The 57,671-nt window shown below is 46.2% G+C and carries 54 protein-coding genes and 1 riboswitch (2 of these 55 running past the window's edge); of the genes, 52 read left to right on the top strand and 2 right to left on the bottom strand.

The window, feature by feature from the left end; all coding sequences use genetic code 11:
- From AAIH57_RS08485 to AAIH57_RS08390, 20 genes are all read left to right on the top strand, one after another.
- On the top strand, positions 1 to 220 hold the 3' end of the coding sequence (locus AAIH57_RS08485) for an ABC transporter substrate-binding protein (RefSeq protein WP_175399067.1). 785 nt of this gene lie to the left of the window's left edge; the window shows 220 of its 1,005 coding nt (coding positions 786-1,005); the start codon falls outside the window, past its left edge; it ends in the stop codon at positions 218 to 220.
- Between the two features lie 29 nt (positions 221 to 249).
- A complete protein-coding gene (locus AAIH57_RS08480; RefSeq protein ID WP_175399066.1) occupies positions 250 to 1,044 on the top strand; it encodes an ABC transporter ATP-binding protein in 795 nt (264 codons plus the stop codon).
- A gap of 41 nt (positions 1,045 to 1,085) precedes the next feature.
- Positions 1,086 to 1,877, top strand: coding sequence for an ABC transporter permease (locus AAIH57_RS08475; protein WP_430021356.1), 792 nt, complete (start codon positions 1,086 to 1,088; stop codon positions 1,875 to 1,877).
- A gap of 468 nt (positions 1,878 to 2,345) precedes the next feature.
- Entirely contained in the window at positions 2,346 to 3,323 is a 978-nt protein-coding gene (locus tag AAIH57_RS08470; protein ID WP_175399065.1) for an aromatic acid exporter family protein, read from the top strand.
- 75 nt (positions 3,324 to 3,398) lie between these two features.
- Positions 3,399 to 3,959, top strand: a complete 561-nt coding sequence (locus tag AAIH57_RS08465) for an outer spore coat protein CotE (protein WP_175399064.1) — start codon at positions 3,399 to 3,401, stop codon at positions 3,957 to 3,959.
- Between the two features lie 109 nt (positions 3,960 to 4,068).
- Positions 4,069 to 5,319, top strand: coding sequence for a putative amidoligase domain-containing protein (locus AAIH57_RS08460; RefSeq protein WP_246311114.1), 1,251 nt, complete (start codon positions 4,069 to 4,071; stop codon positions 5,317 to 5,319).
- Positions 5,320 to 5,524: 205 nt separating this feature from the next.
- Positions 5,525 to 8,314: a DNA mismatch repair protein MutS gene (gene mutS / locus AAIH57_RS08455; protein ID WP_175399063.1), complete on the top strand. Its 2,790-nt coding sequence runs from the start codon at positions 5,525 to 5,527 to the stop codon at positions 8,312 to 8,314.
- Between the two features lie 18 nt (positions 8,315 to 8,332).
- Complete coding sequence (mutL, locus tag AAIH57_RS08450) at positions 8,333 to 10,414, top strand: DNA mismatch repair endonuclease MutL (protein WP_175399062.1); 2,082 nt, start codon at positions 8,333 to 8,335, stop codon at positions 10,412 to 10,414.
- Between the two features lie 17 nt (positions 10,415 to 10,431).
- Complete coding sequence (locus tag AAIH57_RS08445) at positions 10,432 to 11,217, top strand: class I SAM-dependent methyltransferase (protein WP_175399061.1); 786 nt, start codon at positions 10,432 to 10,434, stop codon at positions 11,215 to 11,217.
- A complete protein-coding gene (gene miaA / locus AAIH57_RS08440; RefSeq protein ID WP_430021355.1) occupies positions 11,201 to 12,154 on the top strand; it encodes a tRNA (adenosine(37)-N6)-dimethylallyltransferase MiaA in 954 nt (317 codons plus the stop codon). The genes AAIH57_RS08445 and miaA overlap by 17 nt, the downstream gene beginning before the upstream one ends.
- A gap of 211 nt (positions 12,155 to 12,365) precedes the next feature.
- Positions 12,366 to 12,593: a hypothetical protein gene (locus tag AAIH57_RS08435; RefSeq protein WP_175399060.1), complete on the top strand. Its 228-nt coding sequence runs from the start codon at positions 12,366 to 12,368 to the stop codon at positions 12,591 to 12,593.
- A 227-nt stretch (positions 12,594 to 12,820) separates the two neighbouring features.
- Positions 12,821 to 13,063: an RNA chaperone Hfq gene (gene hfq, locus AAIH57_RS08430; RefSeq protein WP_017687918.1), complete on the top strand. Its 243-nt coding sequence runs from the start codon at positions 12,821 to 12,823 to the stop codon at positions 13,061 to 13,063.
- Positions 13,064 to 13,231: 168 nt separating this feature from the next.
- Positions 13,232 to 15,922, top strand: coding sequence for a PBP1A family penicillin-binding protein (locus AAIH57_RS08425; RefSeq protein WP_430021246.1), 2,691 nt, complete (start codon positions 13,232 to 13,234; stop codon positions 15,920 to 15,922).
- A 284-nt stretch (positions 15,923 to 16,206) separates the two neighbouring features.
- Positions 16,207 to 16,770: a DUF402 domain-containing protein gene (locus AAIH57_RS08420; protein ID WP_175399058.1), complete on the top strand. Its 564-nt coding sequence runs from the start codon at positions 16,207 to 16,209 to the stop codon at positions 16,768 to 16,770.
- 109 nt (positions 16,771 to 16,879) lie between these two features.
- A complete protein-coding gene (locus AAIH57_RS08415; protein ID WP_175399057.1) occupies positions 16,880 to 17,851 on the top strand; it encodes an AAA family ATPase in 972 nt (323 codons plus the stop codon).
- 117 nt (positions 17,852 to 17,968) lie between these two features.
- A complete protein-coding gene (hflX, locus tag AAIH57_RS08410) occupies positions 17,969 to 19,255 on the top strand; it encodes a GTPase HflX (RefSeq protein ID WP_175399056.1) in 1,287 nt (428 codons plus the stop codon).
- Positions 19,256 to 19,340: 85 nt separating this feature from the next.
- Positions 19,341 to 20,594 carry an aminotransferase class I/II-fold pyridoxal phosphate-dependent enzyme gene (locus AAIH57_RS08405; protein ID WP_175399055.1) on the top strand — a complete coding sequence of 418 codons (1,254 nt, stop codon included), beginning with the start codon at positions 19,341 to 19,343 and terminating at the stop codon, positions 20,592 to 20,594.
- Positions 20,595 to 20,676: 82 nt separating this feature from the next.
- A complete protein-coding gene (locus tag AAIH57_RS08400; RefSeq protein WP_095286436.1) occupies positions 20,677 to 21,090 on the top strand; it encodes a MerR family transcriptional regulator in 414 nt (137 codons plus the stop codon).
- A 128-nt stretch (positions 21,091 to 21,218) separates the two neighbouring features.
- Positions 21,219 to 22,547 carry a type I glutamate--ammonia ligase gene (glnA, locus tag AAIH57_RS08395; protein WP_175399054.1) on the top strand — a complete coding sequence of 443 codons (1,329 nt, stop codon included), beginning with the start codon at positions 21,219 to 21,221 and terminating at the stop codon, positions 22,545 to 22,547.
- A 231-nt stretch (positions 22,548 to 22,778) separates the two neighbouring features.
- A complete protein-coding gene (locus AAIH57_RS08390; protein WP_430021245.1) occupies positions 22,779 to 24,074 on the top strand; it encodes an aldehyde dehydrogenase in 1,296 nt (431 codons plus the stop codon).
- A 102-nt stretch (positions 24,075 to 24,176) separates the two neighbouring features.
- Here AAIH57_RS08390 and lexA read toward each other — a convergent pair whose 3' ends face one another.
- Complete coding sequence (gene lexA / locus AAIH57_RS08385) at positions 24,177 to 24,803, bottom strand: transcriptional repressor LexA (protein ID WP_056689962.1); 627 nt, start codon at positions 24,801 to 24,803, stop codon at positions 24,177 to 24,179.
- Between the two features lie 295 nt (positions 24,804 to 25,098).
- Here lexA and AAIH57_RS08380 point away from each other — a divergent pair, with 295 nt between their 5' ends.
- From AAIH57_RS08380 to AAIH57_RS08345, 8 genes are all read left to right on the top strand, one after another.
- Positions 25,099 to 25,476 (top strand): LysM peptidoglycan-binding domain-containing protein, encoded by a 378-nt coding sequence (locus tag AAIH57_RS08380; RefSeq protein ID WP_430021244.1) that lies wholly within the window; start codon positions 25,099 to 25,101, stop codon positions 25,474 to 25,476.
- Positions 25,477 to 25,572: 96 nt separating this feature from the next.
- A complete protein-coding gene (locus AAIH57_RS08375; protein ID WP_175399051.1) occupies positions 25,573 to 25,782 on the top strand; it encodes a DUF896 domain-containing protein in 210 nt (69 codons plus the stop codon).
- A 129-nt stretch (positions 25,783 to 25,911) separates the two neighbouring features.
- Positions 25,912 to 26,424 (top strand): hypothetical protein, encoded by a 513-nt coding sequence (locus tag AAIH57_RS08370; RefSeq protein ID WP_175399050.1) that lies wholly within the window; start codon positions 25,912 to 25,914, stop codon positions 26,422 to 26,424.
- Positions 26,425 to 26,451: 27 nt separating this feature from the next.
- Positions 26,452 to 27,243: an HAD family hydrolase gene (locus AAIH57_RS08365; RefSeq protein ID WP_430021243.1), complete on the top strand. Its 792-nt coding sequence runs from the start codon at positions 26,452 to 26,454 to the stop codon at positions 27,241 to 27,243.
- 567 nt (positions 27,244 to 27,810) lie between these two features.
- Positions 27,811 to 28,740 carry an ABC transporter permease gene (locus tag AAIH57_RS08360; protein ID WP_246311133.1) on the top strand — a complete coding sequence of 310 codons (930 nt, stop codon included), beginning with the start codon at positions 27,811 to 27,813 and terminating at the stop codon, positions 28,738 to 28,740.
- Between the two features lie 12 nt (positions 28,741 to 28,752).
- Positions 28,753 to 29,622 (top strand): carbohydrate ABC transporter permease, encoded by an 870-nt coding sequence (locus AAIH57_RS08355; RefSeq protein ID WP_175399047.1) that lies wholly within the window; start codon positions 28,753 to 28,755, stop codon positions 29,620 to 29,622.
- 69 nt (positions 29,623 to 29,691) lie between these two features.
- Positions 29,692 to 31,323 carry an extracellular solute-binding protein gene (locus AAIH57_RS08350; RefSeq protein ID WP_430021242.1) on the top strand — a complete coding sequence of 544 codons (1,632 nt, stop codon included), beginning with the start codon at positions 29,692 to 29,694 and terminating at the stop codon, positions 31,321 to 31,323.
- Positions 31,324 to 31,428: 105 nt separating this feature from the next.
- Positions 31,429 to 32,103 carry a GntR family transcriptional regulator gene (locus AAIH57_RS08345; RefSeq protein WP_430021241.1) on the top strand — a complete coding sequence of 225 codons (675 nt, stop codon included), beginning with the start codon at positions 31,429 to 31,431 and terminating at the stop codon, positions 32,101 to 32,103.
- 87 nt (positions 32,104 to 32,190) lie between these two features.
- On the opposite strand, the gene AAIH57_RS08340 is transcribed toward AAIH57_RS08345, so the two are convergent.
- Entirely contained in the window at positions 32,191 to 32,736 is a 546-nt protein-coding gene (locus tag AAIH57_RS08340) for a cupin domain-containing protein (protein WP_175399044.1), read from the bottom strand.
- A gap of 179 nt (positions 32,737 to 32,915) precedes the next feature.
- On the opposite strand from AAIH57_RS08340, the gene metH reads away from it, so the two are divergent.
- The 24 genes from metH to AAIH57_RS08220 all read left to right on the top strand — a co-directional run.
- Positions 32,916 to 36,356: a methionine synthase gene (gene metH, locus AAIH57_RS08335; protein WP_430021240.1), complete on the top strand. Its 3,441-nt coding sequence runs from the start codon at positions 32,916 to 32,918 to the stop codon at positions 36,354 to 36,356.
- 74 nt (positions 36,357 to 36,430) lie between these two features.
- The gene (gene rnz, locus AAIH57_RS08330; RefSeq protein ID WP_430021239.1) at positions 36,431 to 37,375 is read left to right on the top strand and encodes a ribonuclease Z; all 945 of its coding nucleotides are present in this window, start codon (positions 36,431 to 36,433) and stop codon (positions 37,373 to 37,375) included.
- 356 nt (positions 37,376 to 37,731) lie between these two features.
- Entirely contained in the window at positions 37,732 to 38,541 is an 810-nt protein-coding gene (locus tag AAIH57_RS08325; protein ID WP_175399041.1) for a TIGR01457 family HAD-type hydrolase, read from the top strand.
- 6 nt (positions 38,542 to 38,547) lie between these two features.
- Positions 38,548 to 39,369, top strand: coding sequence for an Fpg/Nei family DNA glycosylase (locus AAIH57_RS08320; RefSeq protein ID WP_430021238.1), 822 nt, complete (start codon positions 38,548 to 38,550; stop codon positions 39,367 to 39,369).
- Positions 39,359 to 40,207: a deoxyribonuclease IV gene (locus AAIH57_RS08315; RefSeq protein ID WP_430021237.1), complete on the top strand. Its 849-nt coding sequence runs from the start codon at positions 39,359 to 39,361 to the stop codon at positions 40,205 to 40,207. Before AAIH57_RS08320 ends, AAIH57_RS08315 begins: the two co-directional genes overlap by 11 nt.
- Before the next feature lie 20 nt (positions 40,208 to 40,227).
- Positions 40,228 to 40,569 (top strand): cyclic-phosphate processing receiver domain-containing protein, encoded by a 342-nt coding sequence (locus tag AAIH57_RS08310; protein WP_175399039.1) that lies wholly within the window; start codon positions 40,228 to 40,230, stop codon positions 40,567 to 40,569.
- Positions 40,566 to 40,883, top strand: a complete 318-nt coding sequence (locus tag AAIH57_RS08305; protein ID WP_430021236.1) for a thioredoxin family protein — start codon at positions 40,566 to 40,568, stop codon at positions 40,881 to 40,883. The genes AAIH57_RS08310 and AAIH57_RS08305 overlap by 4 nt, the downstream gene beginning before the upstream one ends.
- Positions 40,884 to 40,885: 2 nt before the next feature.
- Entirely contained in the window at positions 40,886 to 41,659 is a 774-nt protein-coding gene (locus AAIH57_RS08300; protein WP_430021354.1) for an ABC transporter ATP-binding protein, read from the top strand.
- A gap of 6 nt (positions 41,660 to 41,665) precedes the next feature.
- Positions 41,666 to 42,715: an SAM-dependent methyltransferase gene (locus AAIH57_RS08295; protein ID WP_430021235.1), complete on the top strand. Its 1,050-nt coding sequence runs from the start codon at positions 41,666 to 41,668 to the stop codon at positions 42,713 to 42,715.
- 180 nt (positions 42,716 to 42,895) lie between these two features.
- Positions 42,896 to 44,374, top strand: a complete 1,479-nt coding sequence (locus AAIH57_RS08290) for a serine/threonine protein kinase (protein WP_430021234.1) — start codon at positions 42,896 to 42,898, stop codon at positions 44,372 to 44,374.
- Between the two features lie 26 nt (positions 44,375 to 44,400).
- Positions 44,401 to 45,405, top strand: coding sequence for an SAF domain-containing protein (locus AAIH57_RS08285; RefSeq protein ID WP_430021233.1), 1,005 nt, complete (start codon positions 44,401 to 44,403; stop codon positions 45,403 to 45,405).
- A gap of 79 nt (positions 45,406 to 45,484) precedes the next feature.
- On the top strand, positions 45,485 to 46,198 hold the full coding sequence (locus AAIH57_RS08280) for a hypothetical protein (protein WP_430021232.1): 714 nt from the start codon (positions 45,485 to 45,487) through the stop codon (positions 46,196 to 46,198).
- Positions 46,195 to 47,025, top strand: coding sequence for a hypothetical protein (locus AAIH57_RS08275; RefSeq protein ID WP_430021231.1), 831 nt, complete (start codon positions 46,195 to 46,197; stop codon positions 47,023 to 47,025). The genes AAIH57_RS08280 and AAIH57_RS08275 overlap by 4 nt, the downstream gene beginning before the upstream one ends.
- Positions 47,026 to 47,032: 7 nt before the next feature.
- Positions 47,033 to 48,859 (top strand): ATPase, T2SS/T4P/T4SS family, encoded by a 1,827-nt coding sequence (locus tag AAIH57_RS08270; protein WP_430021230.1) that lies wholly within the window; start codon positions 47,033 to 47,035, stop codon positions 48,857 to 48,859.
- Positions 48,849 to 50,915 (top strand): hypothetical protein, encoded by a 2,067-nt coding sequence (locus tag AAIH57_RS08265; protein WP_430021229.1) that lies wholly within the window; start codon positions 48,849 to 48,851, stop codon positions 50,913 to 50,915. The genes AAIH57_RS08270 and AAIH57_RS08265 overlap by 11 nt, the downstream gene beginning before the upstream one ends.
- 65 nt (positions 50,916 to 50,980) lie before the next feature.
- Positions 50,981 to 51,466: an ABC transporter permease gene (locus tag AAIH57_RS08260; RefSeq protein ID WP_175399029.1), complete on the top strand. Its 486-nt coding sequence runs from the start codon at positions 50,981 to 50,983 to the stop codon at positions 51,464 to 51,466.
- Positions 51,467 to 51,629: 163 nt separating this feature from the next.
- Positions 51,630 to 51,881: a hypothetical protein gene (locus tag AAIH57_RS08255; protein WP_430021228.1), complete on the top strand. Its 252-nt coding sequence runs from the start codon at positions 51,630 to 51,632 to the stop codon at positions 51,879 to 51,881.
- Positions 51,878 to 52,429, top strand: a complete 552-nt coding sequence (locus AAIH57_RS08250; RefSeq protein ID WP_430021227.1) for a hypothetical protein — start codon at positions 51,878 to 51,880, stop codon at positions 52,427 to 52,429. Before AAIH57_RS08255 ends, AAIH57_RS08250 begins: the two co-directional genes overlap by 4 nt.
- On the top strand, positions 52,416 to 53,411 hold the full coding sequence (locus AAIH57_RS08245; protein WP_175399026.1) for a hypothetical protein: 996 nt from the start codon (positions 52,416 to 52,418) through the stop codon (positions 53,409 to 53,411). The genes AAIH57_RS08250 and AAIH57_RS08245 overlap by 14 nt, the downstream gene beginning before the upstream one ends.
- A 136-nt stretch (positions 53,412 to 53,547) precedes the next feature.
- Positions 53,548 to 55,098 carry an ABC-F family ATP-binding cassette domain-containing protein gene (locus AAIH57_RS08240; protein WP_175399025.1) on the top strand — a complete coding sequence of 517 codons (1,551 nt, stop codon included), beginning with the start codon at positions 53,548 to 53,550 and terminating at the stop codon, positions 55,096 to 55,098.
- Between the two features lie 113 nt (positions 55,099 to 55,211).
- Positions 55,212 to 55,321: riboswitch (TPP riboswitch) on the top strand.
- Positions 55,322 to 55,524: 203 nt separating this feature from the next.
- On the top strand, positions 55,525 to 56,193 hold the full coding sequence (locus AAIH57_RS08235; protein WP_430021226.1) for a thiamine phosphate synthase: 669 nt from the start codon (positions 55,525 to 55,527) through the stop codon (positions 56,191 to 56,193).
- 21 nt (positions 56,194 to 56,214) lie between these two features.
- Positions 56,215 to 57,444: a glycine oxidase ThiO gene (gene thiO, locus AAIH57_RS08230; RefSeq protein ID WP_430021225.1), complete on the top strand. Its 1,230-nt coding sequence runs from the start codon at positions 56,215 to 56,217 to the stop codon at positions 57,442 to 57,444.
- Positions 57,441 to 57,644: a sulfur carrier protein ThiS gene (gene thiS, locus AAIH57_RS08225; protein WP_175399022.1), complete on the top strand. Its 204-nt coding sequence runs from the start codon at positions 57,441 to 57,443 to the stop codon at positions 57,642 to 57,644. Before thiO ends, thiS begins: the two co-directional genes overlap by 4 nt.
- A 3-nt stretch (positions 57,645 to 57,647) precedes the next feature.
- Positions 57,648 to 57,671, top strand: partial view of a thiazole synthase gene (locus tag AAIH57_RS08220; RefSeq protein ID WP_175399021.1) — the 5' end (the start) only. Its footprint extends 744 nt past the window's final position; only the first 24 of its 768 coding nucleotides appear in the window; the start codon lies at positions 57,648 to 57,650; the stop codon falls past the right edge of the window.

The raw sequence follows: 57,671 nt of genomic DNA, 5'->3' as shown, positions 1-57,671 counted from the left end.
TATCCTCCCTTACTTTAAAGACATTGACCAATCCATCCTAGTTAGTAGTATTAACCGCTATAAAGAACAGGGGACCTATGCAACCGATCCGATTATTGATGAAGAAGAATGGAACAATCTGCTGGACGTGATGAGTGCCGCCGGCGAACTTGAGCAGCGGGTGGATTCACAAACGATTGTGGATAACACTTATGCGGAACAAGCGACGTCATCGAAGTAACCAGGCATTCAGGAAAGGAAGGGATATGTGTGCCTGAATCCGATACGGTGATAAGACTGGAAGGAATTTCGCAAGTGTATGTCAGTGAGCGTGAAGCAACATTGGTCATCGAGGATCTGAGTCTTCAGGTGAAAAAAGGAGAATTCGTCAGTCTCGTTGGTCCGAGCGGATGCGGCAAAACAACAATATTGTCCATCATTGCCGGACTGCTCACTCCGACTGCCGGAGAAGTAAATATTAAAGGGAAACTGGTTGAAGGCCCTTCCGCCCAGATTGGTTATATGCTGCAGCAGGACTATCTGTTCCCATGGCGTACCATTCTGGACAATGCGCTGATTGGACTTGAGCTGACAGGCAGGCTGGATGAACGGAGCCGTAGTCGAACACGCGAATTGCTGGCAGGTATGGGGCTCGCAGGAACCGAGAATTTGTATCCTTCAGAACTGTCCGGAGGCATGAGACAGCGTGTCGCGCTCGTACGGACACTGGCGACCGAACCGTCCTTGCTGCTTCTGGATGAGCCGTTCTCTGCGCTCGATTACCAGACCAAGCTGCAGCTGGAAGATCTGGTGTCGGATACGCTCAAGGAATCCGGGAAAACATCGGTGCTTGTCACACATGACCTCTCAGAAGCCATTGCGGTGAGTGACCGCGTTATTGTTTTGGATCGCAATCCTGGCCGTATTCGCAGGGAGTTTATCATACCGGAAGGAATTCGAAAGGTTCAGCCTTTTTTTGCAAGAGAACAAGAAGGTTTCAATGAGCTCTTTCAGGCGCTGTGGAGTGAGCTGGAACAGTCTGGAGGAGGTGAGAAGAACGGGTGAATCAGATGAGAGAGAAGCAGGAAATGCGCCGCGATGAATGGATGCAGAAGCTGCACCAAAGCCATATTCAGCAGGTCGCCAAATGGCGCCGCAAGGTGCTCTTGGTACAGCTGTCCCTTCTGGTCTGCATGTTTTTGTTGTGGGAGCTGGCAGGGAGGCTGCGCTGGATTGATGTGCTCTTGTTCAGTTATCCGAGCAAAGTTTTCACTCAAATCGGCAAGGACATCGCCAGTGGCGAAATTTGGGCACATGTCGCGGTAACCGTGGGGGAGACGGCCGTAGGCTTTTTGCTGGGGACGCTTGTCGGAACGCTGCTTGCGGTCCTGATCTGGTGGTCTCCTTTTTTGTCCAAAGTGCTTGATCCCTATATGGTCGTATTCAACAGTATGCCTAAGGTTGCGCTGGGTCCGATCTTTATCGTCATGTTTGGTGCGGGCTTTACCGCTATTGTCATGACTACGTTGTCCATTACGGTGATCATCACCACTCTTGTTGTGTATAACAGTTTCAATGAAGTTGACGACAATTACATCAAGGTGATTCGAACATTTGGCGGCGACCGGTCCGTGATTTTCACCAAAGTTGTACTGCCAGCTTCTTTTCCCGCAATTGTTTCTACATTAAAAGTAAATGTGGGCATGGCCTGGGTCGGCGTTATCGTGGGTGAATTTTTGGTTGCGAAACAGGGACTGGGGTACCTGATCATCTACGGTTTCCAGGTTTTCAATTTTACCCTGGTGCTGTCGAGCCTGCTGATTATCGCGGCTGTAGCTACAGCAATGTATCAGATTGTAGTGTATGTAGAGCGCAAACTGCTGGCAGGACGCAGGTAATATCAAGTATAGGTTAATATATAATAGCGGTTCATGCTATGTATATAATTTCACAAGGGGTGTCACGTTGCCCGATACAGTAAAATCAAGTACCATACTATTACGAATATTCCGTGTAGTCCTTCATGAATGCGATGATTGGAGGAATGGTCCTGCGGCTTCTGTCGCGTGGATCAAAATGGCCAGCGTCCCACACCCGGGACGTATTATTGTGACCGGCATGCATGGGCATGTCGGTTGATGCTGTTTATCTTTTTCAGCGTGATTGAACAGGCTTGTCCATCACTTCTGTAGTTTTCTTTTTTTCAAGAAATGGGAAATGGTTTGCAGCAAGGTGTGTAATACTAGGTATGACGAGTGCGGGCTAACAAAGTTTTGTTAGAGGCATGAAGCTGGACAGGCATTCTACCGGATGGGACAAAGAGCTGGCTAGGATGCATAAACAGCTTAGAGGAGAGGGAATGAGAAATGGGTTTTAGGGTTATCAAAACCGCAATTGCCGCGCTGATGGCTGTGCTGATTGCGGACTGGTGCGGCTTGCCAGGACCAACATCGGCAGGATTGCTCGCGATTCTTGGTGTCGATGTAACGAGAAAACGAAGCATACGCACAATTTCAGCGCGATTCTTTGCTTCCGTTGTAGGACTTTTGTTTGCAAGTGTACTTTTTCACTTTCTAGGCTTCCACTATTGGGTTCTGGCCGTGTACATACTGATTGCGTTTCCGGTTATTGTTCGGGCCGGATTCAAGGAAGGCATTGTGACGGGTTCCGTTGTAGTCTTTCGCGTCTTTAGTGGCGGGGAGATGGACGTTCAGGTTATTTTGGTACAGATTGCTTTATTGCTGATCGGTCTGGGATCGGCGATGGTTGTTAACCTGGCCTACATGCCTGCAGCAGATCCGCAGATGCTTCAGATTCGCAAAAGGATCGACGAATTATTTTCGGTGATTTTCAAGGAGTTTGCCGCTACGCTTCGTAATCCCAATGAAGTGTGGGCAGGGAAAGAATTGATCGAAGCCGACAAGGCTGTTCTGGGCGGAATAGAAGCGGCCAAGCGTTCGCTTGAGAATCAGGTGATTCATCCGAACGAAGAATGGAGCGTATACTTTTACATGCGAAAAACGCAGCTGGACTCCATCCAGCACATGATGCATCTGGTATCCCAGATTTATCAAAAGATGCCCCATGCCGAAATGGTGTCAGAGCTGTTTGACCAGCTCAGTCAGGATGTGCTCACGGAATCTTACACCGGACGAACCGAAAAACTTCTCGCAGATGTGCAGGAAGAATTCAAGCGGATGGAGCTGCCGGATACAAGGGAAGAATTCGAGATTCGTTCCGCGATTCTCCAGCTGTGCCGGGAACTCGCGCTGTATCTGAAAATTGCGAAGAAGGACAAAGCGCCTTCCCCGATGACAGACCGGTCCCAATCTACAAACGAATAATAGAAAATAGTTGTCACCCTAGACGGATGCCCTGCATACACTTGTAGTGAATGATTGTATGGAGGAGGTTTAAAGATGTCATTGAGTCATAAACATCAATGTAGAGAGATCATCACGAAGGCGATCTGCGGCAAAGGTCGTAAGTTCTCTACCGTAACACATACCGTGACTCCGCCTAATGGTCCGACCAGTATTTTGGGGGCTTGGATTATCAACCACCAATATGAAGCCGTATCAGCGGGGGACGGAATTGAAGTTATTGGTACTTACGATATCAACATTTGGTATTCCTATGACAAAAATTCGCAGACAGATGTAGCCAAAGAAACGGTGTCGTATGTAGAGCATGTGCCTTTGTCTTACCTGGATCCGAAACACCGGGCTTCCACAGTGGAGGTATCTGCGGATGCAACGCAGGAACCGAGCTGTGTGGAAGCCACGGTATCAGCAGGTGGAGGCAGCGTAATTATCCGGGTAGAACGGGAATTCGCTGTTGAACTGGTTGCCGAGACCAAAGTTTGTGTGAAGGTGTGCACAGATGGTTGTGGGGACTACGAAGACAAGGATTATGACTTCGGAAGCACGGATGAAGATTATGATGATCTTGATCCGGACCTGCTTGACGATGAACTGTAATTCATCGTCTCTTGTTTCCTTAGCTAAGGTATCATATGCGCCGCAAGCGGCAGTGAAGAGGGCGCAAGCCCTCTTTTTTCTTTTTTGGGCGGTGGAAAGGAGGGACCGAATGAATGTGATGGAGGAGGCAGAGCAAGCTGCCAGGCGATACGAACGTATGCTGCCAGGCGAACGAGCAGGTCGATTGGAGAGAGCCGGTATTGAAGTGCTCGCCTCACGTGATAGGCAGAAGAGGGAACCTGGACTCCGAGCGCGTTACGACGTCGAGATCTGCTGCCTGCAGGCTCTCAGAATTAAACGTCGAGATACCAGCGGCATGAGCGGGTCACAGGAAAGTTTACTGAATCGTGAAGCAACCTCAACCCTATTCAAACGAATCGAGCGGCTTGCTGTCAAAACGTTGTACACTTTGGGACTAGATCACGGTGCCGTGCGCCTGGAAGCCTCGGGGAAAAACGGATGTGCAGTTCTGTCTATTGACCCTCGGCCATGGAAGGGCATGACAGATCTATCCGTCATGTACCGGGCAAGCTGGAAGCAGCTGCAGTCTCAACTTGATGAGGAGAACCAGAATAAGGTAACGCCCGTGCTCGGAATGGACCCGGAGTTTTTGCTTGTACAGATGCCCGAATCCAAAATTATACCTGCCTCGAGATTTCTGGGACGTACAGGTATGGCGGGGTGTGATTCCGTGACGATTGGGGGCAGAAGAATCTATCCGGTTGCTGAACTTCGCCCTGCACCCAGCTCGGAACCCCGTGAACTGCTTACCCACTTGCTTAGAGCTTTTGAACTTGCTTCCCGCAGTATAACCGACCATTCGTTAATTTGGCAGGCCGGAGGAATGCCGCAGCGTGGACTGCCGCTTGGCGGACATGTTCATTTCAGCGGAGTAACGCTAAATGGGGAATTGCTGCGTGCGCTGGACAATTATCTGGCCCTGCCGCTTGCGTATTTGCAGGACCCGCGTGGATCAGGCAGACGTCCAAGGTACGGGGCGCTTGGTGATTTTCGCCTGAAAAACTATGGTGGATTCGAGTACCGCACACTGCCCAGCTTTCTGGTCTCACCACTCGTTGCCAAAGGGGTTGTAGCCCTTGCGGGTCTTATCGCGGCTTCCTATTCCACACTACGTCAGCGTCCTTTGATGAACACGCCAGTGCATACTGCATTTTACGATGGCGATCGGGATCAAATGAAGGCATACATTCCAGCGCTCCTGGATGATCTGACCGGCTTGGATGGATATGCAAGATATGAACCATATGCAGCACCCTTGATTCGCCAGATGAGAGAGGGCAGAACGTGGGATGAGAGCAGGGATATTCGCAAAGTCTGGAATATTCGTGCAGGTTCATGAAGAGTGGATGTTTTTTTGTTATAATAGAAATCAAGTCAATTTTGGATCTGATTACAGCTATGGAAGACATGCAGACAGCAGTTTGTGAAGGAAGCGGCCGATGGCCGAAACATGAGGCGGAGGCACGTTGATGTGCCTGACCGCCTTATTGTCCTTCAAGGGCAGGGACTCTTCCTGACAATATAGGAACGGATGGAGGATATTCATGGCTCAGTACACGCCAATGATTCAACAATATTTGCAAGTAAAAGCCGAAGCGCAAGACGCTTTTCTTTTTTTTAGATTGGGTGATTTCTATGAGATGTTCTTCGAGGATGCTGTCAATGCAGCCCGTGAACTTGAAATTACACTGACAGCACGTGCAGGCGGTGGGGATGAGAAGATCCCAATGTGCGGTGTGCCTTATCATTCGGCTGACAATTACATACAGCGTCTGATTGAAAAAGGATATAAAGTTGCCATTTGCGAGCAAATGGAAGACCCGACAGTAACCAAAGGTATGGTACGACGTGAAATCGTACGAGTTATTACGCCAGGAACAGTGATGGAAGGCAAGACACTGGGAGACAAATCCAACAATTATATGGTCTGCCTGACGGGAAACCACAATACACTGGCGCTCGCGGCATGTGATCTGTCGACTGGAGAGTTGTATGTAACATCAGTCCCGTATTCCAAGGAATGGCTCAAAGATGAGATCGGGATCTATGAACCTTCAGAATTAGTCGGTGATGCTCCTCTTCTGGATACAGTTGCTGCGCAGTCTTCCCCAATCGGAAGACCTGTTGTATACACGCCATGGACGAAGAGCAAGGAAGACCTTGTTCGGCAACAATTCGGTGAGGCTGCATGGGCGAGATTGGAGCCTGAACGTCAAGCGTGCGTTGCACGTCTGTTTTCGTACCTGAGTGAAACGCAAAAAAGGTCCTTGGGGCAGCTGACGCAAATTTCAACGTATGAGCCGGATCACTTTATGATTCTGGATCCGTTCACCAGACGTAACCTTGAACTGGTTGAAACGGTGCGGGAGCGTTCCAAGAAGGGCTCGTTGCTCTGGCTGCTGGACAAGACGGAGACATCCATGGGTGCGCGGATGCTGCGGCGGTGGGTGGATAAGCCGCTGCTGCAAAAAGGGAAAATCAATGAGCGTCTTGAAGCAGTGGACACGCTGTACAATCAGTTCATTTTGCGTGAGGATCTGCGTGCTGAACTGAAGGACATCTATGATCTGGAGCGACTGGTGGGACGAATTGCCTTCGGGAATGCCAACGGGCGAGATCTGAATGCACTTAAACTGTCTCTGGATAAAATCCCTGGGCTGCGTCAGTATTGTGCTGAATCCTCTTCTACAACGCTTCAGAACATCGCGGAGATGATGGATGACTGCAGTGACTTGCGGGATGCCATCGGGAGTGCCATAGTGGACGAGCCACCAGTTTCCGTTAGGGATGGAGGATTGATTCGTGAAGGATATCATGAACGACTCGACGAGCTGCGGGAAGCTTCGATAAACGGCAAACAGTGGATTGCCGAGCTGGAAGCGAAGGAACGTGAAGCGACTGGCATCCGTTCTTTGAAAATTGGTTACAACAAAGTGTTCGGCTATTATATTGAAATTACGAAGTCCAATCTGGCCTCCCTGCCAGAGGGTCGTTATGAGCGGAAGCAGACCCTTGCCAATGCGGAACGTTACATTACTCCTGAGCTGAAGGAAAAAGAAACGCTGATTCTTGAAGCGCAGGACAAGATGGTTGATATCGAATATGGATTGTTTGCCGAGCTTAGGGATCGGTTGAACCAGGAAATCGCTAGACTTCAAAAATTGGCTGAACAGGTTGCGGAAATTGATGTATATCAATCCTTCGCGGTGATCAGTGCAGAGCGGAATTTTGTAAGACCAACGCTGACAGACGGCTATGATTTTGTGGTGGAACAAGGACGTCATCCAGTCGTGGAGGCCGTGATGCGTGAGGGTGCTTTTATTGCCAACCACACGGCAATGAAAGAGGAAGAGGCACACATTCTACTTATCACAGGCCCCAATATGGCTGGGAAGAGCACGTACATGCGACAGGTTGCACTGATCTCGATTATGGCGCAGATCGGGTGTTTTGTACCGGCAGGTCAGGCAGAAGTCCCGATCATGGATCGCATCTTTACACGAATTGGAGCCGCGGATGATCTGATTGGGGGCCAAAGTACGTTTATGGTGGAAATGGCGGATATTCAAGTCATGACCGATAAAGCGACACCGCGAAGTCTGATCATTATCGATGAATTGGGCCGAGGAACGTCAACCAGTGAAGGCATGGCGATTGCCCAATCCGTCATCGAGTATGTGCACGACATTATAGGCTGCAAAGCGCTCGTATCGACGCATTTTCATGAACTGGCTCACCTGGAAGAAAGTCTGGATAAACTGGCAAACTACTCGATGGCCGTACAGGAGAGTGGTGACAAAGTGAACTTCCTGCGCAAACTGATTCCGGGTGCAGCGAGCAGCAGCTATGGCATTTACTGCGCACGACTAGCGGGTCTGCCGGATAGCATTATTGAACGAGCGAATGGGCTGCTGCACGGTTTTGAACATGCTGCAGCTCAGGTTGCGGTTGGCAGTGAGTTTGCCGGAAAAGCGAAACCGGGTTCGGATGTCGATACTGGACATGCGCTAACAGATGGTAATGGATCATCCATCATTCGGGAAGAAGTCGTGGCCACTTCCTCATATAAAGATGAGGTATTCTTGGAGAGTGAGCCTGTCAAGGAACAACATAACAAGAATAAGTCAGGTTCCAGACAACAAGACGTTGTCCAACTCTCCATATTCGGTGATGATGAACCGAATGTGGCAAGCAAACCGGAAGTAATCCCAGTGGACAAACCGACGCGGGATTTTATCCGCAATATGAAAGACATTGATGTAATGAATATGACGCCTCTACAAGCGATGCAATTATTGAACGATCTCAAATTAAAGGCACAGCAATTATCCTGATAACGGGAGGGGAAACCTGTGGCGAAAATCCATGTGCTTGACGAACATATTGCCAACCAGATTGCGGCGGGTGAGGTGGTTGAACGACCTGCTTCGGTTGTAAAGGAATTATTGGAGAACTCTGTGGATGCCGGCGCCACCAAAATTGAAGTTTCTGTTGAAGAAGGTGGATTGCTCAGCATTCGTGTGAAAGACAATGGTTCAGGTATTGAACCTGATGATCTGGAAACAGCCTTTTACCGTCACGCAACCAGCAAAATTACCCACGGACGTGATCTCTTCCAGATTACAAGTCTTGGTTTCCGGGGGGAGGCACTGCCGAGTATCGCGGCGGTCTCCAAGGTCGAAGTCCTAACCGCCAGCGGGGACGATGGTCGCGGGCGTAGGATTGTGATTGAGGGGGGCAAACTGTGTGCACACGAGGATGCAACGTCACCACAAGGTACAGAGTTTGTAGTCAAAGAGTTATTTTATAATACCCCTGCTCGGCTGAAGTATATGAAAACCATCCAGACCGAGCTGGGACACATCTCGGATGTACTCTATCGGATGGCCATGTCTCATCCCCATATCTCATTTACACTGCGGCATAATGCCAATGTGCTGCTGCAAACGCTCGGAAACGGCGATCTGCTGCAGGTGGTGGCAGCAATTTATGGTACGAGCGCTGCCAAAGCCATGCTGCCAATCCAGGGAGAGAGTTTGGATTACCGCGTGAGCGGGTTGATCAGTCTCCCGGAATGGACTAGAGCCAATCGGGGCGGCATGTCAACGATTGTGAATGGTCGATATATTCGCAATTACGGCCTTAATCAGGCGATTCTCAAAGCGTATCACACGCTTCTGCCGATTAATCGGTTTCCGCTCGTTGTGGTGCAGCTGGAGATGCACCCTTCACTCGTGGATGTAAACGTGCATCCGGCGAAACTGGAGGTGCGCTTCAGCAAGGAAGCCGAATTGTACGAATTTATTGAAACGACGCTGCGTGGCATACTGCGACATGAAGTGCTTATTCCACAAGTCACCAAACAGCAGATCAGACGAGGAGACAACAGTTCATTCATACAGGAACAATTTCTCTTTCCGCGTGGTCCGTTCAAGGATGAGCCAGAATCGGAAGCAGAGGGTACACAAGAAAAGGCAGATAACACCTCCGTGTCCGGGAAACCGCCTGCAGAAGAAGACGATCTGGATGCACCTGCTGATATTCAACCTGGACAGGCTTCAGAACTCTTTACTGAGGTGCCACCATTGCCGGATGCACCGCCACCTGATCTGGCCACGATGAATCCGTTCCAGGCATTTGCTTTTGATCGGGCTGAGGTTGATGAACGTACATCACCAACCCAAGATACAGCCCCTGCATATCGTTCCAACAACACGAATACGCCGGTTAGAGAAAGCCGATCATCATATAAAGCGGCAGTCAGTTCCAATGGAGATCGCAGTTGGAAGGCATCCAGTATGCCTGACACGGCGAAGCTCGCAGCTGCGGTGAAGTCGGATGCAACCATGCCTTCATTCCCTGAACTTAGCCTGATCGGTCAGCATCACGGTACGTATCTGATCGCCCAGAATGAAGATGGCCTCTATCTCATCGATCAGCACGCCGCGCATGAGCGGGTGAATTACGAGTATTATTATGAAAAGTTTGGCAACCCTGCTCAAGCTTCACAGGAGCTCTTGCTGCCGATCACGCTGGAGTTTACCCCGTCCGAGACGGAAAAACTCAAAACAAGGCTGGCCTGGTTCGAACAGGCTGGTGTATATCTGGAGCATTTCGGCGGGCAGACGTTCCGCGTGCGCTCCCATCCGTTTTGGTTTCCCAAAGGGGATGAGAAAGATATCATCGAGGAAATGTCTGAATGGGTACTGAGTGAGCGCAGCATTGATGTGGGCAAGATGCGGGAAGCGGCTTCCATTATGTGCTCCTGCAAGGCCTCGATCAAAGCAAATCAGAAGCTGACAGCACAGGAGGCAGAGACGCTCATTCAGCGGCTCGGTTCTTGTCGCCAGCCTTACACTTGTCCACATGGGCGACCGATTGTCGTTTCATTTTCAATCTATGATCTGGAGAAATTGTTCAAACGGGTCATGTAGCTGTTTAGGAGGAACTTATGTATATTACAACCGGTGATACAGAGGCTGCTTCTCTAGTTGAACGCGCACGCAAGCTTGCGGAAACGACGGGAGGCACCTATGTGCCGCGCAATAAAAAGTCACTGTCCAGGCTGATCGAACGTTACGGAATAAACGAAATTTTGGTCGTGCTTCAGGGCAAGGCGCGCTTGTATCGTAAAGATGCACCGCAGCTTGAGTTTCATCCGAGTATGGGATTCGTTCGCGCCAAACGTGTACTGCGTGGAGAGCCTGATCCAATGCTGGAAGCGGGAGCTGTTCTTGAGGGAGATACCATTGTTGACTGTACCGCAGGACTGGGCACGGATGCACTGGTATTTTCGGTCGCGGCAGGTAAGCAGGGACGGGTTATTGCTTGCGAAAGCTCGCTGCAGCTCTACGCACTGTTGGTGGAGGGAATGTCACATTACGAAAGTAATCGGCCCGAAGTCGATGAAGCGTTTCGCAGGATTGAATTACGGCATGCCAATCATTTGGACTTCCTTCGCACCTTGCCTGATCGAAGCTGTGATACCGTCTATTTCGATCCCATGTTCCGTGAGCCGATGATGGATTCGAGTGCCATTCAGCCTTTGCGGGATTATGCGAACCCCCATGCACTGGACATACAGAGCGTTGAGGAAGCCAAACGAGTAGCCCGCAAACGGGTAGTGATGAAAGAAAAGCGCGGCAGCGCGGAATTTACAAGGCTCGGATTCGAGGTGCTGGATCGCGCCAATGCAAAAACACTGTACGGAGTGATAAATGTTGAAATCGGAAGATAAACCGAAACTGCTTGTATTGGTCGGACCGACAGCAGTGGGCAAAACAAGAATGAGTATCGAGCTTGCACAGGCGTTCAATTGCGAGATTATCTCGGGAGATTCAATGCAGGTATATCGTGAGATGGATATCGGTACGGCGAAAATTACCCTTGAAGAAATGAAGGGAGTGCCCCATCATCTCATAGATATCCATGAACCCGAGTATCCATATTCGGTGGCAGAATTCCAGGAGAGCTGTACCCGTTTGATCGGTGAGATTCATGCACGTGGCAAGCTGCCTTTTATTGTTGGAGGTACCGGTCTGTACGTGGAGTCGGTTTGTTACGGCTTTCAATTCTCGGAAAGTGGGTCGGATGAGGCTTTTCGGGAAGAACAATTCCGCTATGCTGAGCTGCATGGTGCACAAGCGCTTCATGACAAACTTAGAGAAATAGACCCGATCAGTGCAGATCGTTTGCATGTGAATGACCAGCGGCGAATCGTCCGCGCCCTTGAGATTTACCATCTTACAGGAGAGCGACTGTCCGAACAGCTGGCATCACAGAAAAAAGAATCTCCGTATGACCTCAGTATTATCGGTTTGACCATGGATCGCCAGAAATTATACGCCCGGGTTGAAGAGAGAATCGATCTGATGATCGAGCAAGGCCTGGTTGAAGAGGTGAAGTCATTGCTGGAGCGTGGCGTTGCCAGAGGGCATATCTCTATGCAGGGACTGGGGTACAAGGAAATAGCGGCTTATCTTCAAGGCGAAGTGAGCTGGGATGCTGCGGTGGAATGGCTGAAAAGAGATACCCGCCGTTTTGCCAAACGGCAGCTCTCCTGGTTCCGTCATATGAAGGACATTGAATGGGTGGATATGACGGACACGGAAAATTTTGCAGGGAATTATGAGCAGGTATGTACATTGATTAAACAAAAGTTTGACTACACGTAGAATGTGAAAATAGGCCCTCGTCTGGGACGTTAGAACCTCTATCTTTTTGTTTCAGAAAAGGTAGAGGTTTTATTTTTTTACCTAAAGTGTGGAAATGAAGAGGGGAAGGTGTATTGAATTATTGTAAAAAAATAACATAAACATTAAAATAAAAGCACATAACAACTTGAATGAAAATCAAAGTTTATTGCCCAAGAAAGGAGTGAGCTGGATGGAAGCAGGCATGAGTGGTGGTACGAGTCTATATCTCTTTTTGTCCGAATTATATGGAGCTGCTTTCGCAATTCTGGGTCTTATTGCCCTAATTTGGGTAATTATCGTTCTGTCCAATACCAATACATACCTGAAATTGCTGATCAAGGACCGAAAGCAGCTCCAGAATGTTCCTTTAACGAAGGCATTGACGAAACCTTTGGTGGATCAGGAAGAACAGGATTAAAGCGCTCTAAAACGAAGATTTAGTCCCTCTTTTGCAATTTAGACAAGCGGTGTATAATGGATAAGTCTTCTAGCTGCATGCAGGCTGATTCCGAGATGCAAATGTGGAGACAAGGGGTTTTTGTGGATTATATGAAACTGTTCATGATATAATAGCACGAAAGCTACTCAGCGATATTGAATACTATCTTAAACACGAATTCAAATGAACCAATGGGGGTACGGCTAATGAACAAGTCCATCAACATCCAAGATACGTTCTTGAACCAACTGCGGAAAGAAAACATTCCAGCTACGGTCTATCTGACCAATGGCTTCCAAATCCGTGGGACGATCAAGGCATTTGACAATTTCACGATCGTCATTGACAGCGACGGACGCCAGCAAATGGTCTATAAGCACGCCATCTCCACGTTCACGCCGCAACGCAGCGTATCGCTGATGCAGCAGGATAACAGCGGCGAAGCTTAAAAAATTACGAAACCTTTTCTACAACCATTTCGTCTACAAGTATAGGAATTGAAGCAGAGCAACCTTAACAAGGGTTGTTCTTTTCATTCCGGGCAAAAAAGGTTTATGATAAGCCTTAGCCATCAGGCGAATAGAAATTACGCAACCGAAAGGGAGTCAGGAGGTAACATGCCAAACGATCCGTTGTCGAGGTCTAACAATCGCAACAGCAATAACAAGTCAACCAAAAAAGCGAAGCCAAAGACCTCTAAAAAGAAAAAAATTACGGGTAAACGCGTTGGATGGACACTATTTTTCACCATGGCAATCGCCATCTTCTGTGCACTTGGCGGGTATCTGTTTATCATGGTAAGTGGTGAGCGGCTGCTAACAGCCAACATGGACAAAACAACTATTAATGAGACGTCGAAAGTATATGACCGCAATGGCCAATTAATGGGTGAGCTATCGATTCAGAAGCTGGAACCAGTTGATGAAGATGAGATTCCCGAGTTGGTAAAGGAAGCTTTTGTGGCAACAGAGGATAGACGATTCTATGAGCATCAGGGTGTGGATATTTGGTCCATCGGGCGTGCGGCTGTAAAAGACGTCATGGCCCGTTCCATGGTGGAGGGCGGCAGTACGCTAACCCAGCAGCTTGCGAAGAACATGTTCCTGTCCCGTGACAAAACATTCTTCCGGAAAGCGACAGAAGTATCCATTGCAATGGCATTAGAGCGCAAGTACACAAAAGACGAGATTCTGACGATGTATCTGAACCGAATCTTTTTCGGTCATCAGCGTTATGGTATTAAGGCTGCATCCGAATTTTATTTTGGTAAGGATAAGCTTGAGGACCTTGATTTATGGGAAATTGCCACACTGGCAGCGATGCCTAAAGGTCCTTCCGCCTATAACCCGCTGAGCAATCCAAACGATTCCAAAGCACGCCGCGGTGTGGTGCTGCAGCTGATGTACGATCAAGGTTACATCACGAAAGAAGAGATGGATGAAGCCAAAGCGGTAGATTATGATTATACGCCGCCTGAGAAAGAGCAAAAATACCAAGCCTTTATCGATTATGTTCTTCGTGAAGCGGAACGCGTAACTGGCAAAACGGAAGATGATCTGAACATCGGCGGATACAAAATCTATACGACCATGGATGCTCAGGCTCAGACGGCCATGGAGAGTGCCTTCTCGGATGACAGTTTGTTTGAGGAAAGTAAGGATGACCAGAAGGTACAGGGTTCCATGGTTATCATGAACCATGAAAATGGCAGCTTGGTTGCCCTGTTGGGTGGTCGAGACTACCAAACGAAGGGGTACAGCCGGGTAACGCAGAGCCGTAGACAACCGGGGTCGGCATTCAAGCCCATTGTATCTTATGCTCCTGCACTGGAGTCTGGCGATTACAACGCCAATTCGCCGCTGAGCAATCAGAAGCAGTGCTTTGGCAACTATTGTCCCGGCAACTTGCACGGATACTCTTCGACGATTAGCATGACAGAAGCCATTACGAAGTCGGAGAATATTCCTGCCGTATGGCTGCTTGATAAAATAGGTGTGAATACAGGTGTACAGTTTGCCAAAAGTGTAGGAATCCAGCTTACAGATGAAGATAAAAACCTTGCGATCGCCCTGGGTGGTCTCAGCAAAGGTACAAACACACTTGAAATGGCGCAAGCCTACAGTGCGTTTGCCAATCTGGGTGAATATCAAGAGGCTTATTCGATTAAAGAGATTAAAGACAGCTCAGATAAGGCTGTTTACAAGCATGACAAGTCAGAGACCACGCGTGTCATGAGTGAACAAAATGCATACTCACTGACTCAAATGCTTCAAAACGTAGTCAATGATGGTACAGGACGTTCAGCAAGACTGGATCGACCTGTAGCAGGTAAAACTGGTACGGTGCAGAGCGGCATCGCTGGCAACAGCGCGAACCGTGATGTATGGTTTGTTGGATATACACCTGAATGGACTGCAGCAGTCTGGATGGGGTATGACAATCCGGATGCAACCCATATGCTCAAAAACAGCAGTAAGCTGTCAGCTGCTTTCTTTGCGAAAGTCATGACGGAAGCGCTGAAGGGTGTACCTGTGAAGGACTTTGAAGCACCTGAAGGGGCTCAGACACCACCGCCGGAAAAAACGGAACCCGAGCAGCCGCAGTTGTCGGTAAGTGGATTGAGCGGAGCATACGATCCTGCCTCTCAGACCGTTTCGCTAAACTGGACTGGTACCGGGGATGCCAATACACAGTATCGCATCTATCGGAAAGAAACTTCCGAGGCCCAATACACGCATCTGATCGATGCCGTTGGATCGACTACTGCGCAGGATTTAAGTGCACTTCCAGGTCTGACGTACGAGTACTATGTCACCGCCGTTGATTCGGTATCTGGATTGGAAACCGACCCGTCCAATACGATATCACTTATGATTGAAGCGCAGGAGATTGATCCAGTGGAACCTGATCCAGGCATAGACACAGGAACGGATCCGGGAACGGAACAGCCCGGTACAGATAATCCCGACATCGGTTCGCCGGACAATGGCAATTCTGGTGAAAACAACGGCAACAATGGGAATAACGGAAACAATGGTAATGGTAATGGCAATAACGGCAACAATGGCAATAATGGCAACGGTAATGGTAATGGTAACAATGGCGGACCAGGGCAAGGGAATGGACAGTCTGGTGATGGAAGTACATCACCAGATCAGGGAACTACGGAGCCAGGTGGGAACAGTGATGGTTCGACTGACGGTTCTGTTACGACCCCTGGTGAAATTGTGACGCCTGATACCGGAACCGAAAGTAATACAGGTGAAAATGATACTTCGGTCGAATCACAGACCGGTAATGATGGTTAACGAGATTTGAATAGTAACAAATGCTTTTCTCAAGAGCCTGCTTCCCGATTATTCGGCGAGGCAGGTTTTTTCTTTTATAGCGCATTTCATTTGGATTTAGCAGCTGAATAGGGCGGGGCAAAGCTTAATTTTGAGTGTATAACTTAAATATGGTAAGCTGTAGCTATCGTAATACGTTGTGCAAAACTGATTCGGAAGTCATGGAATCGGAATTGCGGACGTTATTCAGTGTTCACCAATATGAGAACAGGTCAAGGACCTGTGGTCGGCAAAGAGGGGTTCGTATGAAACGGAAATTCGGGGACCGCGCGAACTGGCGCCGGATTACGAACCGACAATTTACATGCCGGTTCGTACAATCCAAAGTTTTCACAGGTTACATTACGCTGTACACCATACAGGATTTGAAAGAACCTTTGTGGAAAACCTATGGGGGAAGTACCTTTTGCATCGCGGACAAAGGATATTCATGGCTGCAGTATTACCCTAAGGGCGAGCACTTTGTGGTCACTGCCATGTTTGACGATCAGGAGCGTATTGTTGAATGGTATATTGATACCTGTCGCAGTCAGGGCATAACGGACCAGGGGGTTCCTTGGTTTGATGATCTCTATCTGGATGTCGTTGTGCTGAAAGATGGAGAGGTATTTTTGCTGGATGAGGATGAACTTGAAGACGCACTTTCGCGCAAGCATATCACATCTGGAGATTATGATCTGGCTAACCGAACGGCCAAGGAGTTGCTGCATGCCATCGATGCGCATGTGTTTCCTTATTTTCAACTATCGCTGAAGCATCGGCAAACCTTGTTTGAGAACGGAGACTTTCGCAAAAACGTTCATATCTGAGTTTTGACCAAGCACAGAATTACTTCATCATCCTTCTAATATTGGAGCATCTGATAGAATACATTAATAATCAGGAGAGATCAGCCCGATAAAATAGAGGTGATGGCGAATGAACGGACGGGTTATGGCTGCAGGAGGGCAACCGGGAGGCAGACCATCGAGACAAATTAATGTTGTATTGCGTAACCAGGAACCTCAGATGTTGGTTAAGGAAGAGGAGACACCAGTTCAGGCAGCCAAGGGGTTAGCAAAGCATGGACATTTCCAGGAGATTCAGGGTGAACTGGAGCAGCTGGTGGGATTGGAAAATATCAAAGAACTTGTATTTGAAATCTATGCTTTCTTGCAAATTGCCCAAATGCGTTCTGAAGCAGGTTTGCTCAGTGGAGCGCACGTGTATCATATGATTTTCAAAGGAAATCCGGGGACAGGTAAAACAACAGTGGCCAGGATTGTGGCAAAGCTGTTTCAAAAGATGGGTGTGCTCAGTAAAGGTCACCTCATTGAGGTTGAACGGGCCGATCTTGTCGGAGAGTACATTGGACATACGGCACAGAAAACACGGGATCTGGTTAAAAAAGCCCTAGGGGGTATTTTGTTTATCGATGAGGCATATAGCCTGGCGCGTGGGGGCGAGAAGGATTTTGGCAAGGAAGCCATTGATACACTTGTGAAGTCCATGGAAGATCATAAGAATCAATTTATTTTGATTTTGGCAGGATACTCTGAAGAAATTGACTTTTTTCTGCAGACGAATCCTGGATTACCGTCCCGCTTCCCCATCCAGGTTGAATTTCCGGATTACAGCATAGATCAGTTAATTCAAATATCGGAAATCATGGCGAAAGAGCGAGACTATATTTTAATGCCACAGACCATCCTTAAGTTAAAGCACCATTTGCTTCAGGAAAAAAATGATTCTCTGCACGCATTCAGTAATGCTCGATATGTTCGAAATGCAATTGAGCGCGCCATTCGCCATCAAGCGGTTCGATTGCTGGAGCAGTACACCCAGGGCAGTCCCGGGAAATTGGAACTGATGACGATTCGAACAGAGGATTTGAAGTTTGAGCGAAAGTGAGCGATAATGTTTTTTTTGGATCAGCCGGCCGGGTTAACCGGTTCGGCTTAAAGTACCCTATGAGGGAACAATAAAAGAATTAGATGTAGTGAGTTTTAGAAGGAGGGCACATAGAATATGACAAATACCACACATGATACAGAGCAAGTCAAGAAAGACCGCGCCGTATTGGTGAGCCTGATTACCGATGAAGTGAAGCGCTCAGGCATTAATCCGGAGTACTCTCTGGAGGAATTGGTGAAACTTGCAGAGACTGCAGGAGTTGAAGTGCTGAGTGTACTGTCTCAGAATAGGGAAACCAGAGATACAAAATGGTTTATCGGTAAAGGGAAAGTGGAGGAGCTCCGCGCAATCGCAGAGGAACTTGGTGCTACCACAGCGATTTTTGATCAGGAATTGTCTGGAGCCCAGGTTCGAAATCTGGAAGAGGCACTGGATCTCAAGATAATTGACCGTACCCAATTGATTCTGGATATTTTCGCTCAGCGTGCGAATACAAGAGAAGGAATCATACAGGTTGAATTGGCCCAGCTCAGCTATTTGCTTCCACGTTTATCGGGGCATGGCAAAAACCTTTCCCGGCTTGGTGGGGGAATCGGAACACGTGGACCGGGGGAAAGCAAGCTGGAGACGGATCGTCGTCATATTCGGGGACGCATTGATGATCTGAAACGGCATCTGGAAGAGGTTACACGCCATCGTAAATTGCACCGTGAGCGTCGCAAAAAGACAGGAATTGTTCAAGTTGCCCTTGTAGGGTATACGAATGCCGGTAAATCCACACTCCTTAAACAATTGACTGCTGCTGACGTTTACATTCAAGATCAGCTGTTCGCAACACTTGATCCTACTTCACGTACGATGGAGCTTCCGAGCGGGAAAGAGATCGTGCTTACGGATACGGTTGGATTTATTCAAAACCTTCCGCATGATCTGATTGCAGCTTTCCGTGCGACTCTGGAAGAAGTGAATGAAGCAGATCTTATTTTACATGTTGTGGACGCATCCTCTGCAATGCGTGAAGATCAGATGAGAACGGTGCACGAAATCCTACAGCAGCTGGGATCAGGGGACAAGCCTCAATTGGTTCTCTATAACAAAAAAGATGCGTGCACACGGGAGCAGCTGGAAATGCTTCCTTTGGACAAAGATCATATGAAGGTAAGTGCGCTGGATGAAGCTGACCTGCTGAAGATTAGGGAGCGTATACAGGAAGAGTTGACCGGAGACACGAAGCGGTTTCGGATTCCAGCAGAACGTGGGGATCTGACTTCTGTACTCTACAAAATCGGAGATGTCGTAGAAACGACTTTTGAAGAAAACGATGTGATCTATCAAGTAGAGCTGCAAAAAGGGGAATATGAAAAATTCGGTTATTTACTTGAAGATTTCATTGAATTGTAATATATATGACACATTAATGTGGTAAGTTGACACGATAATCAATATTATGCGTTAGATATGGGCTATGAAGGGGAATGAAGGTAAGATGGCAAGTTTGGATACAGCAATTGTTGAGCTTCAACAACAAGTTGAGGCTCAGATCGAACAGCAGATGAAAATGATAGATGGTATTACCGATTACAACCAGTGGAAGGTCATTGATGCTTTTCAACGCAAACAAGTCAGCGATTATCACTTTGCTGGTTCGACGGGATATGCATATAACGACCGCGGCCGGGAAGTGCTGGATGAGGTGTATGCGGACGTATTTGGCGCAGAAGCAGCGTTGGTACGTCCTCATTTTGCGTCAGGTACGCATACGATTGCTACAGCTCTCTTTGGAGTGCTGCGCCCAGGTGACGAATTGTTATACATCACAGGTAAGCCTTATGACACGTTACACAAAGTGATTGGCAAACCGGAAGACGGCACCGGATCTCTTCGAGATTTTGGTATCGGTTACCGTGAAACCGCTTTGCTTGCGGATGGCAGTGTAGACTGGGACGCCGTTAAAAATAATATTAATTCATCGACCAAAGTCATTGGAATCCAGCGTTCGAGAGGATATGACTGGCGTTCTTCCTTCTGTATTGAAGAGATTGCGGATATGGTAGCACGCGTCAAGTCGATGAAAGAAGACGTCATCGTGTTTGTCGATAACTGTTATGGCGAGTTCACGGAGAAACGCGAACCGACGGAGGTCGGGGTAGATCTGATGGCAGGCTCACTAATCAAAAACCCTGGCGGAGGGCTCGCTGAAACCGGGGGTTACATATGCGGGAAGGAAAAATATGTACAACTTGCGGCATATCGTCTGACTGCACCTGGCATTGGCGGTGAGGTTGGTGCCATGTTGGGCACTACCCGCGGGATCTATCAGGGACTTTACATGGCCCCGACAATTGTGGGACAGGCCATTAAGGGAAGTACCTTCGCCGCTGCGATGTTTGCTGCCTCAGGATTTGTAACGAAACCTGCTTGGAACGAGACACGTACAGATTTGATTCAAGCAGTACAATTCTCCTCGGCTGAGCATCTGATCGCTTTTGTACAGGGGATTCAGCGAGCTGCAGCAGTGGATAGCCATGTGGTTCCGGAGCCATGGGATATGCCGGGTTACGAGCATCCCGTCATTATGGCGGCAGGTACGTTTATACAGGGTGGAAGCCTGGAATTATCAGCGGATGCCCCTATTCGAGAGCCATATATTGGTTACATGCAGGGAGGATTAACATACTCTCATGTTAAATATGGCGTTTTGATGGCGCTGCAAACGATGAAAGATCGTAAATTATTGTGAGTTTATCTAACACGTCATTGACACTTAGTAACAACTAAATGTACAATAAGGTGAAGAATAGATGACTGGAAGGTTGATGAACATGGGTGACGAAATTCGCAGAAATATGGCCTTATTCCCGATAGGTATTGTTATGAAACTAACGGATCTGTCAGCTCGTCAGATTCGATATTATGAGCAGCACAGCTTGATTGTTCCAGCGAGAACGTCAGGTAACCAACGTTTGTTCTCTTTTAATGACGTAGAACGATTGCTGGAGATTAAAGCTTTGATTGAAAAAGGCGTTAACATTGCCGGTATCAAACAGGTTATGAATCCGGTATCCAAGGAATCCGAAGAGGCGACGGTAATTACTGCTGACACAGAAGTGAAGCGCAGAGAACTGTCGGATACACAGCTGCACCGTTTATTGAAGCAGCAGTTGGTTTCTGGTAAGAGACCTGGACAAGTATCTCTCATTCAGGGAGAGCTTTCCCGCTTTTTTAATAAAAAGTAAGTTCGTGTAACGTGGAGGGTCAGCGTAAATCCGGCTTTTCGTTAAGTCGGCTCCTTGACCCGTGGAACATTCTAATGTACAAATATAACATGCAAGCAAAATAAGCAGAAAAGAAAGGGAGAGGTATCGTGAGTTATACAAAAGAAGACATTCTCCGCATCTCTAAAGAAGAAAACGTACGATTCGTTCGATTGCAGTTTACCGATTTGCTTGGAGCTATCAAAAACGTTGAAATTCCTGTAAGCCAATTGACTAAGGCTTTGGATAACAAAATGATGTTTGATGGTTCTTCCATTGAAGGTTATGTGCGTATCGAAGAATCCGACATGTACCTCTATCCGGATCTCGATTCTTGGCTTATTTTCCCATGGGTAGCTGAGAACCGTGTTGCTCGTCTGATTTGCGACGTATATCTTCCAGATGGTAATCCGTTCCCAGGAGATCCACGTGGCATCTTGAAACGAAACCTGAAGGAAGCCGAAGAAATGGGATTCACTTCCTTCAACGTCGGTCCTGAACCAGAGTTCTTCTTGTTCAAAACAGACGAAAAAGGAAACCCGACTAACGAACTGAATGACCAAGGTGGATATTTCGACCTTGCGCCTACGGATCTTGGTGAAAACTGTCGTCGTGACATCGTTATCACACTTGAAGAAATGGGCTTTGAGATCGAAGCTTCCCACCATGAGGTAGCTCCAGGCCAGCATGAGATCGACTTTAAATATGCTGATGCCCTAAAAGCAGCAGACCAGATCCAAACGTTTAAACTCGTTGTTAAAACGATTGCACGTCAGCATGGTCTTCATGCTACCTTCATGCCGAAACCGCTGTTTGGTATGAACGGTTCCGGTATGCACTGTAACCAATCCTTGTTCCAAGGCAAAGTGAACGCATTCGTTGACGAGTCGGACGAGCTGGGTCTGAGCAAAACTGCACGTCACTTCATGGCTGGAACTCTGAAGCATGCGCGTGCGTTTGCAGCAATTACTAACCCAACTGTGAACTCATACAAACGTCTTGTACCAGGTTATGAAGCCCCTTGTTATGTAGCATGGTCCGCCAGTAACCGTAGCCCAATGATCCGTATTCCAGCTTCCCGTGGTCTGAGTACACGTGTTGAGGTTCGTAACCCGGATCCGGCTGCGAACCCTTACTTGGCTTTGGCCGTTCTATTGAAAGCTGGTCTGGATGGAATCAAACGTGAGCTTTCCTTGCCAGCACCAATTGACCGTAACATTTACATCATGTCAGAAGAAGAGCGTGTGGAAGAAGGAATTCCAAGCTTGCCTGCTGACCTGAAAGAAGCTTTGAACGAATTGATCCGCAGTGAAGTAATCTGTGATGCTCTTGGCGATCACGCCCTGGCTCACTTCTACGAGCTGAAAGAAATTGAGTGGGATATGTATCGTACACAAGTCCACCAATGGGAACGCGATCAATACATTACTTTGTACTAATACCGGAAGCCCTTGGCGCATTAGCGCTGAGGGCTTTTTTATGTGAATAGTAGGAAATTAAAGAGGAGGAGGGTCAGTCCGGAAGCGATGTCTTATCGGAATGAAAGAGACAATACATAGGAACTGGAGAAAATATACATATTTTATATGTTGATATTTTCATATTAGTAAGATATAATTCAATTATATTTTGGGCAATTTAATTTTAAAATATTAATTGGAGATGTTGTTATGGAACAAGCGAAGCAGCTCGTAGCAAGCCAGCGAGCTTTCTTTTATACAGCCCAAACCAAAAATATTGATTATCGTATTCGTGCTCTTCAACAATTAAGACAGGGAATTCAGAAATACGAGCAACGGATATTGGACGCCCTGCGTGCGGATCTGAATAAATCTGAAGCTGAGGCGTATAGCTCTGAGATTCGCATCGTTTTAGGTGAATTGGATTTTGCATTAGATCATCTAAAAGATTGGGCGGCGCCAAAAGCTGTGCCCACAAGTTCTCTCATTCCTGATGGCGTGAGCACTATTTACTCCGAACCTTATGGGGTAGCTCTTATTATTGCACCATGGAACTATCCGTTCCAACTAGCCTTTGGTCCTTTAATCGGTGCGATAGCTGCGGGTAACTGTGCCATTATCAAACCATCTGAATTAACCCCGTCTGTATCACGACTTACTCATGATTTGGTCGAAGAGATCTTCCCTATGGAGTATGTAGCGGTCATGGAAGGTGAAGTTGAGACAAGCACAGCCTTGTTGAATGAGAAGTTTGATTACATCTTTTTTACAGGCAGCACGGGTGTTGGCCGCATTGTAATGAAGGCAGCAGCTGAACATCTCACTCCGGTCACCCTTGAATTGGGGGGTAAGAGCCCGGTAATCGTTCATAAAGATGCTGATTTGCAGCTAGCTGCTCAGCGGATTGTTCGGGGCAAGTTTCTAAATGCGGGTCAGACCTGTGTCGCTCCGGATTACTTGCTTGTACATCAAGATGTACACGACAAACTGCTTGAACTGATTGCGACAGAGATCAAAGACAAATTTGGTGAAGATGTGATACGAAATACTGATTTTCCTCACATCGTCAATGCTCGTAACTTTGATCGTTTATCGGTTTTCCTTAATGGTGAGAATGCTCTAATCGGTGGTCGCTCTGATCGGGATCAGCTGCTGATTGAACCAACAGTGCTTGGAAATGTGGATTGGAATTCGCCTGTTATGCAAGAAGAGATCTTCGGTCCTATTCTACCTGTGATGATATACAATGATCTTAACCCTCTACTGGATGAGATTGTGCGACGTCCAAAGCCGCTGGCGCTATATCTCTTCACAGAGGATGAGGAACTCCAGAATCAGATTCTGGAACAAGTCTCCTTCGGGGGAGGATGCATTAATGATACGTTATCACATATGACTTCACATTTTTTGCCGTTTGGTGGTGTTGGAGACAGTGGTATGGGGGCATACCATGGTCAGAAGAGCTTTGATGTGTTCTCTCATCACAAAAGCATCCTAAAACGTTGAAAAGTGGAATTAAAATTAGGTGAAACAAAAAAAGAGGTTGTCCTGGCGAACAGGACAGCCTCTTTGAAAATTTCATTTCATCTTGATTCGCTGCAGAGAATGCTAGTGAATATCGCGGAAAAGGCCAATGACTTTACCTAAAATGCTTACGTGTTTCAGGCGAAGTGGCTCAAATGTGGCATTCTCAGGCTGAAGGCGAATGTGATCTTTTTCTTTGTAAAATGTTTTGACCGTCGCTTCGTCATCTTCAGTCATCGCAACGACAATATCACCGTTATCTGCTGTTTGCTGCTGGCGCACGATAACATAGTCACCATTGACGATCCCTGCTTCAATCATACTGTCTCCAACGACAGAGAGCATAAATACCTTCTGTTCACCGACATAATGAGTGGGAAGGGGGAAATAATCTTCAATGTTTTCTGTTGCAGTAATAGGGACCCCTGCTGTGACTTTACCTACAACAGGAATACGGGCAACACTATGTGCAAACTGATGGGAGTGCTCGGATTCCTCTTGACTTAATAGTTCGATGGCTCTTGGTTTGGTAGGGTCACGTCTAATTAGACCTTTCTTCTCCAAGCGATCCAGGTGTCCGTGGACCGTTGAGCTGGAAGCCAGTCCAACAGCTTCTCCAATTTCTCGTACGGAAGGAGGATATCCCTTCAACCGGACTTCATTGCGTATAAACTCCAGAATAGCCTGCTGCCTGCTGGATATCTTCGACATACCGTATCAACCCCATTTTAGTAACGTTTGGGAAAATTATAACATAGAACCTCCGTTCGTACAAACATAAGTTCTAAATAAAATGCGATAAAATCAACGATTATGAATGGGAGTATAGCGTTTGTTACCAAACCGTTACGAAAAGTGAGAATTGGACTGTTATTTATAATCAAGTTACAGAAATTAGGTGATGAAAATAAAGCGAACAATTGTTCTAAAAATCTGTTGTACAAAACAAGTGTTCGTGTTATATTGATTTCAACAGATAGGAACAAACGTTTGGAGGACGATTGATATGAGATATTCTACTTATCAAAGTATTTATGAACCGGTGAATTCGGAAGCGGTCAAGTCTAACATAGGTCATGTTAAGAGATTGTTTGCAGATGCCAAGATTCCAACATGGATGTTGAAATTGATTATGGTATCGTTAATCATATTTGTTGGTTGCAGTACCGTTTTGACTGTATTTGCAGGGGATGAGGGTGACGTTCTTCCCGGAGGGAAAATAGCGGTGTCTCAGGGAGAGACGCTATGGAGCATTTCTTTGGAACATAAACCGGAAAATATGGATACACGTGTATATATAGAAGCAATGAAGAAAGTAAATCAACTTGAATCGACTTCAATTCAAGCAGGGCAAGTGTTGATTTTGCCTCAGTTTACACCCTAATTTCATGATTCATACGACCGTGTAAGTAGTAGCCTTGACAAGCTGCCTCGATCATGTCAAAGTTAGTATGACTTTGTATTTTTGGAGGGGACAAGCTTGGATATAGATAGCCTGGTAGCACGTATTAATGAATTGGCTCGTAAACAAAAGTCCACTGGACTGACGGAGGAAGAACTTGCTGAACGGGCCAAACTTAGAGAAATTTACTTGAGCAACATCCGCAGCAACTTCAGACAGCAACTGGATTCTATTGAAATTGTAGATGATGAAAACGATCAAGGCCGCCAAGGCAAACTCAAACACTAAAAGAAACCTAATGATATCTTGATGATATTTAGGTTTCTTCCTGTTATTTTGAGAATGCAAATTTATAGGGGGAATGTTGGTTTACGTTTTTTGTAAGCCGATACAAAGAAGACATAAAGGGGGATTCTCATGGCTCGTTCGTTCGAGAGAACGGTTCGGAAAAATTCAAAGCAGTTGAATCAGCAGCGCAAAAAAAATGGTCAACCGATTTCGGGTTCGCCCGGTGAAGACATTTTTAAAGGACGCAGTCTCCTGTTTCCTATTTTCCTGATCGGACTTGCGTTATTGTATCTGTTTATGAGCACATTTCTTGTTAAAGCTCCGATGACAACATGGGACTGGGTTACCATGCTGTTGTATGTATTTTTGGCTGTGATCTTTATGCTCCGCCGTCCTTACATTAAAATCGGGAGCAACCGAATTATAACAACCAAAGGGAATCGTGAACGCTCCATCGGAGTAGATGACATCGTTAAGTTCCGATTCGAGCAGGGAACGGTAGTTATCGAGCATAACAGCCGTGGCAAAAGATGGGTGTTCACTAAACTATTGAACCGTTATGATACAGATGCAATTTCGGAACGACTTCTGAAATTTGCCAAAGCACATCAGATTACTGTAGAAACAGACGAGAAAAAGTAATTATTCACAAAGGGGAAGATGACCGGAATGGCATTAAAAGCGATTTTGTTCGACCTGGATGATACTTTGTTGTGGGATGAACGCAGTGTGCGTGAAGCATTCCATGAAACTTGCCTGCTCGCTTCTCAAGAAACCGGCATTAAGCCTGAAGATCTGGAGGAAGCAGTTCGTAACGAAGCTCGAAGTCTTTACGAATCATATGAAACTTTCCCGTTCACCAAAATGATTGGCATTAATCCTTTTGAAGGTTTATGGGCTAACTTTACAGGTGGCGACCAACCTGAGTTCCGTCAATTGGAACAACTCGCTCCTGTGTATCGCAAGGAGTCATGGCGTCGTGGCTTGTTGAAGCTGGGTGTGGATCGGGAAGACTTGGCTGAACGACTCGCTTCGCAATTCGGGGCAGAGCGCAGATCCAGACCTCATGTTTATGAGGAAACGATGGATACGTTGCGACAATTGCAAGGCAAGTTCAAGCTATTGCTGTTAACTAACGGTTGTCCAGCACTTCAACAAGAGAAGTTGGACGGTGTACCTGAGCTGGCTCCTTTCTTTGATGAGATTATTATTTCGGGTACCTTCGGTAAGGGGAAACCTGACCCGTCGATCTTTGAGCATGCACTTAGCAAACTTGAAGTGAAACCAGAAGAGAGTCTGATGGTAGGGGATAAACTTACTACCGATATTCGTGGAGCTCTATCTGCAGGTATTCAGTCTGTCTGGATTAACCGTGAAAATAAGGTGAACCCGGAGTCGTATGTACCTGATCATGAAATTAAGCATTTGTCGGAATTAGAACGTATCATTGCTAACTTCTGATATCTCCATATTTTCTAGCCAAACATTGATAACTCAGCGAGTGATGCTAAATCATTCAATTAGTTATCAATGTTTTTTTACATAATGATACTTTATAGCTGTAATGTGTTGAAGTTTGGAAAAATAATAAAAAAAGGTATTGAAATGTTGGGACTGCTGATTTAGAATGTAACTAACATACTAGTATGACTAGTATGGAAACTAAACAAGCGGTGATCTTTTGACAAATCCAGGTTATGGAATCAGGAGTTATTGCTTTATTATTTTTATGTTTATTGTAAGCGCTTTACATAGTTTTGGGAAATATTAATTTTTGGAATACAAGAGGTATGGATGAGATTGGGCAGCAAGATAACAATCTGGACTAAGTATATCCATTTAAATCACATATATTGATATCGCTTACATTTCCAAATATTTATTATGCAGTGGGGGTGAAATTTCTGCAAGGTCTTCGATAGAAAGAAGAGAAGATGGGAGTTGTCATGAAGTACTTTTGATTTTATCAAGATTATGGATCGGAGTGAATCAGACATGAATTCAGAAACTGCAAAAAACACGCTTACGATGACCTCATTACGTAAAGAAAGCAGGTTAAGAACAGCAGGAGCCTTACTCCGCAAAGATTGGCAGCTGTATTCCCTATTAATACTTCCAGTTATCTATCTGCTTATTTTCAAATACGGACCCATGATTGGTAATGTGATTGCCTTTAGAAGATTTGTACCCGGAGGCAGTATTTTTGGTGAAACTTGGGTTGGGTTAAGGTATTTCCAGATGTTCGTACAAGACCCGACGTTTTGGAAAGTATTTGGAAATACATTAATACTAGGTGGGCTTGCATTACTATTCACTTTCCCGGTTCCAATTATCTTTGCTCTGCTTTTGAACGAAGTGAAAAGTAAACGCTTTAAAAAGTTTGTTCAGACTGCATCCTATCTACCGCATTTCTTATCCATCGTGATCGTAGCCGGAATGATTTTGCAGTTAACCGCAGTTAATGGATCAATAAATGGCTTGGTTGCATTCTTTACCGGAGACAACATTCCTTTTATGCAGCGTGCCGAATGGTTCAGAACGATCTATATTTCTTCAGAAATTTGGCAAGGCATGGGTTGGGGAGCCATTCTGTATCTTGCCGCATTGACAACCATTGATGATTCCTTGTATGAAGCTGCACGGATTGATGGTGCGAACCGCTGGAAACAAACGATTCATGTAACCATTCCGGGCATTTTGCCAACGATCGTTACATTGTTGATTCTGAATATGGGTAATTTTCTTGCCGTCGGATTTGAGAAAATTTTACTCCTTTATAACCCGCTGATTTATGACACATCTGACGTGATTTCCACTTACCTGTACCGGGTAGGTTTGCAATCCAGTAACTTCAGTTATGCTACTGCGATTGGATTATTCGAATCACTCATCGGACTCATATTGGTATTCTCGGTAAATGCAATCTCACGCAGATTAACACAACGAAGCTTGTGGTAAAGGAGGGACAACATGCAGGAATCAAAATCATACAAAGTGTTCAAAGTGTTTAACGCCATTTTTTTGCTGCTCGTGGTGTTCATCACGCTCTATCCATTCCTGAATGTCGTAGCGCAATCTTTCAGTAGCGAATCCTATATCAATTCAGGGAAAGTCAGCATCATCCCGAGAGGTTTCAATGTAGACACGTACAAGACAATCTCTCGAGACAGCATGTTCTGGACCAATTATAAAAATACGATTATCTACACTGTGGTGGGTACGTTGATATCCATGTTCATGACCACCATATTCGCGTATGCGATCTCCAAAAAGAGATTAATGGGACGCAAGTTCTGGACGATGTTTGCCGTGTTCACCATGTTTTTCAGTGGCGGATTGATTCCAAACTATGTCCTGATTAATTCCCTGGGTATGAACAATACGATGTGGGCGTTGGTTGTCCCTGGTGCAATCAGCATCTATAACATGTTAATTATGAAATCGTTTTTCGAGAACATGCCGGAGGAACTGGAGGAAGCTGCAGCCATCGACGGTTTGAACACATACGGTATTTTACTTCGCATCATATTACCGCTGAGTAAGGCTGTAATGGCTACAATGGTACTGTTTTATGCGGTGGGCCACTGGAACTCATGGTTTCCAGCCTTCCTCTACCTCGACAAAAAAGAGCTGTTCCCTGTGACCATCTATCTGCGCAACATGATTGCGGGTGCAACAGGAGGAGCTTCGGCGGGCGCATCAGCCGACAATTTGACTCAAATCTCTGCAAATATCAAGTCGGTAACAATGGTACTGACAATCTTGCCAATTCTCACGATATATCCTTTTGTACAAAGATACTTTGTAACCGGTATCATGTTGGGATCTGTTAAACAGTAATTCCAATCAAAATAGTTAATATCTATTCTACGCAAGGCGAACCTAAACCACATGCAGGGGGACAATGGAATGAAAAAGAGACCACGCAAGCTTGTAGGCAAGATGGTTTTGGCAACAATGATGAGTGTCGTTTTGGCAGCATGCAGCAGCGGTGCTGGCACAGAGAAAGCTGAACCAGAATCTAAGGGCGCAATGGAATCCTACAGCGTGGGTGAGACGTTTAAAGCGTCAGAGCCGTTTAACTTATCCATTCTTTATAGTGATCAGCCAGCATATCCATACAAGAAAGATTGGTTGCTTTTCCAAAAAATTACCGAGTTGACGGGTGTGACATTGGATCCTACGATCGTACCGATGTCCGACTATCCTCAGAAAAGATCTCTTTTGATCAGTTCAGGAGATGCACCTCTCGTTATACCTAAAACCTATCCGGGCGAAGAATCTGCCTTTGTATCATCCGGTGCGGTTTTGCCAGTAAGTGATTATGTTGACTTGATGCCTAATTTCAAGGACAAGGTAGAGAAGTGGGGACTTGAGGATGAACTGGAGGGTCTCCGGCAGGAAGATGGTAAGTATTACGTTCTCCCTGGTTTGCATGAAGAAGTGTGGCCTGACTATACACTGATTGTTAGAACGGATGTCTTTGAGAAAAATAATATTCCGATCCCTACGACATGGGATGAATTATATGAGGCTGCCAAGAAATTGAAAGAGATTTATCCGGACTCCATTCCATTCTCGGACCGCTTTGAATTCAACAGCACTTTAAATATTGCCGCTGCTGGTTTTGGAACCAAGGGCGGTTGGGGCTTCGGCAACGGCCTTACGTACAAGGAAGACAAGGATGAATTCGTATATACATCCACTACACCTGAGTACAAAGAGATGCTGACGTACTTTAACAAACTGGTGTCTGAAGGGCTTCTGGACAAGGAAAGTTTAACTCAAGATGATGATCAGGCAATACAAAAATTTGTCTCTGGCAAATCGTTTATCATTAACGGTAACTCCCAAACGGTTGTTCTGCACCGCAATGATATGAATAAAACATTGGGCGAAGGCAACTTCTCCATTGCAAAAATTACAGTTCCGGGTGGACCAAAAGGACAATTGATGTCTGGATCGCGACTTGAAAACGGTGTCATGATTTCCGGCAAAATTAAAGAAAGCGAAAACTTCAAAGCCATAATGCAATTTATTGACTGGTTATACTATAGTGATGAAGGCCAGGAGTTCACCAAATGGGGCGTTGAAGGAGAGACTTTCACCAAACAGGATGGTGTTCGCAAACTTGCGGATGATGTGAACTATAACGGGTTGAATCCTAAAGGCACAAAGGATCTTCGTATTGATTATGGTTTCTCCGGCGGTGTATTTGCGTATGGTGGAACTACAGATCTGCTGCATTCCATGTTTAGTGAAGAAGAGTTGAAATTCCAACAGGACATGAAGGATACCAAGGAAGTTATTCCAGCTGAACCGCCAATTCCATACTCAGACATTGACCGTGAACAGGTGACATTGCTCAGTACTCCTCTTAAGGATTACTCGGACCAAAATACACTCAAATTTATTCTGGGCGAACGCAGTCTCGACGAATATGATGCATTTGTGCAGGAACTGGAAGGACAAGGATTGTCCCAGTATCTACAGATTTCCAATGATACGTACAAAAAGTATAAAGAAAACAAACAGCAGTAGCAGATAAGCGAAGTTTAATCGATTGCCGTTTCGCTGAAAGCATTTTAGTGAAGCGGCAATTTATGCTAAGATGAATGAATACGGCTGAGAGGAAGAGGTTAAGGAATGTCACTTAATCAAAAGATTAGAGGTTCGACCCGGGCTTATTCATACGATCTGATAAAGGAACGAATTTTGCACCTTGAACTTGAGCCTGGTACGAAAATTTCCGAGAAAGAAATTGCGGACGAACTAGAGGTCAGCAGAACGCCAGTACGCGAAGCTTTTATGAAGCTTGCTGAAGAGGAACTGCTGGATATTATCCCGCAGAGCGGAACAATAGTCTCACATATTAATCTGGAGCATGTTGAAGAAGGCAGATTTATGAGAGAAAAAATAGAGAAGGAAATTGTAGCACTGGCTTGCGCCTCGTTTGCGGATGAATTCAAATTCAGGTTGGAAACCAACATCGCCATGCAGGAAGTGTGTCTGGATAAGAATAATTTCTATCGACTGTTTGAACTGGATGAGGAGTTTCATCAAATCCTGTTTCAGGGCACTGGTAAAATGAGATCATGGAAAATGCTTCAGCAGCTTAACATTCCGTTTAATCGTTTGCGCATCCTCCGCTTGTCTGAAGACATTAACTCGGAAATTATAATCTCCCAACACAAGGAAATCTACCAGCTCATCAAGGAACGCCAAACCGAACAAGCAATGAAGGTGATGGAAGCTCATCTCAGACTTGTCGTCGTTGAACAGGAGACGGTCAAAGCAAAATATCCACATTATTTTATATAGTTAACTTAATGTTGTATACTGATCCAAATGGTAACAAACCCCTGTTCGAATGGACAGGGGTTTGTTGAATGAACAATCATGTATTTATTAGGCTTGTTTAATAAAAGTAGGATCAGGATATGGATCAGCGACCCAGCCATCTTTTTCAATAAAGAGCCGAACAGCAATAATCTGTTTATTCTCCATCAAAGTAAAGAAGTGAGGAGTATTCTCTGGTACAGAAATGACGTCTCCAGGAGACAATTCTACATTAAAATAACCTACATCATCAGTACCTTTGATTACAAAAATACCTTTACCCGCAACAATTGCGCGGATTTCATCCTCAGCATGCGTGTGAATTTCTTCGAACTTGGCCAGTTTTGCTTCGATGTCTGGCGTTTGTTCGGACAGGGTGATGACATCCCAGATTTGGTATCCGCGACGTGCGGCCAGGTCTTTGATCTCATAATCATAGGTTTCCAAAACCTGATTTTTTTGATCATCAGTCAATCCAAAGTTATTTTGCAATTCAGCACTTAATTTGGATGCATCCCATTTTTCATAAAGTACTTCATATTTGTCCAAGAAATTTCGAACATTTTCGTCTCCAGTGATACGTTCGTTCGTATTTCGGATTACAATTTCAGCCATGTTCTTTCCCTCTTTTCCACTTGGTTTAATAGATATTATATCGGATGTCAATCTTTTTGTCGATTCACAAATTCGTTCTGGGTCCACCGAAACCCGCAATACAGCTGAATAAAACCGATCTTTCACATTAAGTTAGTTTCTGTTAAACTAAGATTTAACGTTTTGCGGGGGTGAAGATATTGGATAAGCTTAGTCTACAAGATGCATTAAAACAACGAATATTAATCCTCGACGGTGCGATGGGGACCATGATTCAACAAGTTGATCTAACCGGTGCAGATTTTGGCGGAGATGATCTGGATGGATGTAATGAAATGCTGGTACTTACACGTCCAGAACTCATACAGCGCATTCATGAAGAATATCTGGAAGCTGGTGCAGATTTAATCGAAACCAATACATTCGGAGCTACTTCTGTCGTATTGGCCGAATATGATATCCAGGATCGTGCTCGCGAGATTAACCTCGAAGCTGCTCGAATTGCGAGAGCAGCAGCAGATCGCTTTTCGACTCCGGAGTCTCCAAGGTATGTGGTAGGTGCGATGGGACCAACGACCAAGACACTCTCGGTTACAGGTGGCGTAACGTTCCAGGAACTTATCGACAGTTATTTCGAGCAAGCGCTTGCTTTAATCGAGGGAGGCGTTGACGCGCTACTGCTTGAAACTTCGCAGGATACTCTTAATGTTAAGGCAGGCAGCATCGGTATCCAGCAGGCATTTGAGCAGAGCGGTATGAAGCTTCCTTTGATGATCTCGGGGACAATAGAACCGATGGGGACAACCCTAGCCGGTCAGAACATCGAGTCCTTTTATATATCCCTAGAACACCTTAACCCAATTTCAGTGGGACTAAACTGCGCAACAGGTCCAGAGTTTATGCGTGACCATATTCGTTCGCTTTCCGCAATGGCTTCTGTTGCGGTCAGCTGTTATCCAAATGCCGGTCTTCCGGATGAGAATGGCAATTATCACGAGTCACCCGATTCGCTTGCTCAGAAAATCGGTGCATTTGCCGAACAGGGATGGTTGAACATTGCCGGTGGCTGCTGTGGAACAACACCAGCACATATTCGGGCGATGCGTGATACGCTTGCCAAGTACCCCCCAAGAGAAATGAACGGAACACATCCACCTGCGTTATCCGGGATTGATCCGGTATATGTCGAGCAGGACAACCGCCCATATATGGTTGGTGAACGGACCAATGTGCTTGGATCACGGAAGTTCAAGCGCCTGATCGTAGAGGGGAAATATGAAGAGGCTTCCGAAATAGCACGGGCTCAGGTAAAAAATGGTGCACACGTCGTCGACGTTTGTGTACAGGATCCGGACCGTGAAGAAGCTGAAGACATGGAAAAGTTCCTAGAACTTGTCGTCAAAAAAGTAAAGGTCCCGCTTATGATCGATACAACAGACGCCAAAGTTATCGATTTGGCTCTTCAGTACTCACAAGGTAAAGCAATAATTAACTCCATTAACCTTGAGGATGGGGAAGAGAAATTTGAGCTTGTGACTCCGCTTATTCACAAATACGGAGGAGCTGTCGTTGTAGGTACGATTGATGAACGCGGACAGGCAATCAGTCGGGAAGACAAACTGGAAGTCGCCAAACGTTCATACGATCTCCTGGTAAATAAGTATGGGTTGAAGGCAGAAGACCTGATTTTTGATACATTGGTTTTCCCTGTAGGCACGGGGGATGAACAGTATATTGGTTCGGCCAAGGAAACGATCGAAGGTATTCGGGTTATTAAGGAAGCGATGCCTGAGTGTCACACGATTCTCGGTATCAGCAACATCTCATTTGGATTGCCTGAAGCCGGTCGGGAAGTGCTGAACTCTGTGTTCTTGTATGAGTGTACGAAGGCTGGTCTCGACTATGCGATCGTAAACACGGAGAAGCTTGAACGGTATGCCTCCATTCCGGAGGAAGAGCGTAGATTATCGGAAGAGCTTTTATATAATACGAATGACGAAACACTCGCCGCATTCGTAGCGGCATTCCGTAACAAAAAGGTTGAGAAGAAAGAAAAGATCTCCAATCTTTCATTAGAAGAGCGTCTGGCCTCTTATGTTGTTGAAGGAAGCAAAGAGGGGCTGCTGCCCGATCTGGAACAGGCACTGGCCAAATTCTCAGCACTCGAAGTAATCAATGGTCCACTTATGCGCGGGATGGAAGAGGTAGGACGACTGTTTAACAATAATGAGCTGATTGTAGCCGAGGTTTTACAAAGTGCGGAAGTGATGAAGGCTTCAGTTGCTTATCTGGAGCAATTCATGGAGAAAAATGAAACATCAGTGAAAGGCAAGATCATTCTGGCAACTGTTAAGGGTGATGTGCATGACATCGGTAAAAACCTGGTGGAGATCATCCTGTCCAATAACGGTTACCGAATCATTAATTTGGGTATAAAAGTACCACCAGAACGAATTATCGAAGCATATAGAGAAGAAAAAGTCGATGCTATCGGTTTGTCCGGTTTGCTCGTTAAATCGGCACAGCAGATGATTGTCACCGCACAAGATTTACGTACAGCAGGTATTGACGTACCTATTATGGTTGGCGGGGCAGCACTTACGCGCAAATTCACCAAAAACCGGATTCGTCCTGAATATGACGGAATGGTTGTGTATGCGAAAGATGCCATGGACGGTCTGGATCTGGCAAACAAGCTGATGAACCCTGCTACACGTGAAGTTATGCAGCTGGAGATGGAGGCTGAAAAAGAAGCGGATGCTTCCAGCACAGAAACGGTTAATCCGCTGCCGGAGCTAACGCGAGTCGAACGGTCGGATATCGCAATCGACAATCCGGTTCTGGTTCCTCCGGATCTTGAGCGGCACACGCTCCGGAATTATCCGCTGTCGCACATTCTGCCATATGTCAACATGCAGATGCTGCTTGGTCATCACCTTGGTCTACGGGGTTCTGTAGAGCAGCTGCTCGCCTCAGGTGACCCCAAGGCAACGGACCTCAAAGCAGTCGTAGATGGGATCATGCACGAAGCTGTCCGGGATGGAATTATTCAGGCACATGCCATGTATCGCTTTTTCCCGGCACAGTCCAGCGGTAACAGTGTCATCATCTACGATCCGGAGAACACGAGCAATATTTTGCATACATTCACCTTTCCGCGGCAAAAGGTTGAACCATTCCTGTGTCTGTCGGACTTCCTGAAGCCCGTGGAATCCGGACAGATGGATTATGTTGGTTTCATGGTTGTAACGGCTGGACATGGTGTTCGCGAGCTATCAACGGCTTGGAAAGAGCAAGGAGATTATCTGCGTTCGCATGCTTTGCAATCCGTAGCTCTTGAAGTGGCAGAGGGATTAGCTGAACGTGTGCATCATATGATGAGAGATATCTGGGGCTTCCCAGATCCTGCGAACATGACCATGAAACAGCGTCACGGCGCGCGTTACCAAGGAATACGGGTGTCATTTGGATATCCGGCTTGTCCGGATTTGGAAGATCAGGGACCGCTCTTCAAGCTGATGCAGCCTGAGGACATTGGCGTGGAATTGACGGAAGGTTTCATGATGGAACCTGAAGCATCCGTGTCAGCGATGGTATTCAGCCATCCACAAGCCAAGTATTTTAACGTTGAAAAAGCATAATAATGAAGAGGTCAGGCAGAGCCCTCCGCATCGTCGGAGGCTTTTTGCTGGCAACAGAAAGAGGTGCAATCCGGATGGAACTATATTTCCTGGGAACTAATGCTGGTGTACCTACGCTGCAGCGGAATGTAACTTCCATTGGGCTCCGCATGTTGGATGAGCGAAGAGCTTTGTGGTTGTTTGACTGCGGGGAAGGAACCCAGCACCAGATTTTAAGTTCACCGCTAAAATTGAGTAAATTGGAGAAAGTATTCATCACCCATCTTCATGGGGATCATGTATTCGGGCTTCCAGGCCTGCTTTCCAGCCGAGCTTATCAGGGAGGAACTACCCCTCTTACGGTCTATGGACCGCCTGGAACGGAACGCATGATTACGACAGTGATGGAGTTAAGTCAGTCACGGATTAACTACGAGTTGAAGATTATCGAACATAAGGGTGGATTGCTGTTTGAAGATGAAAGCTTCATTGTAGAATCCGCATTGCTCGAACACCGAATCGACAGCTATGGGTACCGGATTACCGAGAAGGATCGTCCAGGCAGCCTCGACCAAGTTAAATTGGCAGAATACGGTCTGAAGCCTGGTCCTCTCTTTGGTCGTCTTAAACGCGGGGAGACGATTACTCTGAAAGATGGCAATGTGGTTCGTCCAGAGGATGTGCTCGGGGCTCCGAAGCGTGGCAAAGTGATAACGATTCTGGGTGACACGCGTCCTTGTGAAAATGTATTGCCTCTTGCTCAGCATGCAGATGTACTTGTACATGAAGCTACCTTTATGGACGATTTAGCGGATACGGCTCATGAGTATTATCACAGCACTGCGAAGCAAGCGGCCGAGGCGGCGAGAGCAGCAAATGTTGGAGAACTGATCATGACGCATTTTAGCTCACGCTACAAGGATGAAGATCAACTGCAGCCACTTTTGGAAGAGGCAAGGACCGTATTTCCAAACTCTAGACTGGCAAACGAGCATCAATTGATTCCTGTCATTTACCATCAGGAAATTTCCCGGCCTTGATTAGTGAGAGATGGTGATTCAAAAACAGTTTGTTTAAAGACAGCAACTGAACGGGACTGAGGGGAGGGATATGCCCTGAGGTCCCTTTTGCAATCTGTTCAGAAAGCGTGTAGGATGGGCAATATGAGCAGGAAATGAATTAAATTATTTTCCGGGAAAGCGCAGGAAATGACAAGCTTGTACAGAAGACGCGCGTGTCAAAACGTCTGAGTTCGATTCGGTTCGACTTGTTGCGTGTTTATACGAGCAACCCCATATTTTCTTCTGGAATACATAGCTATGGTTCAAGAAACAAACAATGGAATTTTAATTAAGGACATGAATGATTAATGGTCTAAAGAAAGGAAGTGCTCTGTATGATTAAGGCCTATCTGATTGATCTGGATGGTACTCTCTATCATGGCAGACATCGGATTGAGGGAGCGGATAAGCTTATTCAGACACTGAATGATCAAGCTGTACCTTATCTGTTTGTAACAAATAACTCTTCCCGTACACCGCAAGGGGTGGCAGATCACTTGAACGGCATGGGAATTCCAGCGGAAGCTTCTCAGGTATGCACCTCAGCTGTAGCTGCTGCGGAATATGTGGCTGAAGAGTCGCCGGGTGCCAAGGTTGCCTGCATTGGAGAAGAAGGACTGCTTCAGGCCATTGAAGAGGCGGGATTACTGCTGACGGAAGATAAACCGGAATACGTTATTCAAGGCATAGACCGTGAATTTTCGTATAAAAAGCTAACCAAGGCACTGCGCTGGATCAATGATGGGGCAAAATCCATTATGACCAACCCTGATCTTCAGCTTCCTTCGGATGATGGACTGACGCCGGGAGCGGGTACGATTGGTGCAGCGATTGAAGCAGCTGCGGGTGTTTCGCCAACGGTGATCGGCAAACCATCGAGCATTATCATGAAATCTGCGATAAGTCGCTTAAATCTAAACCCTGATGAAGTTGCTGTGATCGGGGACAATATGCGTACCGACATTGCTGCAGGAGCAGCGGCCGGATGTGAGACACTCTTAGTACTGACAGGTGTCACGACGAAACAAAATATGGATGGTCATATCAGCGCAGCGAAGGTACGACCTGATCATGTGTTTGATGATTTGCATAAACTGATTGAGTGGCTGTCGCAACAAGCAGGCCATGCATCCAAGAAGGGATAGATAACGATGCCGGAACTGCCGGAAATGGAAAATTACCGGACATTATTGTCCGCGGAGATACTTGACTTACCTATAACGGGTGTAACCGTCAATCGGGATAAATCCATTAACAAGGAGCCTGATGAATTCGCTCGCGAATTTACAGGCAATCGCATTATTTTTGTGGAGCGCCGGGGAAAACATCTTATTTTTCATTTGGCAAATGGAAAACGTCTAGTGCTTCATCTCATGCTGGGAGGCATGATTTTTTGGGGGACTGAAGCAGAGCGTCCTGATCGATCCACACAAGTTGAGATTCAATTTGGAGATCGCATCTTGTTCTTTATCGGACTTCGATTGGGTTATTTGCACCTGCTTACTTCCAAGGAAACGGAAGAAGCGATGTCCGATCTCGGACCTGAACCCTTGGATCGCCGAATGAATCCTGAACGCTTTGCTTCATTGTTAAAAGGGCGTCGCGGCACGCTGAAAACAACCCTGGTTAATCAGCACATCATTGCTGGAATTGGCAATTGCTACTCGGACGAAATTGCGTTTGCTGCAGGATTGAGACCCAGCTCCAAAACCCAGAATATCGCAAGTTCTCCTGAACTGACAGAACGTTTATTCCGTTCCATGCAGTCGGTGCTACGTGAAGCGGCTTCTGAAGGTGGTTATATGGAGATGCCATTGATGCAAGGAGATACAAAGACAGGAAGTTTTGATGAGCAATGCCGGGTGTACGACCGTGAGGGGGAAAGCTGTCCGCGTTGCGGGGGAACCATCGAACGAGTGGAAATTACGGGGAAGAAGGCTTTCTTCTGTCCGAATTGTCAGCATGAGGCTTAATCACGGAATCGGGGCACATGTCAGCACGAGAGGCGGATTTCTTCAAGCAGCCAAGAGAGCGTATGAGATGGGGGCTACGGCTTTTCAATATTTTCCGAAAAATCCCCGGAGCCTTGGCTTGAAAGAACCTGATCTAAAAGATGCTGAACGGTGCCGGGAGTGGTGTGAGGAGTATGGTATCGCATCCATTGCGCATTCACCCTATCCAACGAATCCGGCTTTGGGCATGACCCGTGGAGAGGCGGGTTTTCATGCTATCATAGCTTCCATACGGAATGATCTGGATATTGCAGAGGCTTGTGGTTCTGTAGGAACCGTGGTTCATTTCGGTCATCTCAAGAGTGATCAACCGCTCGAAGGATATCAAAATCTCATTCATTGTTTGGATACGGTTTTAAAAGATTGGAATGGTCAGGCCAAAATACTGCTCGAAAATCAGGCTGGTGACCATGGGCCAATGGGCACGACAATGGAAGAGATGATTCAGATTCGCAAGCTAAGCCAGTTTCCGGAGCATATTGCTTTTTGTTTCGACACATGTCATGCTTTTGCTTCAGGAATGTGGTCAAGCAATAGCGAACAGGATATGCTCCAAAAGGGTAGACAGCTTGGATACTGGGACTTACTTGCTGCTGTTCATTTCAATGACTCCAAATATGCTTCCGGTTCGTGCAAGGATCGACATGCCCAAATCGGGCAGGGATATATAGGCAGCAAAGCGATGCAAGAATTGCTTCGTGCGCCTGAGTTTCAGCAGGCTGTTGTTGTGCTGGAAACCGAAACAGGTGAAGATGGGACGCACAAAGGTGATATTGATGTCATGCGTTCCTGGCTTTAAATGGGGAGAGGAGCGATTGTATGCATGTTTTTTTGGATGACTACCGAGCATGTCCTAAGGGATTTGTTCTGGCTACGAATGCTGAAGAATGTCTAATGCTGCTCAGAGAAGGTGATGTGGATATCTTGTCGCTGGATTATGAATTGGGTCCGGATTCGCCAAATGGCGGTGAAGTAGCTGCTGCCATTGTACGGGAAGGGCTGTTTCCGCGCGAAATTTATTTACACACGTCCAGCATGTACGGCAAACGTCAAATGTACGAATTGTTATATACCAATAAACCTGACACAGTTAAGGTGCATAACGGCCCGATGACAGGTGAGGTTATGCTGCGAGTTGCTGCTGGAGAGCATAGCATATGAATCCAATAAATTCCAAGCTGCTGATGCGCAGTGTGTGGGAAGGTATTCCTCAGGCTGTATTTATCTATACCCCTCTATGCGGAACATGTGCGGCAGCAAGACGGATGTTGGAAATCGCAGAGCATCTGCTTCCTGAGAATACTATTTTTGAAATGAACATTCACGACATTCCCGATCTCGTTCAGCAGTTTCAAATTTCAAGTGTACCTGCTGTAATGTTGTTTGACGGAGAACAGGATACACCGAAAATGATCTACCGGATGAACTCCGTGGAGCATCTGCTGAACGAAATTCGAAAGGCGGTGCTGAAATGAGGATCATCTCGATGGAACATGTATCTCTCCGGCGTGAGGACAATCAGATCCTGGATGATGTTCAACTGCATATTGAGCAAGGTGAGCACTGGGTCATTCTGGGACGTAATGGTTCAGGCAAAACAACGCTGCTGGAAATGATGAACGGATATATGTTTCCCAGTCAAGGACGTATTGAGGTGCTGGGAAATCTATATGGGCAATGTGATGTACGGGAAGTCAGAAAAGAGATCGGTTATATCAGCCAAACGCTGATTGAGAAACTGGCGCTGCGAGATCCGGTATGGGAGGTCGTCGCTACGGGAGCATATGCCTTTTTGCGTTTTTATCAAACGATTCCAGATGAAGTGAAAACCAAAGCCATGAATCTACTTGATGAGGTGGGTTTCGCGAAACTGGCAAATCACCCGCTTGGGACATTGTCCCAAGGCGAGCGCAAAAAAGTCATGCTGGCACGTGCTTTGATGGCGGATCCCAAGTTATTAATTATGGACGAGCCTTGCGCTGGACTCGACCTATTTGAACGGGAAAAAATGTTGGCTGAAATTGACCGACTTCGTCAGCGCAACATAACAGTAGTATACGTAACGCATCATGTAGAGGAGATCATGCCGTTATTTACCCATGTAGCATTGATTCGTGAAGGGCGCATTGCAGCGGCAGGAAACAAACATGAAGTTTTAACAGAGGATACAATTAAGCATACGTACGATATTCCGGTCGAAATCCAGTGGGATCATGATCGTCCGTGGATACGCGTGCGTTCTGGAGGGTAACACAATTTGAGTACACAGTCGTCTTGGGGAGAAGGAGACTTTTCCCGTTTTATCTGCACAGCCAATCATGGTTTTGCGCCATATGCTCAGGAAGAATTGCGCCGAACATTCGGTGCTGTTAAGAGTACAGTACTAGTACCGGGTGAAGTACTGCTTGCCGGTTTGCCGGCAGCAGAAGAAGAGGTAGCGATTAAATTGCTTGGAGAAAATCCAACGTTCTTACGTCATATCCAGCCTGTTCAGTTTCAGGAGAACACGGAAGATTCTGATCAAGCCATGGGGAAACTGGTCGCCTTTATCACGAACCATACCGAATTGACCGGAACTAACGTTGCACTACAGGTTCGGAAGACGGAAGATTCATTCTGGCGTGAGAATGCAGCTTCATTAAAACAGTTGCTGACCGAAAAGCTTGATGAACTTGGGTGTGGATGGGTTGTTCGTGATGCCGATTATATCATTTCTGTGTTTGCTGCAGATGATGTAATGTATGCTGGTATTTCACGACCCGAACAGAACCTTTCCGACTGGAGCGGGGGGGCTGTACGATTTCAAAAAGAAGAAGGTCAGATTTCGCGCGCCAAATTCAAGCTGCTTGAGGCAGAGCAGACATTTGGCATAGACTTCACATCGTTTCATAAGGCGCTGGATATTGGTGCCGCCCCTGGTGGTTGGACGTCATTTCTGCTTGAACGCGGACTTGAAGTAACAGCGGTGGACCCAGCCAAAATGGATGCAACGCTTCTGCAGTCGCCCAAGTTGACGTTCCTGAAAAAAAATGCAGGTGATGTTCGGTTCCGCGAGGGAGAGTTCGACCTGCTTGTCTGTGATATGAGCTGGAGTCCCAAGCTGATGAGCCGTCTCGTCTCTGACCTGTTATACAGCCTTAAATCTGGTGGTACAGCGGTTGTTACTGTAAAATTGCTGCATAAGAAACCACTCGCGCTGATCAAGGAAGTGATCGATACGTTTGAGCGTTCACGGATGCAGATCCAGCGTTCCAAGCAATTGTTCCACAATCGTGAAGAGATTACACTTTATATGATTAAATATTAAGCTAGTAAAGAATTGAATTTTCTACTTTACAAGTTCTTGAAGATTGTACTATAATGATACCAATATTAACCATAACGAATCAAAGGGAAAGCATCCCGAGGTGAGCAAGTCCGGATAAACGGACTGTTCCGCTTCGGTTGAGCTTTCCCTTTTTTGGGTTGCAGAATAGGAGGGATAGAAATGAGATATCCGGCCAGGCTGGAGCACGGAAGCCTGCTGGGAGGACGATATCGGATCGTGTCCATACTGGGTTCTGGTGGGATGAGTCACGTATATAAGGCAGAGGACATGAAATTGCCGGGCAAGATGTGGGCTATCAAAGAAAGTGTAACTGCGCTGCCATGTGAAGCAAATATGGAGACGGAAGCCGCTCTTCTGACTTCACTCAGGCATCCAAGACTGCCACTGATTGTTGATTTTTTTGTACCGGATGAAGAGGGGTATACGTACCTGGTGATGGAATACATCGAGGGTCAAACATTGAGCGATTATCACAAGCAATGTCGCGGGAAGATACCACTCGAACATATGACAGAGTTTACACTTCAACTGCTCGATGTGCTCAGTTATTTGCATGGTCTGAATCCGGCAGTAATCTATCGGGATCTGAAGCCGTCCAACATTATGATCACACCAGACCATGAAGTCAGACTGATTGACTTTGGAATCGCACGAAGCTTCAAGGCTCAGAATGGGGAAGATACGGTCAAACTGGGTACCGCAGGGTTTGCGGCACCTGAACAATATGGTACTGGGCAAACTGATGCACGGTCTGATTTGTATGGGCTCGGAGCATTACTGCTCTATCTTATGACTTGTGGCGCTTATACAGAATGGATTCAAGGTGTCGAAAGCTCCATACGAAGTGACGTTCCACGCACCTACATTCCAGTTGTAAGGCGATTGTTGAGGCACAATCCGGAGGAACGTTTCCAATCTGCAGACGAAGTCCGCAAAGAACTGCTTCGCAGACCAGGAGTAACCCCGAACAGTGAAGTCACAACACTGACAATTAGCGGTGGCACCAGAGTTATTGCGCTGACAGGGGCATCCTCTGGTGTTGGGGTTACACATACAGCTATAGCTATCAGCCATTATCTGGAGAGACAGCATTTTAAGGTGGCAGTCATCGAGATGTCCCCACGCTCCCAATCGTTTGCAAGGATTCAGCAAGTTGCACTAGCTGGAAAACCATTATCTACAGGCAGGCAGTTTGAAGTGGATGGGGTGCACTATTGGAAACAGTCCGGGCGAGCAGATATTCTGTCGTTGCTTGGAGGCAGCTATCAATTCATCGTTATGGATCTGGGTAGCGGTCAAGATCAGAACCGGCTAGAGGAATTTCTCAGGGCAGATCTGCCTATTGTTGTTGGTTCAGGCGCAGAGTGGAAACAAGCCGAGATCAGCGCTTTTGTCCGTTCGCACCATCGTTTTCCGAGAGACAAGTGGATTTATTGTCTTCCGCTAGCAGCCTCTGATGCCGTTCAGCGTGTACGCAGATCATTGGATACCTCAAGTGTGTACGGTCTACCATTACACATAGATCCTTTTGACAGAGAACCACAAATGGACAAGGTATTTGCCCATATTCTAATGGATATGATCGGGCATCAGCCCAAGAAGCGTTCGTTTTTTGCAAGAAAAAAGATTCATGATTAGAGGAGATTGTGAAAGGAGAGCCCTTTTTGTCCAAATTAAGAAAACAAAGCCGACAAATGATCTATGCCGGACTAACCGGAGCGGGAGCAGTAGGGTTGATATTCGGAGGATACGTCATCTATAACGTTATGACGATGAATGATACCAGATCTGAAATGGAGTCCCGGTATGCTTCAGCATACGAACAAAAGGAAGCTGAATTGCTTCAGCAATGGAACACAGGAGCTCAGGGCTGGGTAACGGTTCGGGATATTGAAGCAGGAGAACCAATCTTGCATGAGGATATTAAGCTTATTGCAGTCCCGGATGCTCAGGCACCACGTAATTTATGGTCCAGTACCAAACAGATGGAAGGTCAAGTAGCCAAAATAGAACTAAAAAAAGGAACAGCCATTACAACCGAAATGGTATACGAAGACACGCCAGCCCCGGCAGATCTAAGAAATCGCGAACTGCAGGTCGTTTTATTACCATCTTCACTCGAGCAAGGCGACAACATTGATATTCGTATCCAGTTTCCAACTGGTCAGGACTATATCCTTCTGTCCAAAAAGAAAGTGGAACGCTTAAATGCAGCAACGTTGTGGATTACGATGACAGAAGAAGAAATTCTGTCCCTGTCCAGTGCAATCGTAGATGCCTACTTACATAAAGCTTCAATATATGCACTCACTTATGTTGAGCCTCAATTCCAGACAGCTGCAATCCCGACGTACCCTGCTAACAGTGAAGTATTGAAACTGCTGGAAAGCGACCCGAATATCGTTCGCAGGGCAGAACAGGAGTTGTCGAGACAGGTAAGGAGTTCGCTTGAAAGCTCCCTTGCTGCAGCTATGACAGTACCATCACAAAGTGTTGAACAAGATGTTGCGCAATCATCGGTGTCCTATAACAGCAGACCTGGCTCCAATAATACTACCGACGATGTAATATGGAATGACGGAACAGGAAGCAAGCTTGAAAGTCATAATGCAACTGACTCTACCACATCATCGGACGAACAAAAAAGTTTGCTGACCGGTGGGGAATAGTAAGAATAAACAAATAATTCATTTCACTTAAATTCGGTTAACAACGATTTAATTATATCTTGAAAGGGGTGTGGCCGCTTTGCATACTTGGATTTTTGCCGGTCTATGTGAGAAAAATGATCTGATGTTATATTTGAGCAAAATTTTAGCTGCTTCAGGCAAGCGGGTTTTGCTGGTTGACGGAACATTACAACAAAAGTACGGGTATGGGGTGGGGGAAGCGCAGCATTCGCTCCGAATTACCGAATTTGAGGGTTTTGATATTGCCTGTCATTTTGTGACTTCGGCTGCAGTTGAGAGTCATTTGGAGGCAAGCGGAGAAGGACTGGAATCGTATGATTATGTCTTATATGACATGGAAACCTCCCATTTTGCTTCAAGGGAACTCTGGCTCACTGCTGATATTCGTGTCTGGGTGAGTGATTACGAGCGTTACAATCTGGAACGAGGAAAAGGCTGGTTGAGGCGGCTTCTTGAAGAGCAGTCCTTGCCAAGTGAACTTCCGTTTCAGCGCATTCTAATCAATGCTGTGGACTGTAAACTGGAGGAACGTTATCTATGGGCGTATCTGGAGGGAAGTCCATTCGTATGGACAGGAGAATCATTGATGCTTCCATGGGATGAACTGACAGCTGCAGTGAAGCTGGAAAATGAACATCACCGTCGGGTTCTGTTAGGACCGTTATCACGTAGTTACAAAAAATCGTTGTGCCGACTATTTGAGCAGTTGACCGGATGGGAAAGTGTTCGGAGCCGCCGGGCCATTAAGGAAGCGGAAAGGATGAGAGCATGAGTAACATATTATTTTGGAGCCCTTTTGCAGGCTCAGGCAGTACGTCCAGTGCAGTAATTAGCGCCTACGCCATGGCACTTCAGTACAGAACCAGAATTTTATTAGTTAATACAGGTCCTGCCGAGAGTGGGATCGAAGCCTCCCTCCCATCCATGGAATCCGGGCATACTGACTCTCTATTCAGATTTGAAGAAGGAGGCTGGGATGCAGCCGAACGTTTACATACAAGCGGAAGCCTGAACAAGCATAACTTGAGAGATTATACGAAGCCTTTGCTTCAGGAACGGTTGGATCTGCTGACGGGTAGAATTAACAGGATGGAGCGCTCACAGAAAGAACATGCGGATACACTGAAAGCTCTGCTGAACGTGGCGAACGAGTACTATGATCTGGTTCTGCTGGATGTTGACCGTGATGGTTTGGATGCGGCAGCTTTATTGGCGCAGGCTGATTATGTTGTAGTGAACTTGACTCAAAACATGAGGGATCTGGAATTGTTTTTTGAACAAATAAGGCCCGAAAAGTTAAACAACCAAAATATGCATGTTGTTATCAACAAGTATGATCCGCAAGCGCGTGCGACAGTCAACAATATCCGGCGACGATTCCGTTACAAAGGTTCGATATCGATATTGCCCTATACGACTGGGTTTCTGGATGCGGCGAATCGAAGGGATACAGCTGCATATCTACAGCTTGAAGGATTAAATGACAGCCGGGATCCTCGTAAAGGGAGCATGGCCGCCAGCATGGCTGAACTCGCTCGCCTGATTATGGACGGCGCAGGTATGCGTACTGTTCTGCAGAGGCTGGAAAGGGGAGCCTGAAACTCCGATGCTCTGGAATATGATAGGGATCAGTTTCATTTTAATCGTAGCTTTTACATACATCTGGCTCAAAACCAAGGCTTTCAATCGGCATAAAAATGCAGCAATGCCTGAACGGGAAGCATTCACGATTGAAATGCTTACTGAGCAGGTAAAGAACTCGCTTCATGAGTTGAGCCATAGTCAGCTTGCTGATGTAGGGCTTCATGAAGAAGAATATCGCAGGAGAATCAATCAGCGTGCCGAGATGAGAAAAGCACTAAAAGGTTGTGTCTCTGGCAGTATTAGTGACAAAACGTATGTTAAAAACCTGATTGGTGATTTACTCACTCGAAGCATTGGTTTGAACAAGACTAATGTTGACGAGGTCATACTTTTCGCGGAACCGGAACTCTTATCCATCCAGGATCAGTTTGAGATTGTCTTTTATCTATACCGGCAGCAATTCGGCGTGGATGCCTTGTCGCGCTTAATTGATACCTACGATCTGGGTAGGCTCCGATTGGAGGATGGTGCCGATGATGGTGGTGGATATTACATTTCTGAGGAAGACATCCGTTACGTATTCGAATGTGAATACCGTGAACTCGGGTTTAGGGAAAAAACGGATATTATCGTCCAGCGGATCTATCAACATTACAAAGGCTTCTCAGTTGTAGATGAAATCAGAGACCAGCGCATTGACGGGGTTAGCGGTGGGGTTAGCGGCATGCTGGATGCCATGCATGACATGAGAGTTCAGCATCAAGCCTCGTGGAATGATCTGTTGGAAGATGGATTCGAGGAAACTCCGGTTGAAGTTCCCTTAAGTGGTATGGAAAGTGTCTGGATATTTTATAAAGGGAAGTCCATTCATCTTTCCTTTCTCTCGTTTGGCAGTATTCGTGAACTGAAAAGGGTATGTCAAAATATTTATAAATATAATTACCCTGGCCAGCTGTCTGAAGCGAATGGATATAAGGTCAATGAAATGAAAGATGGATCCCGTGTTGTTGTGGTTCGTCCTCCTTTTGCGGAGTCATGGGCGTTCTTCGTCCGGAAATTCGATATTCCGAATGCTTCGCTGGAGCAGTTGATTACAGGTAACAATGCTGAGCTGCCAATTACATTATTGCAATATCTTATGAAAGGAAGCCGAATTACGGCCGTAACTGGTGCACAGGGATCTGGGAAAACAACTCTGTTAATGGCGATGGTTAAGCATATTTATGCCTCATACACCCTGCGTGTACAAGAAATGGCTTTCGAGCTGCAGCTGCGGCGAATTTACAGTCGGCGTAATATTTTGAGCTTTCGGGAGACGGAACATATTTCAGGGCAGCAAGGACTGGATTTGCAGAAAAAAACAGATGGTACGGTCAATATTCTGGGAGAGGTTGCGAGTGATGAAGTTGCTGCCTGGATGATTCAGATGTCTCAGGTTGCCAGTTTGTTTACCCTGTTTACCCACCATGCCAAAACGTTCCGTGATCTGGTATTTTCACTACGCAACTCTTTGCTCAAAACAGGCATGTTTCAACATGAGCACATCGCCGAGGAGCAGGTCGTCAGTGTCATCAATTTCGATGTACATATGAAAAAGGATCCCGAAGGGCGCAGATACATTGAGCGAATTACAGAGTGCTTGCCCCGTGCGGAGCAGGTTGACAGTGTAGAAGAACGGGCCGGATTTGCTTTTCAAAATGTAATTGAATTTAAGGATGGAGAATATGTAGTTACCGCTCCCATTTCCACAGGCAGCATTATGGATATGCGGGATCAAATGACCCTACAGGATGCGGCACAGTTTGAACGATTTATCGAGCAGAACTGGGGTGAAATGCATGACAACTAAATCGTTGCTCATCATCCTGCTTGGTGTATGTTTATCCGGGCTGGTGATTACGCTTCTGGTTCTAAATCTCATTCATAAAAAGGGAAGAGGTTTCAACAGTAAAGTTCCTGGAGCATTAACTCCCACGTTCAGTCGAACGGTGTGGATGAGGTCATTTCTGCTTCAAGCCTACCGTTGGGGAATGAGGGTACCGCTCTTATCGTCCTACATCTATCTGATCCAAAAGCGGATCTCTTTCAGGCATGTTGGAGACGAAGTATCACTACGACGCATGACCATGACGGTTGTTATGATTATTGCCGGGGGATATGGCAGCATCAATGTAGTGCTGTTTCTTATGCAGCCGGGCATCGCTTTTGTCATTTTGTCTGTACTCTGCGCTGTGGTGCTGAATAGTCTTGTCGTGGATATGTGGCTGAATCGGATCGAGAAGCGGCTGCTGGTTCAAATGCTGGATCTGTTTGCGGATGTGCGACATCGTTATCATCAGCACGGAATGATCGAAGAAGCACTTTATGAAGCAGGAGAAGCAGGTGTAGGCGAAGCAGCCGAGCAGGTGCTATTGATCTACGAGGCATTAACATCACCAGACCCCAATGAAGCTTTGGAGCGATATTATGAGATTGCACCCAATCGTTTTCTGAAGGCTTTTGCCGGCATTTCATTTATGGTAATGGAATTTGGTGATAAGGACAGGAGCCAAGGATCAATATACCTAAAAGGTTTGGGAAACCTGACCCAGGAAATTCATTTGGAAATTTTGCGACGGGACAAGCTGGATTACCTCTTAAAAGGGTTAAATATGATTGCACTGGCTCCGGTATTGTTCACGGCTCCCATTGAACGCTGGGCAAGGGGAAGTTTTCCGACCATGGATGAGTTTTACCGCAGCAAGCTTGGATTTATAACCAAAATATCAATTTATATCATCATTATTCTTGCCTATTTGTTACTGCAAAGACTTCAGCAGTACGATGAAACGCGATATCGAGCTGGACGCAAACATTCTCTCGTGGATCGTTTTTTATACCACCAGACCTTCATTCGCAAATTGAGCATGTTGTTTGCAGCCAAGCCAGGTACTACAAATTACAGCCAAACCATAAGGCTCATGCGGGAAAGCAGCACTGAATTGAAATACGAATGGCTGGCAATCCGCAGACTGATGTTGTTTGCTAGCTGCTTCGTTCTGTCTATCGGTTGTGTGTTGCTGCTTCATCACATTGAACGGAATCACGTTCTGTACGATCCGGTAAGAGATGACCGAATGTTTGGTGCAATGGCCGAAGCGGAACTGAATCAGGCTGCGGAAAAAACAGCTTTGGACCGTGCGGTTATGGAGCGGGTAGGCATGAAACGTGGAGTAACCTATGATGAAGTGTTTAACACGTTACAGCAGGTTTCCCCCATTCAACTCGACCCTGATACGCAGACCGAAACGAGCCTACGCATTATGCAAAAGCTGGAGGTATACAACAAGCAGTACTTGCATTGGTGGGAGCTAATCATTGCAATATGTATTGGTGCAGTTGGATATTACATGCCTATATGGCTCATGATGTTCCAGCGTAAAATGCGCAGCATGGACATGCGTCATGAAATATACCAATACCAGACCGTTATTTCCATTTTACGTGAGATGGATCGGATGTCCGTTGAAGAGATCCTGGAATGGCTTAATCGCTTTGCTGTTATTTTCAAACGGCCATTGCAAAAATGTCTGTTGCATTTTGAACATGGGCCTGAGATCGCACTTGAGCAACTGAAAGAGGATGCGGGCTTGCCTGAATTTCAGCGGCTGGTGGATAAACTGCAGCTTGCGCTCGGCAAAATTTCTATTCAGGAAGCATTCGATGATCTGGACAGCATGATGGCTTTTTATTTTGAACAGCGGAAGCAGGAATATACCAAAATGATCGATGTGAAAGCCTCATGGGGAAGAATGATTGGATTTACACCGATGTACGCCCTTATTTTTCTTTATCTGGTGATCCCGCTTGTGGGCATGAGCTTCCTGCAAATGAACATCTATTATGAACAAATTCAGAAACTGTAATGGTTGATGCTTGAACCTATCAGGTCCGAGATATATTTAAATATTAAAACCTAGGAGGATTTAACATGAACAATGCTTCAAGTGCTTTAAAAGTGGCAGCAGGGATCTTTTTGACTATTGCCCTCATTACGATTGTGGTGCTGCTGTTTATTTCGGCCCAGGAGGCGACCAAAACGGCACAGAACAACTTTGCTGACATTCAGACCGAATTGTCTCAGGCCGCTTTTACAGTATATGACGGGACAACAATCAGTGGGTCACAGGTTACAAATGCGCTGCGTAAATATGCGGACAAAGATCAATTTGGTATTCAGGTCATTACAGGGAAAAACAAGGGCGGCCAGTGGTATGGCAATGAATTAAACATTTCCCAGGACATTAATAATGCGGATTACGGTTCGGTCATTGCTCCAGACAGCAAAGTGGGCAGCATTAACCAGACCATGAGTGAAAAAGACAATCAATACGTCAACCCGAGTGGAAAGTTCAAGGCAGTTATCGTAAAAGATAAATCCAATGTAGTAAGAGGACTGATCTTCCAGCAATCCTGACAGGAGTCGGTTTATAGTGTCCCAAAATACACAGCAACTCATGTTGTTTTGTACCGCGATTGTCCTGTTTGTAACAGCCTGTCTGTATGGACAACAGAGTGTTAGCGTTATATCCAGTGCGTTGAGTTCTACTATGAACACTACAGAAAACATGGAAGGTAGAATGAGTACGACATTAAACATAAGCAAACCACTCAGATACAGCGGAGCTGAGGTATTACATACGGTAAGACAAATGACAGGCACACCGGTCGAAGTCCATGTGGACGGGAATACGTATGCGATAGATCCGCTTATCAACAAGAGTGCGACTATACCTGTTTCCGTATCCGCCTCATACAGGCCAGAGTTTATAAGAAGTGAGAGCGGGGAACTGCTTAAAATTGCGTTTTGGAAGGAGGCCAGTATCAATTGATAAATGCTGTATCCAAGCTGCTAGCAGTTATGCTGGCAGTACTTCTGCTTTATGTATACCCGGCTTCTGAAACGGCAGATCGACAGGATGATATGACACGAATGACCGTATATCAGACGGTTACCCGTTTTGTGGATTCAGTCCGAACCAAAGGGTATATTTCTCCTGGCATGTATGCCGAATTTGAAGAACAGCTGGCGCGAACAGGCAATGTCTATGAAATTACGATGGAGCATTTGCACAAAAAATATGTCCCTCACTATACGGACCCAATGGATCAAAGCACGTTCACAGGTACGTACGAGACGGTACAGGATGGATATTATTCGGCGCAAATTCTTGAAACATTGTTTCCTGACACAGATACGTTTCCAGGTGATGATCTGCTCCGCAGATATACGCTGACACTGGGGGATTTTTTCACAATCACACTTAAGAATACCAATCGGACACCCGCCATGCTGTTTCGTGAGTGGCTATACGGCACAGACCCTGCATCAGCAGTATTCACCACTTATGGAGGCATGGTTCTTAATGAAGATTACTGATTTGTCCATTGTGTTTATTCTAATTTTTCTGCCCTTCTTTTGGATCGTTTCCCATAACACTCAAGATGCGGAAGAAGCCCAGATTTTAAGTCAGAGGTATAGATCGGCCCTCCAAACGGCAGTACTGGATGCGGGAACCGTAATGCATCAGAACGAGAAACAAAACAGTGAGGCAGGCTATGACTCCACCAAATTTGTGAAGGCTGATAAAGAACTGGCGCTGCAGACATTCACGCAGACGATGGCTTTGAATATGGGCATACAGGATAATCCCAATGCGATAAAAGCATTGTTTGATTACATACCGGCCGTCGTCGTACTCGATTATGATGGTTATTATATTTTGGCAAAGGAGACGGAGTTGACGGGTGAACCTGATGATTCTTTCCGACAGGTATGGGGTCCTAAAATACCCTATACTTACGCTGATTCTGATGGCAGCAGCATTAATTTTACACTCGATGGGTATGTGTACGCGTATGATGCCAGTCAGGGGAAATGGATCGAAGGTTTTCAGAACGAACTTGCTTTAAGTACGGGTATTCCATTGCTGCAAGATACAGAATTGTTTGATCAGGTCAGGCGATCCCGCATCGTTATGAGTATTCAGGAAAACCTCGCCGAGGTCATCAATCGACATAATGAGTTCGCAAGAAGAAATGGGATTTCCTATACGTTTACCCTGCCGCTCATATCACAGGAAGATTGGTACAATTCCATCAATGACACAGGGATCATGGCCTTTATCCAGGGTTTGCCTGTTGGTAACCAGAAAGTTAATACATATGCCATTGGTGGCGGTAGACTGGTGAAAAGAACAGCCGTGATCGGAGGTGTAGAATCTTCAACCGGTATTAAGTATTATTATCCAGCAACTTGTCAGAACAATCTTCGAGCGGAGGAAGTTTTTACGGATGCGAAGCAGGCTGCGGCGGAAGGGTATTTTGAACACAATTGTTACATTAATAAAGTCATTTATTGAGAAAGACACTGCGCTATTTCATTACTTTCAGAAAAGGCAGGTCCTGTGCTAAAATAGGGTTTTAGTTCAGAACTTGACCGGTATCAACAATACCGATTAAAAAGTAATGTCAAATAGATAGGAGCAACCTCATCTTATGAGTTTATTGTCAGTAGAGAACGTGAGTCACAATTTTGGAGATCGCACGTTATTTAAAAATGTATCTTTTCGTTTGCTTGCTGGAGAGCGTGTAGGCTTAGTCGGGGCAAACGGTGTCGGAAAATCCACGTTGATGAATATTTTGACTGGGAAGTTGCTGAAAGACAGCGGGAAAGTGGAGTGGACGCCAAAAGTCCGCTACGGATATTTGGACCAGCATACCAAGCTGACTCCAGGCAAAACCATCCGCGACGTATTGAAGGATGCTTTTCTGCCACTCCTCGAGCTGGAAAAGGAAATGATGGCCATTACAGATCAAATGGCTGATGCGGACCCGGACCAGCTGGAAAAACTGCTGGAAGAAATGGGCGAAATCCAGGAACAACTGGAGCAGGGCGATTTTTATCTGATTGATGTAAAAGTGGAAGAAATGGCAAATGGTCTCGGTTTGTCCGCGATCGGACTTGATCGTGACGTTGCTGCGCTAAGTGGTGGCCAACGGACCAAAGTACTGCTCGCCAAACTGTTGTTGGAAAAACCGACAGCTCTTCTGCTGGATGAGCCAACTAACTATCTGGATGTCGAGCACATTGAATGGTTGACGCGTTATTTGAAAGACTACCCATATGCGTTTATCCTGATCTCGCATGACACGGAGTTCATGAATGAAGTGGTAAACGTCATTTATCATTTGGAATTCGCCAAACTGACGCGTTATGCAGCCAACTATAACAAATTTCTCGAAATGGCGGATATGCAGAAAGCACAGCACATTGATGCTTATGAAAAACAGCAGGAATATATTAAGAAACAGGAAGATTTCATCCAGCGCAACAAGGCACGTGCCTCGACTTCTGGACGTGCCAAGAGCCGTGAGAAGCAGCTAGGCAAGATTGAGCGAATTGATCGCCCGGATGAAGCAGCGAAACCAACATTCAACTTCAAAGATGCGCGTGCGAGCAGCAAAACGGTATTCGAAGGAATTGATTTTGAGATTGGTTATTCCTACCCATTGCTGCCTAAAATGACAATGACCATAGAACGAGGCGAGAAAATAGCCATCGTTGGATGTAATGGTGTAGGTAAGTCGACACTTCTTAAAACCATATTGGGCAAAATACCGCCGATTAGTGGTAAGACGTTCTTGGGGGATTACCTGGAAACAGCTTATTTTGAACAGGAAGTCCGTGCCGGAAATATTACGCCTATTGAAGACGTGTGGAATGAGTTCTCCCATTTGACACAGAACGAAGTAAGGGGCCACCTGGCCCGCTGTGGTTTGAAAAATGAGCATATCACCCGTCCGCTGAGTGCGCTTAGTGGGGGAGAACAGGCGAAAGTCCGATTGTGCAAGCTCTTGATGCGGGAAAGCAACTGGATTTTGTTTGATGAACCGACTAATCACTTGGATGTGACTGCAAAAGCAGAGCTTAAACGAGCTTTGCAAGAGTTTAAAGGAACAGTTTTGCTCGTTTCCCATGAGCCTGAATTTTATCAGGATTGGGTAACAAAGACATGGGATGTTGAGGCATGGTCCGAGAAAAACTAGCAATTGAGCAGATGGGGAAGAGCTTCTCAAACGAAACAGTTCATTAACAACATAAAAGAAAAAATGAACGGTGACAAAAAAAGGTGTCTATGGTAACATAGGCTACAACTTCATATGAACACTGGGGGGGCCGCACGTTGCGGCTGAGATGGAATGATGCGATTCCGGACCCTTTGCACCTGATCTGGGTTATACCAGCGTAGGGAAGTGGCGCGTTTCAGTGAATGACATGGGCAAGCAAATTCGATTGTTGTAGCGAATGTGAGTGCCCACATGTACAAAGCATGCAGATATTATGTATAGATTACAGCTATGATCCAATAGCTTGTAACATGTGCAAATGGCATGTAACGGTCATTAACTAACAGGACTTGACTTCGCGGCCACTCCCCTACGGGAGTGGCTTTTTTTGTTGTACATATTGCTATGGAGAGGAGACGAACCCACACGACAAACTCTCATAAACATGTGAATTCACGTTCATTTGAACTGCATGCAGTTTCACCAGGTACAGGTGATAAACAACGTTTTGTAAAAACTGCCAAAGAGGTATGGCCATCTTTTGACTATATACACATTCGGGAGAAGCACTTATCGGATGGACAGAAGATGGAGTGGGCGTATAGCTTGCACGACGAGGGAATCCCTATGGAGCGTATTGTCATCAATGGTCTGAATGAGCTGAATAAACATCAATGCATACAAGGAGTTCATTGGAGTCAATACGACTTGGCCAGTGCTGACAGTTCTTCTTTAAATACAACCAATCGACTTCGGCTCGGCGTATCTGTTCATTCTCTAAGTGAAGCAAAGGAAGCTGAAGAACGAGGTGCGGATTATCTCTTTTATGGCCACGTGTTTTCTTCTGGCAGCAAACCAGGGTTCAAGCCGAGAGGACTATCCGCGCTAAACGAGGTATGTTCAGCGGTTTCGATTCCGATTATTGCCATTGGCGGCATTGAACCAGCAAATATTAATGCTGTGCGTGCGGCAGGGGCAAGTGGAGTTGCCGTAATATCATCATTATGGGCGAGTGAAAATCCGAAGGTAGCAGGAGCTGCCTTGCGGCAGGCAATTGAACGCTGGAGAACTTAGCCGAATCAAGGAGATGAATGGATGAGCGAAGAAGCAAGAAGTCGCAGTCGAAGTGGAAGTCTGTACAGAACTGGAACAGCCTATTCGAGCCAAATACGCGGAGAAATCCGGGGCAAGCTTCATGCGGAAACCATTGTAGTGGGCGGCGGCGTTATTGGTTGTGCCATAGCGTATGAGCTGGCTTCACAGGGCAAGGAAGTGATACTGGTTGAGCGTTCACGTATTGCAGGAGGAACGTCTTGTGCAGCAGCCGGAATGCTGGCTTCGGACAGCGAGGAATTCCATTCCCCAGTCTTGACCAAACTGGCACATGAAAGCAAAGCGCTGCTTTACCAGCAAACAGAACACATTAGTGCACTCAGTGGAATTGACATTGGCCTGCAGCAGCATGGATTTATTACACCATTTCGTCAGGAAAACGAAATGAACAATTATAGAGACAAGAGAAGCGGTGATTTGACAACAGAGCATGTGTGGTGGGATCGTTCCATTCTTCAACATCGAGCCCCATGGATCAGTGAAGAAGCGCACGGAGCTCTGTACAGACCGTCAGAAAGTGAGGTTCTCCCTGTCAATCTGGCGCGTGCCTACGCCAGGGCTGCTCAAACGCTGGGAGCTAAAGTTATAGAAGGTGTGCAGAATGTAAGGCTGAATGTGGAAGCGAATAGAGTGCAGGGCGTGGACACGTCCATTGGAATAATGACGTGTAAGCATGTCATTATTGCAGCTGGTCTCCAGGGAGGAGAACTGATAAAACAGGCAGGTCTGAATCTGCCGGTTCTCCCGGTGAAGGGCGAAATTGCTGCAGTCCGGTTTGCAGATCATGACACAGGTTACAGACCGGACAAGACAGTCTATGCAGATAATGTGTATATTGTCCCGAAAGCAAATGGCGAAGTCTGGATAGGAGCTACCAGTTTACCTGGACGTTCGGATCAGATCGTTACCGTTGAAGGTATACAACAGCTGCTCGCATCCGCAGCAAGCTGGGTTCCTGGCATAGGGCAAGCCCAATATTTGCGCGCTTGGGCAGGGGTTAGGCCATCGACGCCTGACGGGTTGCCTTATATCGGTGCTTGTGAAAGCATACCGGGTCTATACACCGCATTTGGACATTACCGCAACGGAATTTTGCTTAGTGCAATAACCGGCAGACTGATGGCTAATTTGATTGGCGGTCATACTTCGGAGGAGCTCGGCATTGAAGAGCTGTGTCCGGAAAGGTTGAGCAGAAAGGAGATCATGCAGTGAATATCATCGTTAACGGGCAAAGCATGGAGGTTGAAGACCATTTAAATCGTGTAGATCAATTGCTGCATTCCTTCAATCTACAAGTTAAAACTGTGGTGGTGGAGTTAAATCGCCAAATTTTGATGCGTGAGAATCACGCTACAACCGTATTAAGAGACGGAGATCGAATCGAGATCGTACATTTTGTGGGAGGCGGTTAAATCATGTTGAAAATTGGACATCATTCA

The organism is Paenibacillus sp. MABNR03, from assembly GCF_050455445.1.
Classification (GTDB): domain Bacteria; phylum Bacillota; class Bacilli; order Paenibacillales; family Paenibacillaceae; genus Paenibacillus; species Paenibacillus xylanilyticus.
The sequence above is the reverse complement of the archived record's forward strand: the minus strand, read 5'-3'. Positions and strand labels throughout refer to the sequence as shown.

Bases quoted from the DNA above. Each gene is read 5' to 3' on its own strand.
- AAIH57_RS08475 (WP_430021356.1), top strand. From the start codon at position 1,086: ATGCAGAAGCTGCACCAAAGCCATATTCAGCAGGTCGCCAAATGGCGC.
- AAIH57_RS08470 (WP_175399065.1), top strand. From the start codon at position 2,346: ATGGGTTTTAGGGTTATCAAAACCGCAATTGCCGCGCTGATGGCTGTG.
- AAIH57_RS08465 (WP_175399064.1), top strand. From the start codon at position 3,399: ATGTCATTGAGTCATAAACATCAATGTAGAGAGATCATCACGAAGGCG.
- AAIH57_RS08460 (WP_246311114.1), top strand. From the start codon at position 4,069: ATGAATGTGATGGAGGAGGCAGAGCAAGCTGCCAGGCGATACGAACGT.
- mutS (WP_175399063.1), top strand. From the start codon at position 5,525: ATGGCTCAGTACACGCCAATGATTCAACAATATTTGCAAGTAAAAGCC.
- AAIH57_RS08445 (WP_175399061.1), top strand. From the start codon at position 10,432: ATGTATATTACAACCGGTGATACAGAGGCTGCTTCTCTAGTTGAACGC.
- AAIH57_RS08435 (WP_175399060.1), top strand. From the start codon at position 12,366: ATGGAAGCAGGCATGAGTGGTGGTACGAGTCTATATCTCTTTTTGTCC.
- hfq (WP_017687918.1), top strand. From the start codon at position 12,821: ATGAACAAGTCCATCAACATCCAAGATACGTTCTTGAACCAACTGCGG.
- AAIH57_RS08425 (WP_430021246.1), top strand. From the start codon at position 13,232: ATGCCAAACGATCCGTTGTCGAGGTCTAACAATCGCAACAGCAATAAC.
- AAIH57_RS08420 (WP_175399058.1), top strand. From the start codon at position 16,207: ATGAAACGGAAATTCGGGGACCGCGCGAACTGGCGCCGGATTACGAAC.
- AAIH57_RS08415 (WP_175399057.1), top strand. From the start codon at position 16,880: ATGAACGGACGGGTTATGGCTGCAGGAGGGCAACCGGGAGGCAGACCA.
- hflX (WP_175399056.1), top strand. From the start codon at position 17,969: ATGACAAATACCACACATGATACAGAGCAAGTCAAGAAAGACCGCGCC.
- AAIH57_RS08405 (WP_175399055.1), top strand. From the start codon at position 19,341: ATGGCAAGTTTGGATACAGCAATTGTTGAGCTTCAACAACAAGTTGAG.
- AAIH57_RS08400 (WP_095286436.1), top strand. From the start codon at position 20,677: ATGGGTGACGAAATTCGCAGAAATATGGCCTTATTCCCGATAGGTATT.
- AAIH57_RS08390 (WP_430021245.1), top strand. From the start codon at position 22,779: ATGGAACAAGCGAAGCAGCTCGTAGCAAGCCAGCGAGCTTTCTTTTAT.
- lexA (WP_056689962.1), bottom strand. From the start codon at position 24,803: ATGTCGAAGATATCCAGCAGGCAGCAGGCTATTCTGGAGTTTATACGC.
- AAIH57_RS08380 (WP_430021244.1), top strand. From the start codon at position 25,099: ATGAGATATTCTACTTATCAAAGTATTTATGAACCGGTGAATTCGGAA.
- AAIH57_RS08370 (WP_175399050.1), top strand. From the start codon at position 25,912: ATGGCTCGTTCGTTCGAGAGAACGGTTCGGAAAAATTCAAAGCAGTTG.
- AAIH57_RS08365 (WP_430021243.1), top strand. From the start codon at position 26,452: ATGGCATTAAAAGCGATTTTGTTCGACCTGGATGATACTTTGTTGTGG.
- AAIH57_RS08360 (WP_246311133.1), top strand. From the start codon at position 27,811: ATGACCTCATTACGTAAAGAAAGCAGGTTAAGAACAGCAGGAGCCTTA.
- AAIH57_RS08355 (WP_175399047.1), top strand. From the start codon at position 28,753: ATGCAGGAATCAAAATCATACAAAGTGTTCAAAGTGTTTAACGCCATT.
- AAIH57_RS08350 (WP_430021242.1), top strand. From the start codon at position 29,692: ATGAAAAAGAGACCACGCAAGCTTGTAGGCAAGATGGTTTTGGCAACA.
- AAIH57_RS08345 (WP_430021241.1), top strand. From the start codon at position 31,429: ATGTCACTTAATCAAAAGATTAGAGGTTCGACCCGGGCTTATTCATAC.
- AAIH57_RS08340 (WP_175399044.1), bottom strand. From the start codon at position 32,736: ATGGCTGAAATTGTAATCCGAAATACGAACGAACGTATCACTGGAGAC.
- rnz (WP_430021239.1), top strand. From the start codon at position 36,431: ATGGAACTATATTTCCTGGGAACTAATGCTGGTGTACCTACGCTGCAG.
- AAIH57_RS08325 (WP_175399041.1), top strand. From the start codon at position 37,732: ATGATTAAGGCCTATCTGATTGATCTGGATGGTACTCTCTATCATGGC.
- AAIH57_RS08320 (WP_430021238.1), top strand. From the start codon at position 38,548: ATGCCGGAACTGCCGGAAATGGAAAATTACCGGACATTATTGTCCGCG.
- AAIH57_RS08315 (WP_430021237.1), top strand. From the start codon at position 39,359: ATGAGGCTTAATCACGGAATCGGGGCACATGTCAGCACGAGAGGCGGA.
- AAIH57_RS08310 (WP_175399039.1), top strand. From the start codon at position 40,228: ATGCATGTTTTTTTGGATGACTACCGAGCATGTCCTAAGGGATTTGTT.
- AAIH57_RS08305 (WP_430021236.1), top strand. From the start codon at position 40,566: ATGAATCCAATAAATTCCAAGCTGCTGATGCGCAGTGTGTGGGAAGGT.
- AAIH57_RS08290 (WP_430021234.1), top strand. From the start codon at position 42,896: ATGAGATATCCGGCCAGGCTGGAGCACGGAAGCCTGCTGGGAGGACGA.
- AAIH57_RS08275 (WP_430021231.1), top strand. From the start codon at position 46,195: ATGAGTAACATATTATTTTGGAGCCCTTTTGCAGGCTCAGGCAGTACG.
- AAIH57_RS08270 (WP_430021230.1), top strand. From the start codon at position 47,033: ATGCTCTGGAATATGATAGGGATCAGTTTCATTTTAATCGTAGCTTTT.
- AAIH57_RS08265 (WP_430021229.1), top strand. From the start codon at position 48,849: ATGACAACTAAATCGTTGCTCATCATCCTGCTTGGTGTATGTTTATCC.
- AAIH57_RS08260 (WP_175399029.1), top strand. From the start codon at position 50,981: ATGAACAATGCTTCAAGTGCTTTAAAAGTGGCAGCAGGGATCTTTTTG.
- AAIH57_RS08255 (WP_430021228.1), top strand. From the start codon at position 51,630: ATGAGTACGACATTAAACATAAGCAAACCACTCAGATACAGCGGAGCT.
- AAIH57_RS08245 (WP_175399026.1), top strand. From the start codon at position 52,416: ATGAAGATTACTGATTTGTCCATTGTGTTTATTCTAATTTTTCTGCCC.
- AAIH57_RS08240 (WP_175399025.1), top strand. From the start codon at position 53,548: ATGAGTTTATTGTCAGTAGAGAACGTGAGTCACAATTTTGGAGATCGC.
- AAIH57_RS08235 (WP_430021226.1), top strand. From the start codon at position 55,525: ATGGAGAGGAGACGAACCCACACGACAAACTCTCATAAACATGTGAAT.
- thiO (WP_430021225.1), top strand. From the start codon at position 56,215: ATGAGCGAAGAAGCAAGAAGTCGCAGTCGAAGTGGAAGTCTGTACAGA.